The sequence below is a fragment of the Oceanobacillus jordanicus genome, assembly GCF_022095695.1.
Lineage (GTDB): Bacteria > Bacillota > Bacilli > Bacillales > Amphibacillaceae > Oceanobacillus_B > Oceanobacillus_B jordanicus.
On the sequence record NZ_JAIFZM010000012.1, the window covers coordinates 57,672 to 106,800 of the forward strand.

Consider the following 49,129-nt stretch of genomic DNA (forward strand, 5'->3'; position numbering starts at 1 on the left):
TCCAACGTGTAACAGAACCAGGGACGGTTTTTCCGGGAAACATGGCAATTGGAGCAACACGGTCTGAGGAGTTCGCTGCCCTATCTGGAAACATCATCGGCAAAGAGCTGAACAGTTTAGGGATTAACATGAACTTTGCACCAACCGTTGACGTGAACTTGAATCCCGCAAATCCAGTTATCGGAATTCGTTCTTTTGGTGAAGATCCTGAACTGGTTTCGAAGCTTGGTGTCTCACAAATTAATGCATATAAAGAACAGAATGTAATCGCATCGGCAAAGCATTTTCCAGGACATGGTGACACGGATGTAGATTCCCATTATGGGCTTCCAGTCATTGACCATGATTTGGAAACATTACATGAAGTGGATTTAAAACCATTTAAAGAAGCAATTGATGCTGGAGTCGGTTCAATTATGACAGGACATATTGTCGTGCCAGCATTGGATGACTCAGGACTTCCGGCAACACTATCAAAACCGATCATCACTGATTTACTTCGTGAGGAGCTTGGTTATGACGGCTTAATTATCACGGATAGCCTTGGTATGTCTGGTGCGAACGTAGTACCACCAGATCGTGTTCCAGTAGAATCCTTTAAAGCTGGTGTGGATATTTTATTAAATCCACCAGATGTAGAAGTGGCATATAATGGCATGCTGGAAGCTGTCCAATCCGGGGAAATTTCCGAGGAGCGTGTGGAAGAGTCGGTTTATCGCATTCTTCGGGCAAAAATGGAAAATGGCTTGTTTGAAGAAACGCAGACTAGCCCTGACAAATTAGAGAATATTGGAACAGAAGCCAATTTACAGGCAGCAAAAGATATTGCGGAGAAAAGCATTACTTTAGTTAAAAATGAGGACGTATTACCAGTTCAAAACGATGAAAAGGTACTTGTTACTGGTCCATCAGTAGCCAAGCCATCCTTGCTTTATCAATTGTTAGAGGAAAAGGGTGTCGATGGACGAAGCTATGCAACGGGTACAAGTCCGACAGACAGTCAGATCGAGCAGGCTGTAGAGCACGCAGCAGATGCCGATAAAATTATTGTTACGACCTATACGGCGAATACAAATGAAAGACAGCGTGAATTTGTGGAAGCGCTTCAACGGACAGGAAAACCTGTCATTGTTTCGGCACATCGTAATCCATATGATGTGATGGTATTTCCAGAGGTAGATGGTTATGTTGCTTCCTATAGCTATCTCGATGTGTCAATCAATGCGGTAGCTAGCGTGCTGGTAGGCGACATTAATCCATATGGAAAACTGCCTGTTACGATTCCAGATCTATATAACCTCGGGCATAGCTTGGATTATACGGATACTTCTCTCAGTGCTGAGGGGATGAAGCAGCTTGTCGATGAGTTGGCACAGCAAGATGAAATTACAGATAGCCAAACGACCAGAGCGCTTACAACACACCTGTCAGCTATTGAACGATTTGAAGAGCGTGAGCTAGGAGATAAGGTCGTGAAGCACTTAGAAAGCTTCCAAGACTTGATTGCTCATTTCCATGAAACCGACAAGATTACCGACAAAGCATACAGCTACCTAGAAACAGAAAGCTTGAAATTGCATGATGTCTGGACAACGCAGGAATAAATCTACTTTTAAATCAAACTAGGGGGATGCGTATGCATAGATTTGTGCGAGTGATGGTGCGTTTTTTCACTATCCTATACTTGCTCTTTCTGCTCGTCTCCCAGGTTCACTCTCCCACATCTGCTTTCTTTACGGCAACTTCTACTGTGGAAGGTGCCGTAACAGCAGGCACTTATGCTGAAGAGGCACCGATTGTGGGGGAGGAACAACACGCAGAAGAGCATACACAAAAGGATGATACAACACAAGCAGAGACGGATAAGGGGTCAACGCTTGAAGAGAAGAACATAGACGAACAAACAGAAGAAGATCATACATCTGAAACCTCTGAAAATAATACAGAAAAAGAAGCAGCGGAAAGTAACCTGGAGAATGAAAAGCCTGTTGAGGAAGAAGAGGAAGAGAGCGAAACGACAGAATCTGAAACGGTGGAAGAGGACGCGATGAGCGAAGGGGAGGAGAATGAAAATGAAAATGACATTAAAAACGATGAGTAATATCTTGTATACGATTGTCATTGCTGTGCTGCTTTGTGCTCTGCTCGTCGTGGGCCTCTCAAAAGCTTCCGGTAATGAGGTTAATGTGTTTGGCTATCAAATTAAATCCGTTCTTTCCGGATCAATGGAACCAGGGATTCAGACTGGATCCGTTATTGCGGTGAAAACCGGTGGAGATATGCAACGGTTTTCAGAGGGCGATGTCATCACCTATCGTGCGGAGGACAACATACTGATCACTCACCGAATTATAGAGGTGGAAAACAATGGGCAACAGTATATAACGCAAGGGGATGCTAATAATGGCCCTGATGTAAGCCCAGTATTATCAGAGAATGTCGTGGGGCAATATGCCGGGTTTACAATTCCATATGGTGGCTATGTGTTTCAGTTTGCCACGTCACCTGAAGGAGCGGCACTGCTCATGATTTTGCCAGGAATTCTATTGCTTGGATATGCTTTTATAACCATTAGAAGAACATTAAAGCAGGTAAAACATTTGCTACAGGAAAAAACGATGGATGCAAAATAAGCAACCATATAAAAATTGGGGAGGAAGTTATAAATGAATATTAAAAAACAATTGGGGTTAGGAATTGCTTCAGCAGCATTAGGTCTTACATTAGTTAGTGGGGGAACATTTGCGTATTTCAGTGATACCGAAACATCAAGTAACACATTTGCTGCAGGGACGCTAGATCTCGCTGCAGCGCCAACAGAAATTATTGAAGTAGATAATATTAAACCAGGCGATACGATGGTACGTGATTTTGAATTACAAAATAACGGCACACTTGATATTGAAAAGGTATTACTCGATACAGATTATACTGTCACAGATGCTGCTGGAGATAATACAGGAGATTTTGGCGAACATATTATGGTCGAATTCCTATACAATGCCGACAAACTTGATGAAGTAATTTACCAGACGACATTGGCAGAACTAAAAACCATGACACCTGAAGCAGTAAATGAAAATGTCTTCTTGCCACTGCTTGGTGAAAATGGATTGCCAGTCGGAACTATTGATGATCTTGTCGTGCAATTTAATTTTGTAGATAACGGAGAGGATCAAAACGAATTCCAAGGAGACACGTTAAGCCTAGAATGGACATTCACTGCACAGCAAACAGCCGGAGAAGATAAGTAATTAAACAAGGAGGCGTTTACAGATGAGAAAACAACAAGCGCTATCCATGCTCGTCCTTTTCATGCTCTGTCTGACACTGTTTGTTCCCGTAGCACCCGTGAAGGCGGAGGCTGCTAGTGATGCGGTGCAAATGCTCCAACAACCTTTGGATGATCTTGACGGAGAGGTGGAGCAAGCGATTGCGGATAAGGTGATGCCAGGGGCGGTCGTGTATATCGCCAAACAAGGCGAAGTCGTTAAACATGACGCTTATGGTTATGCTGCTCGTTACACGGATGATCAATATACTGAAATGGAAGATCCTGTAGCAATGCAGGAAGATACTATATTTGATATGGCCTCGATTTCCAAACTTTTTACAGCAACAGCTGTTATGCAGTTATGGGATGAAGGATTATTTGAATTAGAAGACCCGGTGCAACAGTATATTCCTGAATTCACGGGGGAAGGAAAAGAAGAAGTTACGATCAGGCAACTACTCACACATACTTCTGGATTTGCCCCAAGTCCTAGTGAACGCCTTGATAAAGTGGAAGGGGATCGCGCTGACAGGTTAGATTTTGTATTGCACGAGCCGCTTCAGCAAGCGCCAGGTGCCGATTATGTTTACAGTGATGTGAATTACCTGACACTAGGCGTGCTAATTGAACGCCTTAGTGGTGAGCGACAGGATGTCTTTGTAGAAAGGAAAATCACGGAACCACTACAGATGCAGGATACGATGTATAATCCACCAGAATCACTTAAATCGCGCATTGCAGCTACCGAATATCAGCCATGGACAAATCGCGGTGTAGTTTGGGGAAGTGTGCATGATGAAAATGCTTGGTCATTGGATGGTGTTGCAGGACAGGCTGGCATTTTTAGTAGTGCAGCAGATTTAGCTGTTTTTGCACAAATGATGCTTGAAGAAGGCACATATGCTGGGGAAGAAATTCTCTCAGAGGAAGCAGTTGAACTGATGAAAACAAACTGGAATGAAGCCTATCCTGGCCAAAACCAAGGACTGGGCTGGGAATTAAACCAATCATGGTACATGGATGATCTGGCTGAACATAATACGTTGGGCCACACAGGTTATACCGGAACATCGATTGTAGTAAGCCCGAATCACGAGACAGTGACAATTTTGCTAACAAACCGTGTTCATCCAACAAGAGAAACAGTTTCTACCAACGGTATTCGGAAAAAAGTATCGCAAAAGACAGCAGATGCTATTTATGCATGGAGTGCAGAAAGCATGCAGGACATGGTAGAACGATTGCTTACAAGGGAGGAAATAGACGCGAACTCAGCTAGATCCCTCGGCTTGCATTTAACGGTAATTAGTCGCTATGAGCAGCAAGGGAATCAAGAAAAAGTATTAAAGCATCTTGCCGGTTTCCAACAGTTAGTCGATTATTTACACGAGGAAGATGCATTTAATGACTCAACCTATGAGGACCTCGTCCGTACAGCAGCTTATTTGAATGTGAAGTGGCAATAGATATCCGCTATAAGCAACAGTGAGGAGCACAATGATACCCCTCACTGTTTCCTTTTAAGCGCCAAAAGGAGGGGAAACATGAAAAAGAAGTCAAGATTATTATCGATCCTGCTTATCATTGGGATGTTGTTTAGTATCCCGGTGTCTGCGGTTTCTGCTGTCAGCAGTCCTGATGATAATACGGAATATGAACCGGAGAATCCAGGGGTTCAGCCCGAACAAATCGATGTTGGGGACAAAGGAATGGTCGTCTCCGCACATCCGCTAGCTTCTGAGATTGGAGCAGATGTTTTAAAACGCGGAGGCAACGCGGTAGATGCAGCAGTCGCCATACAATTTGCTTTGAATGTGGCAGAACCGATGATGTCAGGAATCGGCGGTGGTGGGTTTATGATGTATTATGATGCCCAGACCGAGGATGTCTCGATCATTAATAGTAGAGAGCGCGCACCACAAGGGGCTACACCCGATATGTTTATTGATAAAAGCAATATCGTGGAAGAACCAGGAAAGTTTCTACTCGGGGCAAATGAACTGAGTGATGAAGTGGGCAACGAATTTCATGTGGCGGAAGTGCAAGTGGAAGATGTCGGAACAGGGGAGCATGTTTTTAGCTCTGATTTTACAGGAGAGAATGGTGCACCGTGGGACGCTGATAAATTTGAGTTGTTGGAGCGGGGCACGGCGTTTCGCCTAAATGAAGCAGGAGGAAACATCTATTTTGGAGCACCATATGGCAGCAATTCCACTTCATTCGGTCAAGCTACCTCTGTGATGGAGTCAGTAGAAGATAGCGAATTATTTATTCGTTTTCGCACCGATGACCCAGGAGACGATAGAAGACTTCGCCTATGGTTGCGTGCAGACGCGTTCCGTTCCACGGGGTCTACCTATGCTCGCAATGGTTATGGGGTAGAAATCAATACAAATACAAGTGAACTTAAATTAATTCAAGCTAAAGACGGCCAAAACTCCACGTTGGACACCGTTTCCTTTGACCGTACAACAGATTGGCAATCACTTCGTTTCCGTGTAGAGGATGATGAACTTAAGGTCCGTCAATGGGAAGAAAACGAAGAAGAGCCTGAGGAATGGGATATAGAGGCCATTGCAGGTACGGTGATTCCTTTTTCTGAGCGTGTACAAAGCGGAAAATCGGTTGGCGTTCCTGGGACCTTAAAGGGACTAGAGACAGCTCTTGATAACTGGGGTTCGATTCCAATGGAAGACTTAATTCAGCCTTCGATTGATATGGCGGAACAGGGTATTCCTGTGAATTGGGTACTAGCCAATGCAATTGCCAGTAATGAAAGTAAATTAGCCCGAACAGCTGCTGGAGATGTGTTTTTACCAGGTGGAAATCCACTGGAAGAAGGAGATACCCTTGTACAGGAGGATTTGGCTAAAACATTTAAGTTAATTCGCGATCAAGGATCAGATGCTCTTTTTAACGGGGAAATTGGCGAAGCGCTTGCTACAGAGGTTCAGGCGTTTGGCGGGAGCATGGTTACTGCCGACCTAAGTCGATATGATGTGACGGAGGACGAACCAGTATGGGGCGATTACCAAGGATATGACATTGCATCCATGCCGCCACCAAGCTCTGGAGGATTAACCATGCTTCAACTGTTAAAAATGTTTGAGCAATTGGATCTTACCCAGCACGACGTAAAATCTCCATTGAAATACCACTATATGGCGGAAGCAATGCACCTTGCGTATGCCGATCGGGGTGCTTATATGGGAGATCCTGAATATGTGGAGGTGCCGAGAGAAGGATTACTTGATCCAGATTATGTAGCAGAACGAGTGGCAACCATTCACCCAGAAGCTGCTAATCCGAACGTAGAGCCAGGAAATCCGTGGGACTATCAGGACGGAGAAGCACCAGAGGTTGTCACACAGGTAGATGACAAGGTAGATGGAGAAACAACGCATTTTACGGTTGCCGATCAATGGGGAAATCTTGTTTCCTATACAACGACCATTGAGCAGGTGTTTGGATCAGGCATCATGGTACCGGGCTATGGCATTATGCTAAATAATGAACTGACCGACTTTGATGCCATTCCAGGTGGAGCAAATGAAGTGCAGCCAAATAAGCGACCACTTAGCAGCATGACACCTTCCATTGTTTTACAAGACGGAGAACCTTATATGACGGTTGGCTCACCAGGTGGCGCCACCATCATTACGTCCGTAACCCAGACACTTGTTAATGTTCTTGGATATGAAATGGAGTTAAAAGATGCGATTGAAGAACCACGTATTTATAGTAGCAGCTATCCAAGCATTCGTTGGGAGTATGGGGTGCCGGAAAACATTCGCGATCTATTAGAGCAAATGGGACATTCCTGGGAAGAAACGCCAAGAGAGATTGGCAATGTAAATAGTATTTTACTTCATGATGAAACGTATAGTGGTGCGGCCGATTCAACAAGAGAAGGAACAGCGATTGGCATCTCAGCTGAAGACCTTCCATCCATATCGAAATTGAAGCAATTAGTAGCGCAGTTTGCAGACAATGGAGAAATCAATAATGAGCAAACCGAAAGACTCCTGCTTACCCATTTAACAGCAGTGGAGCGATTTGCAAATCAAGATCGCCTAGATAAAGCAAGTAAGCATATGGAGGTGCTGACTCAGTTGCTCGATGTTCAACATGATAATGGAAAAATTTCAGAACAGGCAAAAGAGGAGCTAACACAACATGCAGAGGCTCTTTTGCTGATTTGGCAAAAAGCACGAAATTAAGCAAAAGGTGGGGGAGGAGTACTATATCCTCCCGACCATTACTAAACAAAAATAAGGGAGGCGTTCACCTTGAAGAAGACGATTATTTTGGTAATAAGTCTATGCTTCGTTCTCGGTTCATTGTCAGGAGTTGTGGCAGATAAGCTAAAGAACAGTAACAATGCTGGTGGTGATGAGTTGAAACTAGGTGTAGAAGTATTGCTTGAACAGCATAAAGATTTAATCGAAGGGAAACGTGTTGGACTTATTACCAATCCAACAGGAGTAGATCAAGAGTTAAACAGTATTGTCGATACGTTGCATAATGATCCAGATGTTGAACTGACAGCCCTCTATGGTCCTGAACATGGGGTGCGAGGCGATGCGCAGGCAGGAGATTATGTAGAATACTATATTGATGAAGAAACAGGTTTACCAGTATATAGCTTGTATGGCCAGACTAGAAAACCAACACCAGAGATGCTGGAAGATGTGGATGTTTTGTTATTTGACATTCAAGATGTTGGTGCTAGATTCTATACGTATATTTACACAATGGCGTATGCAATGGAAGCAGCACAAGAAAACGATGTGGAATTTCTTGTACTTGACCGTCCGAACCCACTTGGAGGTAATAGCGTCGAAGGCCCTGTCCTTGATCCAGAATATGCTTCCTTTGTCGGGAACTATCCAATTCCATTACGTCATGGGATGACGGTAGGGGAATTGGCCAAGTTATTTAATGAAGAATTTGATATTGGAGCAGATCTGACAGTCGTTGAAATGGATGGCTGGAAGCGGGGACAATATTATGATGATACAGAGCTTGAGTTTGTACTACCATCACCAAACATGCCGACACTTGATACGGCGCTTGTCTACCCTGGGGCTGCTTTAATAGAAGGAACAAATGTGTCAGAAGGACGAGGGACTACAAAGCCATTCGAATTAATCGGTGCGCCGTTTGTAAATAGTACAGACTATGCAGCGGCATTAAACAACCTTAAACTAGAAGGTGTGACCTTCCGTGCGGCTTCCTTCACTCCGACGTTTTCCAAGCATAGTGGTACATTAAGCCATGGGGTACAGATTCATGTAACAGATAAAAAGGCATACGACCCTATTGTGACTGGATTGCATATCGTTAAAACGTTACATGACATGTATCCGGATGATTTTGAATTTCGTGCTGAAAGCAGTGCAGGCGTGTCATTCTTTGATAACCTAATTGGTAACGGCTGGGTACGGGAAGCAATAGAGAATGGAGAAACAGTGGAATCAATGGTTGATCAGTGGAAAGGAGATCTGCAAGCATTTAAAGAAGTGCGTAGAGACTATCTTGTTTACACTGTCAGCACAGCTGATTTGAAAAATTCAATTGAAGCATTTGTTGACTCAGACGAACTCAAAAATGATGCAGCTCGAAAGCTAAAATTGCATCTTACCGCTGTTGAAAGATATGAAGAAAGTGCGGATGCCACTAAAGTTGCAAAGCATATGGAAAGCTTCCTACTATTATTGGATCAGCAATTAGAAGCTGAACGCATTTCCGAAAGCGCTTACGAATTCCTTTATAGTGACGCAACGGATATGTTAGCGATGTGGAATTAATAGAATTGTCAGTGCTCAATAAAGATAATAATTTTCAGCATCGCTTCTGCAGAACACTACGCTTTCCACGGGCACGGCCTCAGCCTCCTCGTGGAAAGGGCACCACTCCGGGGTCTTCAGCTCGTGCTTTTCCCGTAGGACAAGGAGAGCTTCGACAGCTTCACTTCGCACGAAGAAAATTGCTTTGGATTTTCGACGAGTCTACGTGTTCTGCCTACGCTAAGATTAGTTTATAAACATACAAAACCCGAACTAAGCAAACCTTTACTCAAGAATTTGCATTATAGTTCGGGTTATTATTTAGCGGGGATGCATTTGTCCCAATACTGTCTTTTATAAAATAATAGAGGGGAGTAGATTTAATGAAAAAGGCGATGTTGTTTGTTGCTGGATTTGTGGCATTGCTGTGGGTATCTCTTTCTCCTTCGTATGAAACGTATGCGGTGCAAGGGTCAAGTCAGTTGGAAGAAACTACTGTGAAGGTGGCGACGTATAACGTTGCAGCGGGTAGGGGGACTGATGGGGCGTATAATTTGGAGCGAATTGCTACAGCCATTGAGAATACAGGTGCGGATATTATCGGCTTGCAGGAAGTAGATGTTCACTGGGGAGATCGCAGTAACAATGATAACATGGTGGCATTACTTGCTGAACGTTTAGATATGGATTACTATTTTGCCCCAATCTATGACTTTGACCCAGCAGGCGAAGGGGAACCACGCAGGCAATTTGGTGTAGCAGTATTGAGTAAATATCCAATTACCAATGCTGCAAATAGAGAGATTGCAAGATTGTCTACACAAGACCCGGATCCTGTACCTAAACCTGCACCAGGATTCCTTGAAGCACAGATTAATGTGAATGGTGCAGAAGTGGCTTTTTATGTGACACATTTAGACTACAGGGCAGATCCTATTGTAAGGGAAATGCAGGTTGCGGACATGGAAGAAATCATGGCAGCGCATACCTATAGTATTCTCGTTGGAGATATGAACGCGAGACCTGATGCACCTGAACTCCAACCATTATTTCAGAAATATGCGGATGCTTGGAACTGGAGTATAGAAGAAGATGGGTATACGTATCCTGCTGCCTCGCCTGACCGGAGAATTGATTATGTATTCGCTTCTCCAAGGATCGAAGTCCATTCTGCTACTAAGATGTCTAGCCAAGCAGCGGATCATCTACCAGTCATTGCCGAGGTTTCATTAATAGAAGGAAGTCATTCTTACAATCTAGAAGGTACGGAATGGCTAGTTGACCACTTTATAGAGCATGGTGATATTCAAGGTACAGAAACTTCTACCCTATTACACAACCATTTGCGGGCACTGAACTATTATAAAGAGCAAGAGAAGAATGAAAAACTAGTAAAGCATTTGCAGGGTATGACGGTATTGCTTGATTATGAAAAAGAAAAAGGGAATATTTCCAATAAAGCTTGGGAAGAACTGTCGAGCGATATAGGTTATTTTACAGAAAAATGGAATCAATAACGAAACGTAATAAGCCTTGCATAACAGCAAGGCTTATTTTTTTGTTGCATAAATTAACACTCATTTCCGATTAAATGAAATTTTCTAATTGTTATGTTAATATGATATAGATAAAGACAAAGGAGGAATACGATGGAATATGCAATTGGTGGATGGACATTATTTTGGTTTGTCGTTCCCATGCCGCTATTGGTAGTCTGGGCAGTGATTACCTTTTTCACGGAAAAGGGGGATGACTCGAAATGAACGCCACGTTGATAACATTTATTTTTTACCTTGTTGGAATGATTGTCATCGGAATTATTACGTACAGAATGACAAACACATTATCAGATTATGTACTCGGTGGCAGGAAGTTAAATAGCTGGGTTGCTGCATTTTCAGCATCAGCGAGTGATTTTAGTGGCTGGCTCTTAATTGGTTTGCCTGGTGCGGCATATGCGGCAGGTCTTGGACAATGGAGCTTATGGATTGCAATTGGTCTGGCAGTTGGTGCCATGATTAACTGGCAATATGTCGCAAAACGTCTACGTGTTTACACCGAATACTCCAATAACTCCATTACATTACCACAGTTTTTTGAAAATCGATTTCGAGATAAGTCACATTTATTACGCGTGATTTCCGCAGCATTTATTTTAGCGTTTTTCTTATTCTATACAGCTTCAGGACTCGTGGCTGGTGCAAAATTATTCCAGGGAACTTTTGATATGGATTATCATTTTGCTTTAACAGTTGGTGCCATTATTATCGTTTCCTATACCTTTTTGGGTGGATTCCTTGCAGTTAGCTATACAGATTTTGTCCAGGGTGTACTTATGTCGGCAGCACTTTTATTTACTTCCATTTATGGTTTGATTGAGATTGGTGGATTTGGGGAATTATTTAATCAGCTTGGACAAATAACCCCCAATTTAATTGATGCGTTCTCAGCAACAGATTATAACCAACCAGAAGGGGTGTTTTGGGAGCCTTTAGGGGCGATCGGAGCGGTGGGAATTATTTCTGCACTTGCCTGGGGTCTTGGGTATTTTGGTCAGCCACACATCCTAGCTCGTTTTATGGCAATCCGTTCCCATAAGGAAGTTCGTAAAGCACGTTTGATCAGTGTAGCTTTTGGACTTGTTATCCCGCTATATGGTGCGTTAATTGTTGGGATGCTTGGTATCGTAACCTTTAATGAGCCTCTTGCCGATTCTGAGCAAGTCTTCATACAGCTAGTGCAAGTTGTTTATAATCCATGGGTTGCCGGAATCTTACTCGCAGCAGTACTTGCAGCCATTATGAGTACGGTTGACTCACAATTACTTGTTTCTTCCAGTGCCCTTTCGGAGGATTTTTACAGAAGATATTTCCGCAAAAATGCATCTGATAAAGAACTGGTATGGGTTGGACGGATTTCCGTTCTTGTCATTGCGATTATCGCAATCATGCTTGCATGGAATGAAACAAGCTCTGTGCTTGATCTTGTAAGCTATGCATGGGCAGGATTTGGTGCAACGTTTGGGCCAGCTGTTCTGTTTTCCTTATTCTGGAGAAAGATGTCTCGAAACGGTGCGGTCGCCGGAATTATCGTGGGTGGCGTAACAGTCTTCCTATGGCCATTGACCGGATCTGCTTTATACGAGATCGTACCAGGTTTTGTGCTATCAAGTATTGCGATAATTTTATTCAGTTTGATTGGTAAAGGACCTTCTAAGGAGATGCAGGAAGAATACGATAAAGTTGCAGGCGTAAAATAACGTTAGGAGTGATACAGCATGAGTCAAAATAAATTATACGGCAATACACCTTGCTATCTTAATGGAAAAAAAGTGAAATTAGGAAAAGATGATGTGACCGATCGCGATGTCCTCATTTACGGTGTCCCTTGGGAGGGAGCCGTAACCTGGGGAGATTACACTGGTTGTGAGCTCGGACCAAAGGCTATCCGCCTCAACTCTGCTCGGTATTCAGGCTATTTGCCGGAATTAGATGACATCGATGTGCTTTCCCATTATACAATTGGCGATCTTGGGGATGTAGATGTGGTGCCAGCAGATACAATCGAGACGATGAAACGAATTGAGGACTTTGCCTCAGGTGTTTGGAAAACGGGGAAATTCCCTGTCGCTTTCGGTGGTGATCATGGTATCACTTATCCCATTGTAAAAGCATTAAGTGAAGAAGTAGACGGCAAAGTGGGAGTCATTCATCTGGATGCTCACTATGACAACTATAAAGAATATGAAGGCGACCTATATGCAAGAAGTACACCATTTCACCGCATTTATGAAAGTGAAAGTGTGCGAAATGAAAGCATTGTCCATATGGGAATCCACGGACCGAGGAACGCGCCCGAAACTGGGAAATATGCGAAGGAAGTCGGCGCGACTACTATCTCTGTTAGAGAGGTACGCAAAGCAAAGGATCTTGCAGCTTTAGCAGAGAAAGCATATAAAATTGCCAGCGAAGGAACAGAAGCTGTTTACCTAAGCATTTGCAGTGATGTACTCGACTTCGCATTTAATCCAGGCGGCCCCGTAGATGGAAATGGCCTCACTTCTTATGAGTTGTTGGAGCTTGTGCACGAGTTCGCCAAGATGGGCATTCGCGGAATGGACTATGTGGAAGTTTACCCACAACAGGATCCCAATGACAACTCCTCCCATTTCGTCACATATGCTGTTCTCTATGCGTTAGCAGGGAATATATTGCATGAAAAAGCAGCGAAATAATGAATTGAACCACTTCCTTAAGGGGGAGTGGTTTTTTTGATAAAAGAACACACTCAAGCTTGAAGTGAAACGTTAGAGCGACGCAACAATCTCAGGAAGAGACGCACGGACCCCGAAAAAAGGCGCAGCACCCCCGGAGAGAGACGCAGCACCCCCTAAGTTCGACTCCGTCGCCAACAGAATCAGGCACCCCAAAAATGAAATCAAAAAAATATGCAGTAATCCGTCTATAGACCTATAAATTAAGACAACTTATGCCGATATAAAAAGTAGAGGGACAAAGAGGGGGAACCATATTGGGATTATCCATACATAGAAAGCAAAAAAGTGAAAAGAACAAACAAACACTTCAGCAAGCTTCAAGTGAAATGAACCCAACGATTGAAGTGACACCAGGATCAGATTTAGAAAAGCAATTAAAAATGCTTGATTTAAAACGAGAAGACTTTGCAATAGCCATGGCACTAAAGCCATATGTGGAAGCAGATAACAAAAACATCATAGACTGCTTCTATGGAAGTATTGAACAAAATCCAAAGCTGATCGCGATAATTGAAGAATACAGTTCAATCGATAAATTGAAACTGACGTTAGAAAGACATATTATTGAGATGTTTTCTGGTGAAATTAGTGAAGCCTTTATTCAACGCCGGAAGAGAATCGCTCATATTCATGTAAAAATTGGCCTTACCCAGAAATGGTATATTGCTTCGTTCCAAAAGTTATTTGACGGTTTGATTGATTTAATCGTAACAAAATTCCCACATCAGGATGATCGCTTACTTGGCATAAAGCTTGTCAATAAACTACTCAACCTGGAACAACAGGTTGTGTTGGAAGCATACGATGATGAAGTTGCAGAATTCCGGGATCAACAAGAACAAGCCAAGATGGAAATTTTGAATTCAGTTGAACATACTTCTGCAGAGCTTGCAGCATTAGCTGAACAAACAAATGCGTCAATTGGTGACATGACCGAAAAAATTGGCGTCATCACAACAAGCTCAAGAAGTGGTACGGAACTGGCACAAAATGCAAAAACTGCCGCCGACAAAGGGGTTTCCAGACTTTCTGATATGCGCTCCTCTGTGCAAGAGCTAGAGGATAGCACAGCTAAAATCGTTTTGGAAATGACCAATTTGGAAACGACATCTATAAAAATTAAAGAAATCATCGAGATTGTGAAGTCAATCGCGGACCAGACCAATTTGTTAGCATTAAATGCATCCATTGAAGCTGCTAGAGCTGGCGAACATGGACGAGGCTTTGCCGTTGTAGCAGAAGAAGTGCGTAAGCTTGCTGAACAAACAGGCAGCTCTGTAACAAATGTTACCGACCTTGTAAACCAAACAGGAGAGCAAGTCTTCAACAGTTCTTCTAATATCAAAGTAGCACAGGAATTTTTGGATACAATTAAAAGTGAACTAAAAAATACAGAAGACGCTTTTGGAGAAATTGATGCGAGCATGGATAAATCCAAACGCAGTAATGAAACGATCCAGGATGATCTAGAAGTATTTAATGAAGCAATCAGTGGAATTGAGCAGTCTGCAACAACAATTTCCCAATCAGCTGATACATTAAATCGCTTGTTAGCAGATAGAGATAGATAAATTTAGAGAGGGATTCTTCATTAGAAGAGTTCCTTTTTCATATTCCAGATAAATAGGCCTACTTTCTTCCTATAGAAATATCCGCCTATATACACTTGTTGTCCCTAGATTGAAATGTTACGATTATATTACAAAATATTCTATGCATACAAGGAGGGGACAGATTGACCAAAGAAATGATGGAAGATCTGTTGCGAAGTGTCACAAAGCTACTAGAAGAAATCAACGAATTGCAGACAAAAAGCAAGCAAATGGATGAACTGTTTCTAAGTTTAGAAATCAGGGCCAATAACATAGAACTCACATTAAACGGTTTACAGCAAAATGTTGTACGATTAGACCAACGAATTGCAACAGTGGTAGAGAGACAGCTTGAAAAAAGCACTAATAAATTTTTATCCCAAGGAATTATTCAATAGGGCGTGCGTCTGCAGGCTTATTTTTTTTGCACGTTAGGAGAGTATAAAATTTCAGCAAGGAAGCAAAGTCGACGCAGTTGAAATTTTGAGGTTCCAAGTATAAGAAAAACGTACGCTTTCGCTAAAGGACGAGCGAATGCGAGTTTTTCTAACGTTTTGAGTAAATTTCTGGGGGGCATAATTCTGTTTTTCAATAGGAAAAAGTGTAGTATGGATAGGATTTCAACTACTATAATAACTTTTTGGTCGCTTGTTGATTTATCCTAACCATGGTAGGATAAATCAAGAGAGAGGTGATGAATGTGGGAGATATTTCAAACAAAGATATTATGCAGGCTATCACTGAGCTGGGACAAAAGGTATCCCATTTAGATACACGAGTTGCCAATCTAGAAAAAGAACTTAAACAGGACATTCGCAAATTGGACGCCAAGTTTTCTGTGCTTAGTGATAGTGTCGTTGAAACAAAGGCTGATATGAAGTTATTAAAACAAAATCAACATTAAGGCGTGCATGTGCAGGCTTATTTTTTTTGCTCTTAAAAAGAAAAAATCCCCGGTCGCCCGAGGATTAACTGCTTAGAAGAATAATAGACCAATTGAGATTGGAATAAAACTATACAAGAGAATTAAGACACAAAAGCCCATAATGTCACGCACTTTTAATCCGGCGATCGCAAGTAAAGGCAGTGCCCAGAATGGCTGTATCATATTGGTCCAAGCATCACCCCAAGCAACGGCGACAGCAGTCTTCGCAGTATCAACGCCTAGATCAAGTGCAGCCGGAATCATAATTGGTCCTTGTACAGCCCACTGTCCACCACCGGATGGAACGAAGAAATTGACTAGTCCCGCGCTTAAAAAGGAAAATAGTGGAAAGGTGAACGAGTTGGACATGTTAACAAATGCCATCGACATCTGTTCTGATAACCCAGACGCCACCATCATCCCCATAATCCCTGCATAAAACGGAAATTGCACAATGATCCCGCCAACATTCTTAACCGCATTCGTTACACTGTTCAAAAATCTTCTCGGTGTACGGTGGAATATAATTCCCAAAAATAGCATGATAAAGTTTACGATATTAATATTAAGATCAAACCCATTTTGCACAAAGAAGTAAAAAACAAATGCAAAGCCAAGTATCCCGATGACTACTGATAAAATCTGGCTATTTTCCAATTTTTCTGCTGGTGTTTCGGCTACTTTCTCTTCCCAAGTTTCTTCACTCGAGCCATCAAGGGACTCTGGTCTCCATAAATGTGCGTCCCCTTGTGTTATCGGATCGCGTGACTTCATTAAGAAGCGATTTACAAATGGAAGTGTGAATAAAAGGAAAAAGACAATAAACAAGTTAAAGCTACTGAATAATGTCTCGCTAACCGGAACGGTCCCCATCGTGTCTTCCAAAAAGTGACCTGGTGTTGCAATTAATAAAGGGATGGAAGCGGACAATCCGCCATGCCATAATAGAAAACCACTATAGGCACTCGCCATTAGGATACGGTAATCTACTGTTGGTACTCGCTTTGCTACATGAATAGCAAATAAGGCCCCAACCACAAGACCAAACCCATAATTAATGATACAAGCAAGTGAAGCAATAAATGTCACGAGCAATATAGCCTGAGATGGCGTGTTCGCAAGAGTACTTATTTTCTTAAGAAGGTTTCGAACAACAGGCGTACTAGCTAAGATATGACCTGTTACCACAATCAGGGACATCTGCATCGCAAACGCTAAAAGATCCCAAAAACCATTTCCCCAATAGGACACCATGTCGACAGGGGAACTATCTGTAAAAATCATGCCAAGAATAAAGACAGCAAGCGTTAAAATAATGGCAAATAAAAACGCATCAGGCAAATACCGCTGAACCATACGGTCACAAAACCGCGTAATAACTTTCATAGATTTCACTTTCCTTTCAATTTTATAAGCGCTTTCAGATAGAATAACAGATTATTACCACGCTGTTAAAGAATCCTATGCTTGTCACAAAAGAAAAATTATTTATCTTTTTTTATAAAAACATTTAAACATTCTATAAAACGGTCGATATAAGGAATGTAGTCATCATGATGATGAAAATGTTTTGGCCGAACATTGACAAATGTTAATAACGCAATGGTGAAATTCACCTATGTGTTGTTATAGATGGGACACAAGGACGTGCCCAAAAAATACACTTACATGGAGGTAAGAAAATTATGATTATCAATCACAATATTTCAGCTCTTAATGCACATCGCCAATTAGGAGCAAACCAAAACGCAACACAAAATTCTTTGGAGAAACTTTCTTCAGGTCTTGGAATTAACAAAGCTGGAGACGATGCTGCAGGTCTAGCAATCTCTGAAAAAATGCGTGGACAAATTAAAGGTCTTGAAATGGCTTCTAAGAATGCTCAAGATGGTATTTCTTTAATTCAAACTGCTGAAGGTGCATTGAATGAAACGCATTCAATCCTTCAACGTATGCGTGAATTGGCTGTGCAAAGCTCTAACGATACAAATACAGACAAAGACCGTGCAGAATTGCAAAAAGAAGTAGATCAACTATCACAAGAAATTACTCGTATTGCTGACAACACTGAATTTAACACGCAAAACTTGCTTGGTGGAGAGTTTGAAGCTACATTCCACATTGGTGCAAATGAAGGCCAAAACCTAAAAATCCAAGTTGACGCAATGGACGCTGAATCATTGGGTGTTGCTAGATCAACTACTGAAGGCATTGATATTTCAAACCAAGAAGCTGCTGACACAGCAATCACTACTATCCAGGAAGCAATCGACACAGTTTCGGCTGAACGTTCTAAACTCGGGGCAACTCAAAACCGCCTAGAGCATACTATTAACAACCTTGGAACTTCTTCCGAAAACCTAACGGCTGCTGAATCTCGTATTCGTGACGTTGACATGGCAAAAGAAATGATGAACTTTACTAAAAACAACATCCTTAGCCAGGCAGCGCAAAGCATGCTAGCTCAAGCAAATCAACAACCACAGGGAGTACTCCAGTTACTTCAGTAGTATTGAATCTAAGACTCTGGCATCGGCTGGGGTCTTTTTTTTATCTATTTTATATGATAAGGTATCTTTTTAAGAAATCTAATTCCTCTATTTTAACTACCCCTTATTCATTTAGAAAATAGTTTCCAAGAGTAAAAATACTTTTATTGAAAATCTAGAAAACATAAGAAAACTCAGAGTTGCCTTTTATCTTACAGCAAATTAACCGATAATAGTATTAGCAAATGAACCATTTTACTTGTAATTTATAAACAAAGGAAGTGTCAACATGGAAAAGTTAAATGATAAGAAAAACTTTCAAATAATAAATATTATCTCTACTCTAATAGAGGCAACAGATCATTTTTCTAAACTTATTAAGCAAAATGAATTAAATCAAAGTATACATATGTTTAGTTCGATTGTTGAAGGGGTTTCTACTATCGAAAAAGCGTTAAATGCTAATCAATTGTCTAAAGAAAGTAAAATGGAAAAGGATAAGATTGAACACTCTTTATTATTAATTGCTCAAGCATTAGAAAAACGGCAAATGATAAAGGTTTCAGAGATTATTCAGTTTTCACTTGCACCGCAGCTGAAAAGGTTGGAAAAAATATATGAGGTAGAACTGCCAGTTCTATCCCAGGGTAAAATTGTCGTAGGAGTTTATTACGGCGCAATGAGCCCAAGACAAGTCTATCCAAAAGAAAGAATAGATGCGTTAGTGGAAGAAGCTACAAATCAACAAGTGCAAGTTGTATTTTTCTGTTTAAGTGACGTAAACATAGAAGAGAAACTAATTCATGGCGAAATTTATAAAAATGGTAATTGGATACGGGAATCCGTTGAATATCCACATTCTATTTATAATGTAGACATGGTTTCTAGAGGAAGACAAACACCAATTGAAAGAAAATTAAGAAGTGAAATTCCTTTTACGAACTTTGGACTTGGAAACAAATTTCTTTTGCCAAAAAGATTGGTTAAATACAAAAGGTTTGCAGAATTACTTGTACCTTTTAAAGGTATTACGAAAGAGGATGTAGTATATGACTTTTTAAATGATAAAAGTAAAGCTGTTATTAAACCCATTCACGGGAGCCAAGGTAGAGATATTTACTTTATTGAAAAAAAAAGGAATCATTTCTCAATTTTAGAAGGAAAAAAAGAAAGAATCCTAGGACAACAAAAGTTTAGTGATTGGGTTCAGCATACGTTACTACAGAAAAACAGGAAATATATTATTCAAAACTATATAGAATCCCGTACCCATGAAAGTGAACCTTTCGATATACGAGCCCATGTTCAAAAGAATTATGAAGGTAAATGGACATTAACGAACATATACCCGCGTGTGGGGAATAAAAAGAGTATACTTAGTAACATTAGTCGCGGGGGGAGAACCGAAAGTTTAGATACCTTTTTAAAAACTGAATTTGAAAGTAAAGGAGAACAGTATAGTAAGGATTTAAAAGAGCTAGCTTTAGATCTAACCCATCATTTAGATAAACTATTTGGATTTGCTTTAAGTGATTTAGGGATTGACTTAACAATTGATCAATCAGGGCGTTTTTGGATGCATGAGGTAAATAATGGACCCCAAACGAAATATCATGAGAAAGATTGGGCAAAAAATATAATAGGGTATGCAAAATATGTAGCTGAGAATGGAATTTACTCTACGAATGAATTTCAAAATGGAAGAAAGCTTAAAGACCAATTTAATTCAAAAGCTTCAAAATTAGCGGTAGCAAATTTAAGTAAGAATAAAGTAGCAATTGGTATGCTAACACCACAAGGTGAAGATGATAAATTAGCAACTGCTTGTGCATACGTAGCAAATTATGAGGGTTCAAATTTTTACTATTTTAGCCCGAAAGATGTTGATTATGATACAGGCTTAATTAGAGGCTATTTTTATGAGAATAAGGAATGGACTCCTAAAATAGTACCCTATCCTGATGTTATCTATGACCGATTAAGATTACGTGGAACGGGATATTATAATGAAATATATGGAGAGTTTGAAGGTATACCTATTACTAATGAATTTTATGGAAATTCAATTAGTAAACTAGAAGTCTACGATAAACTTCAAGAGACAGGTGAACTTAACGAAGTAATTATTCCATATCAAAAAGTAACACGGACAAAAGATATATTAGATTTTATTGCACGTTATGAAGCTGTAATCGTTAAACCAGAAGTTGGATCTTTTGCGCGTGGTGTGCACTTAATCGAAAAACAAGATTCAGGCCAATATTTAGTAGCAGAAAAAGACAATAAACAGGTATACAGTGAATTAGCTTTAGCAAAATTTTTACGAAAAATACTTGAAGAAGGTAGTTTTCTTGTACAAAAATACATTGAAACAAGAACAAAGGAAGGGAATCCATTTGATATACGAGTCCATATGATGAAAAACGGCAAGAATAATTGGGACTTCGTAACAATATATCCTCGTATAGGATTAAACTATGCCACCATTATGTCGATGAATAGTGGTGGTTATACAGGGAAATTAGTGGGTTTTCTAAAAAGAAATTTTCCTAATAATCGTATCGAAAAAATCGAAGAGTCCATTAAGGATGCTGCGTTAAATGTAACGAATACATTCTCTTCTCTTTATGAAGAAAACTTTAATGAAATAGCATTTGATTTTGCACTAGACAAAAATGCAATACCATATTTAATTGAAGTAAATATCAATAAACCTGGTATTACAGTATTTGAATTTGATTTGGCACGTTATGCTATTCCAAATGCAATCCACATAGCAAAACAACATGAAGGGATGTCCATAAATTGAAAAAGATAAATGTAGGGATAATTTATGGTGGTAAATCCGTTGAGCATGAAGTTTCATTACAATCCGCTAATAGTATTGTTAAAGCTATCAATAGAGATAAATTTGAACCCATCTTAATAGGGGTTGATAAAAAGGGGAAATGGCATCTTAATAATGAAGCTTCTTATTTATTTAATCCAGAAAACATAGAACAAGTAGAATTAAATAAATCAAAAGATCATGTTGCCATCCTACCAGGTGAAATGAAAAACCAGTTAATATTGACTAAATATGGTAGTCCTTTAAAGCAACTTGATGTCATATTTCCAGTTGTTCATGGAACTTTAGGAGAAGATGGAAGTATTCAAGGGTTATTAAAAATTGCGAATCTACCGTATGTTGGCTCTGACGTGTTGGGGTCGGCAATATGTATGGATAAAGATATTGCTAAGCGTTTAATGCAAGGAGTTGGCATCAATGTTGCAAAATGGCAGTCTTTCACTATCTCTCAACGGGATAAAATACATTATGAAGAATTAGCCACGTATTTAGGCAGATCAATGTTTATAAAACCTGCAAATTTAGGGTCATCAGTCGGTGTGAGTAATGTCTCGACAAAAGAAGAATTTGAAAATGCAATAAATATGGTGTTTGAATATGACCATAAAATAATTATCGAAGAGACAATTATTGGTAGGGAAATTAATTTTGCATTACTGGGGAATGAGAATCCACTAGTTTCTCTCCCAGGTGAAGTTCTAATAAACAACGGATTATACTCTTACAAATCAAAATACATGAATGAAGATGATACCAAATTTGGAATACCAGCAAAATTAAATGAGAGTAAAATTGATGAAATGCAACGTGTAGCCTTAAAAGCTTTTGAGACACTACAATGCGAAGGTCTTGCTCGTGTAGATTTTTTCTTGACAGACGATGGTTGTTTTTATGTTAATGAAGTGAACACATTGCCTTCCTTTGCAAAGACTAGTATTTATCCAAGATTATGGGAAGCTAGCGGTCTCGATTACTCAGATTTAATCAACCATTTAATAAATCTAGCAATTAAACGATATAATCGACAACAAAAATTTAAAAGTACTTTATTACCTAGCATATAGAAGAGATGTTACAAAGGCACTGTTTATTTTATTTCACAAGCATGATATCTACCGAGATGGAACACTTCCATTACTCGGCCCTACATAAGCCACCAAGTTTTTCGACGATTGTCGCAAGAGAATAATTGTTTAGTATACTGTTTTTTATAGGAACAATGGTTTTAGCTGAGTGTCAAATTTAAAAAAGTTAGATAAAAAACACCCCAAAAAGTTAGATCTAATTCTAACCTTTGGGGTTAATTAATGTTGTTCTATAGTCTTACCTTTTACAACTTAAACTGCTCCACAACCTCCTGCAATTCCTCCGCCATAATGGAGAGGGAATTAGCTGAATCGGTAATTTCCTCCATGGATGCTAGCTGTTCCTCTGTTGAAGCAGAAACGTTTTGTGCTGCTCCAGAAGTTGTTTCAGAAATACCTGCAAGACTATCAAATGTTTCTACAAATTGGTCTGTGCCTGAAGAGATTTCTTGAATTTTTGAAGCAACCTGTTGGATCTGTGTCGTTACTGTATTTACAAATGATGTAATATCATTAAAGGACTGACCAGCTTCGCTAACCACTTCAATTCCTCGATCTACTTCGGTAGTACCGGTTTCCATCGCCTTCACTGCGTCGACGGATTCGCTCTGTATAGATTGAATCATATTCTTAATCTGCTCGGATGATTGAGACGATTGCTCTGCAAGCTTACGAACTTCATCTGCTACAACAGCAAAGCCTTTCCCGTGTTCCCCAGCTCTTGCCGCTTCGATAGCCGCATTCAAGGCTAATAGATTGGTTTGCTCTGCAATATTCGTGATAACATCCACGATTTCCCCAATTTCTCTCGTTTTATTACCAAGACCTTTAATGTTTCCTGAAAGTTCATGGACCGTTTTCTTAATGAACTCCATTTGGCCAACCGTTGTCTTAATTGCTTTGTTACCCGCATCGACGACTGTTGTAGCATCTGCAGCAGTTGAGGAAACCTCATTGGAACTGGTTGCAATTTGTTGAATAGATGATGACATTTCCTGCGCCATTCTGGAGCTGGAATCTATGCTGCTAGATTGACTTTCCACGCCGGAAGCTACATCTTGAATAGAATTCGTAATTTGTTCTGTAGCTACTGTGTTCTGTTGCGAACTTGCATTTAACTCCTCAGAAGATGCTGCAAGGTTGTTCGCTTTATCTCTTACTTGTACAATTACTTCATTTAAATGCTTTCTCATGCGATTGAAGGCTTGTGCCAATTGGCCAATCTCATCATTACTATCATTTGTCACAGAAACAGTTAAATCACCCTTGCTCATTTTATTAGCAACTTCTACAAGGTTATTAACTGGTCTAGTGATAGAACGAATAATTAATAGTACGATTGCAATCCCGATAGCAAGTGCGCCAGCAATTACAAATAGTGTTGTGTGTAGAATAGGCGCCACAGCATCATCTACTTCACTTTGATACATACTACCAGCTATCTTCCAGCCGGCCGACTCATTTGTCGTGAAGGCGAGTTTTTTCTTGTCCCCTTCAAACTTATAATCAAACGTACCTTTGTCTGTTACATAAAGATCTTTTATAAAAGATTCAGTTGCTTCGGACCCAGCTTCATTACTAGGATGAGTAATATAATGGCTGCTACCGTCTAATAAGAATACATATCCCTCTTTACCAATATTAATTTGGTCTACCATCGCTGCCAAGTTTCCCAAGTTTAAATCTACACCAATAACACCTTGGCCATCTTCAGTCGTTTGGGCAATCGTTACAACCACATCCTGTGTTGAGTTAGATACGTAAGGCTCTGTAATAACTATTTCACTTTGGTTTTCCATAGCCTGTTGATACCAAGGTCGTTCGCGTGGGTCATAATCCTCTGATTGTTCAATGGACTCAGGAGCGGTTAGAAAGTCGCCTTCGCTTGTACCTACATAGGTTTGATCAATATCGGCTTTAGAATCATGGTTTCTGTTCAGCAAAGTTTGTATTTCTTCCGTGCTACCATTTATTATGGTTTCCGCAGAAATAGCATTAGATAGAAAGTCTACATTTTCCATCTGTGCCTGAAGAAGCTGATTAATCGTATGGTCTACCAGCTCTACACTTTCCCGTGCAGTTTCCATCATTCGATTATCTGTATTATCTTTAGCACTCATATAAGAAGTATAGGCAATAATGCAGCTGGGAACTAACAGTACCAGTAAAAAGGACAAGAGTAGCTTGTTCTTTAAGTTGAACGTGAATTTTTTAGTTTTTAATTTTTTCATGTGTAATAACACCACTCTCTTAGTTGATTTAGGAATGTACATTCTCCAGTTATATCGACAGAAAAAATGGTTTATAAAGAAAATATAGTAAATTAATTGTTGGGAATAAATGGGCAAAACTTTGAAATAGCCTCCTGCTCTCATTTGGGCGAATGTCCTAAATTATATTTTTCCATATCCACTAAATTATTAATGGTTACTTTGGCATGCTGGGACGAAGCCAAAGTTTTTTTATACAGAAGTAGCATATAGGAGATACTACACATCATGAGAAACTTTTTTGGATTTACAGAGAGAAATACATCATATAAACAGGAAATTTTAGCCGGTCTAACAACCTTTCTTTCAGTTTCGTATATTTTAGTCGTAAACCCACTTATACTTAGCCAAGCAGGGATGGACAGAGGGGCTGTGTTTACAGCTACTGCACTAACTGCGATCATTGGGACTTTACTTATTGGGTTGCTTGCTAATTATCCGATCGCAATTGCGCCTAGTATGGGACTGAATTCATTCTTTACGTTCTCTGTAGTTATTGGAATGGGAATTGAATGGCAAGTAGCTTTGACTGGGGTTTTTATTGCGGGAATTATTTTTATGATTTTAAGCTTAATGAAAATCAGGGAAAAAATCATTAATACGATACCGGAGGACTTAAAACATGCAATTGCTGCTGGGATTGGTTTTTTCATTGCGTTTATTGGGTTTAAAAATGCAGGAATTATTGTTGCGAATCCAGATACGTTTGTTTCGATTGGTGATTTAACATTACCTGGAACAGCATTAGCTATCATTGGTCTCCTTACAACAATTATTATGCTCGTTCGTGGAATGAATGGGGCAATATTTTATGGGATGGCAATTACAACAATTATTGGAATGCTTATTGGCTTTATTAAGATTCCATCTTCGATTATCGGTACGATTCCGAGTCTTGAACCAACGTTTGGTGCTGTGTTTATGAATCTCGATGCTATTTTTACACCAGAGGTATTAGCCGTTATTTTTACCTTTTTATTTGTTGCTTTTTTTGATACAGCGGGCGCGTTAATCGCACTTACGAGCCAAGCGGGAATCATGAAAAACAATAAGATTCCGAAGATAGGAAGAGCATTGCTAGCGGATTCTTCAGCTGCGTCAATCGGAGCGATATTAGGAACTTCCACACCTGCCACGAGTGTAGAATCATCCTCAGGAATTGCGGTTGGGGGAAGAACTGGATTTACCTCGATCATCACTGCGCTTTGCTTTGCGATTGCATTATTCTTTTCACCAATTCTTGCTGTCATAACAACAGAAGTCACTGCTCCTGCGTTAATTGTTGTTGGGGCATTAATGGCAATGGATATTCGGAATGTTAATTGGAGTAAAATAGAAGTAGTAATTCCAGCATTTTTGACTATTATTATGATGCCACTAACTTCCAGTGTGGCCATGGGACTTGCTTTTGGGTTTATCCTTTATCCCTTAGCATTATTAGCCCAAAAGCGTTATAGAGAAATCAATCCTATTATGTATGTCATTTGCCTGTTATTTATTTTATATTTTATCTTTATTGCAGAGTGATTCATTAAGAAGTACTCCAAAATTGGAAGTGAATGTATATGACATGGATTCGCGGAAACCTCTCCTTTTTATACTATTAAATTGGATGGGAAAAGAGACTGCGAAGAGTTCAAGTAAGCGGTTAGGGAAATACAATCGGTTCGCATAACAGATAAAGACGAAGATCAAATAATAATTAAAATCTTTCGCCGTTAGTTCGTTCAGAACGTAGAGGCTGGGACAAAAATACAGCAATTAAAAAGAGTGGTACTTTCACCCATAGGTTGGGAAGTACCACTCTTTTATTATTCTATAGTCTTCTATAACTACAACTTAAACTGCTCCACAACTTCCTGCAATTCCTCCGCCATAACCGACAGAGAATTAGCAGAATCGGTAATTTCCTCCATGGATGCTAGCTGTTCCTCTGTAGAAGCAGAAACGTTTTGTGCTGCTCCAGATGTTGTTTCCGAAATACCTGCAAGACTATCAAATGTTTCAACAAATTGGTCTGTACCTGAAGAAATTTCTTGAATTTTTGAAGCAACTTGCTGAATCTGGGTCGTTACTGTGTTTACAAATGATGTAATATCATTAAAGGACTGCCCAGCTTCGCTAACCACTTCAATTCCTCGATCTACTTCCGTAGTACCGGTTTCCATCGCTTTGACAGCATCGATGGATTCACTCTGAATAGATTGGATCATATTCTTAATCTGCTCGGATGATTGAGATGATTGCTCAGCAAGCTTACGAACTTCATCTGCTACAACGGCAAAACCCTTCCCATGTTCGCCAGCTCTTGCCGCTTCAATAGCAGCATTCAAGGCTAATAGATTGGTTTGCTCTGCGATGTTCGTGATCACATCCACGATCTCGCCAATCTCTCTTGTTTTATTACCAAGACCTTTAATATTTCCAGAAAGTTCATGGACCGTTTTCTTAATAAATTCCATTTGTCCAACCGTTGTCTTAATTGCTTTATTCCCAGCTTCAATAACAACGTTTGCATCTTCTGCTGTGGAAGAAACCTCATTAGAACTTGTTGCAATCTGCTGAATGGAGGAAGACATGTTCTTCGCCATCATGGAGCTAGAGTCAATACTACTAGATTGACTTTCCACACCAGATGCTACATCTTGAATAGAATTTGTAATCTGTTCTGTGGCTACCGTGTTTTGTTGTGAACTTGCGTTTAGTTCCTCAGAAGATGCGGCAAGGTTGTTTGCTTTGTCACGTACTTGGACAATAACTCCATTCAAATGCTTTCTCATTCGATTAAATGCTTGTGCCAATTGGCCAATTTCATCTTTGCTATGATTTTCAACCTCTGCAGTTAAATCGCCCTTACTCATTTTGTCAGCAACTTCAACCAAATTATTAACTGGGCGAGTGATAGAACGGATGATTAATAGCACAACTGCAATTCCAATGACAAGTGCAATGGCAATAACAATGATCGTTTTTTGATAAATTGGAGCTACAGCATCCTCTACTTCACTTTGAAGCATAGATCCAGCTATCTTCCATCCGGAAGTAGTATTTGTAGTGAAGGCAAGTTTTTTCTCCTCCCCATCATATCCATAATCAAATTTACCAGTAACTGAAGCATAAAGATCTTCCATAAATGGAGCCGTTTCTTCAGAACCTGCCTCATTAGTTGGATGGCTGATATAATTACCGTTTTGATCTAGTAAAAACACATAACCTTCTTCGCCAATTTTTATTTCATTAATCATGGCTGATAAGCGATCAAGCTGCAAGTTGGCTCCAATAACGCCTTGTCCATCAGCGGTTGTTTTAGCAATTGTTACGACAATCACATCGGTAGAACTAGATAAATAAGGCTCTGTTATAACAACTTCTCCTTGATTTTCCATAGCTAATTGATACCAAGGGCGTTCACGAGGGTCATAATCTGGCTTAACTTGAATAGAGTCTGGTGCTACAAGGAAATCTCCTTCCTCCGTTCCCACATAGGTTTGTTCAAGATCCGCCTTGGAATCTTGAGAGCTACTAAGGATTGCTTCAAGTTCTTCCGTGTTACCTTCTATAATGGATTCTGCTGAAATAGCATTAGATAGAAAATCGACGTTTTCCATTTGTGCTTGAAGGAGTTGATTAATTGTTGAGTCTACCATCTGCACACTTTCTTGTGCTGTATCTAACATTCTACTATCTGTATTACTTTTTGCGCTCATGTAAGACGTATAGGCAATAATGCAACTTGGAACTAACAGTACTAGCAAAAAGGATAGGAGTAACTTATTCTTTAAGCTAAACTTCATTTTATTAAATTTGAATTTTTTCATGCGTAATAACACCACTCTCTTTGATGATTTATTTTGAAATGTACATTCTCAAGTTATATCGACAGAAAAAACGAATTATGTAGAAAAATGTAGAATATTATTTTGGTTAAAGCGGGTTGGACACCAGGAAATCACACTCTGCAAAACAGTTGGGGGATTGTTCCAAATTTTATTTTTTACATTATCCCTAAATTATTTTTAAAATGAGACGATATAAAAGCATAGGTATTTTTAACTAATGGGACAAAATCCAATTCTAGAAAAGGCAAACTGCTTGAAAGAGTAGGACGCAAAGCAAAGGGTCTAAGGTTCTCAAGCTACGATCGCCTGGCTGCCAAAAAGATAATCAATTATTCTTTTTTGGCTATTCTACTTTTAAGGGATAGCGTTTTTAATAAGGCTGAAAAAGGTTGAACGAATATTAAAGATCCTCCTCACCTTAACGAAACCTACTAGTTAATTTTACAACTGACAACGAGATAAAGGAGACATGTGTAATGGATAAAACGTCTGTCATTGGCGTCATACTAGGTGTGATTGCAGTCGGTGTAGGGATGGTATTAAAAGGTGTAGGCGTTGCAGCATTAATAAATCCAGCTGCCATTCTGATCATTCTTGTGGGAACAGCGGCCTCTGTTGTTATTGCATTTCCAATGAGCACTGTGAAGAAAATACCCTCCCTGTTTAAAATTATCTTCTCTGAAGAAAAACAGGAAAACACACAAGAACTAATCATGACGTTTACAGAGTGGGCTGATCAAACAAGAAAAGAAGGACTACTTTCATTAGAAAGGCAAGTAGAAGAAACAGAGGATCCTTTTTTATCTTCAGGCTTACAACTTGCGATTGATGGTCAACCAGCAGAGTTTATACGTGAAGTGATGCTGGAAAAGGTAGACGCGATGGAATCAAGACACCAGGAAGGCGCAGCCGTTTTTTCTCAGGCAGGAACGTATGCCCCGACCCTTGGCGTACTTGGAGCCGTAATTGGTTTAATTGCAGCCCTAAGTGATATGAATGACATCGAAGCATTAGGTCATGCGATTTCCGCAGCATTTATTGCCACGCTACTCGGTATTTTTACAGGTTACGTGCTATGGCATCCATTTGCCAATAAGCTAAAGGAAAAGTCAAAAAAAGAAGTGCAACGTAAAGAAGTGATCGTAGAAGGAATTCTCTCTATTACAAATGGTGATTCTGCGATGATGGTAAGGGATAAACTTGGGTCTTACCTGTCTACAAAAGAATTAAAAGCGTTAAGACAAAGTCAGGAACAGGACGAAGCTAATGAGTAGAAAGAAAAAACATAGTGAAAACCATATTGATGAATCCTGGCTCTTACCATATTCCGATTTACTTACCTTACTTGTAGCACTCTTCATTGTCTTATTCGCCATGAGTGAAATTGATTCGGAAAAGTATAACCAGCTTTCCACTGTGTTCCAGGAAGAATTCTCAGGTGGGGCTAGTTTTATGGAAGAAAGCAATGCACCGAATGAATCAACTGTTGATATTCCTGAAGACGAAGAAGAGCAAGAGAAACAAGAAGAGCCCAAACAGGTAAGCAAAGAGGATGAAGAGCTTGAAGAATTGGAGACAATCCAAGAGCACATTAATAACTATATCAAAGAAGAAGATCTTGAAGAGGTGTTTGATACACAGCTCACTGATGAAGGATTATTGCTTACAATTTTGAATGATATTTCTTTTGACTCGGGTAGTGCAGAGGTTAAAGAAAGAGGGCAGCGTCTTGCGAAGGATGTTTCAGAACTTCTCTATACAGACCCGCCACATCAAATAGTTGTAAGTGGGCATGCGGACGATCGCCCTGTTTATAACGCAGAATTTGCTTCAAACTGGGAGCTTAGTGTCATGCGGGCGATTAATTTTATGGGGCTGATCCTAGAGAACGATCAGCTTGACCCAGGCAAATTTAGTGCTAAGGGCTACGGGGAACACCAACCAATTGTGCCAAACAACTCGGAAGCAAACCGGGCAAAAAATAGGCGAGTAGAAGTACTCATTCTACCTAATTACGATATAACGACAAATGAATAATAAGGGGAGATAGCAAGATGACAACAACAGCCAATCAACAGAGCAAAGTTATAACACATTTACTTAATGGCACAAATACTACCATGAAATCCATTATCCCAGTAGCTCAAAACGTTTCAAAACCACAACTACTAACAGAGCCGCCAATTGTAGAGTATGGTGTGCTAATAGGGATAACAGGCGACATCAGAGGAAAAATCATGCTCTCAGGTGATCCCGCTGTCTTTAGTGGAATTGGCGGTGTCATGTTTGGAATGGCTGTGGAGGGAGAGATGCTTGTCTCTTTTAGTGGAGAGCTGGGGAATATGATAGCCGGTGGAATTGCGACCATTATCGTGAATGAAGGGCTGACAACCGATATTACAGCACCAACAGTATTACAGGGATCTACAAAGATTTCTGGTTACAAAAAAGCAATACAATTAACAGCAGGATTTGAAAATCTTGGTGAATTAGATGTCATGTTCTTATTAGATAGCTAGTCTATAAGAATACGAAGGTGAAAGGAAGGTTATATGGATACGAATGATTATATCGAAATATTTCTAGATGAAAGTAATGAGCATTTACAGGCAGTCAATGACCAGTTGTTAAAGCTGGAAAAACAGTCTGATGATCTTTCCATTGTGAATGAGATTTTTCGCTCCGCCCACACATTAAAAGGGATGGCAGCCACAATGGGCTACGAAGATATTGCATCCTTAACTCATAATATGGAAAATGTATTAGACAAAATTAGAAACAGCTCGCTACATGTTACGACCGAAGTAATCGACGTTACGTTTGCGGCGGTAGAGGCATTAGAAGAGATGGTCGAATCGATTGCAGGTGGGAACGAAGGAAAGAAAGATGTGAGAGATTTAATTGCTCGCCTAGAAGCAATTGAAAATGGAAAACAGCCAGAAGAAGAGGTTCCGGTCGCTGCAAAAGCTACAACGCAAGAAAACCTGGAGCTTGATGAATATCAATTAACTGTGCTTGACCAGGCGAAGGAGCAAGGCTTTGAAGCCTACCAAATGGAGGTTGCGCTGGACGAAGGGTGTATCTTAAAAGCTGCCCGAGCCTATATGGTAGTGGAAGCGGTCGAACAACATGGTGAAATTATAAAAACATCTCCTCCTGTTGAAGAGCTTGAAGCAGGCGAGGTAGACCGTTTTTCTCTTATCGTGCTAACAAAATCTCCTGCAGCAGAAGTGAAGCAAAGTGTACATAATGTATCGGAAGTAGAATCTGCTGAGATTAGCCCGTATGTCACGGTGAAAGAGGAAGCTGTATTAGCAACAGAAGAAATCGCTGCAACGAAAGAAGAAGCACCCACTGAGGCGAAACAAGAAAGTCATAAAGCCGTTACGTCTAAAACAATTCGGGTGAATCTTGAACGGATTGATGATCTTATGAATCTATTTGAAGAAGTAGTCATTGACAGAAGTAGACTAGAAGATTTGGCGAGTGAAATTAAAAACGAAGCTTTACAAGATACTGTCGAGCATATGTCTAGAGTTTCAGAGGATATGCAAAGCTTAATTCTTACGATGCGCATGGTCCCGGTAGAACAGGTATTTAATCGTTTCCCAAGAATGGTGCGCGGATTGGCCAAGGATCTTAACAAAAACTTAGAACTAGAGATTATTGGGGCAGATACGGAGCTAGACCGTACGGTAATTGATGAAATTGGTGATCCACTTGTTCACTTAATCCGAAATTCGATTGACCATGGTATTGAATCACCAGAGCAGCGTAAAAAAGCAGGCAAAGCGGAAAAAGGAAGCCTAATATTGCGTGCTTTCCATAGTGGGAACCATGTGTTTATAGAAATGGAAGATGATGGAGCTGGAATCAATCGTGAAAAAGTTGCTGCAAAGGCGATTGAAAATGGTGTCTTAACAGAAGCACAACTGGAAAAATTAACAGATCAAGAAGTAAATGAGCTTATCCTCGCTTCTGGCTTTAGTACAGCAGAAACAGTTTCAGATATTTCCGGCCGCGGAGTAGGACTTGATGTGGTCAAAAATAAAATTGAATCGCTTGGTGGAAAGCTATCCATTGAGTCAACACAAGGGAAAGGAAGTAAGTTTTCCATCCAGCTTCCACTAACATTGTCGATTCTATCAACACTGCTAGTTGACGTATCAAAAGAAATCTATGCCATCCCACTTTCTTCTATCATTGAAACATTGATGATTGACGAAAAAGAAATTATGGATGCACACGGACAGAGAGTGATTGATTTCCGGGGAAATATTATCCCGATCGTCTCCTTAAGAAAAGTTTTTAATATAGAAGAAACAGAAACAAATAATTCAACAGACCAGGCTATTGTGGTTGTGAAAAAAGGGAACAAGCTGACAGGTATTCTGGTTGACTCTTTCATCGGTCAGAAAGAAGTCGTACTTAAGGCGCTTGGAGCTTACTTGAAGGATGTCTTTGCCATCTCAGGTGCCACAATTTTAGGTGACGGGCGTGTGGCATTAATTCTTGATCCTAATGCATTAGTGAAATAAGGGGGGACAAATTGTGAAAGACGTAAGAAAATTTATTGTGTTTACATTAAAGAACCAATCATACGGAGTGGATGTCAGTCAGGTACATTCCATTGAACGTCTACAAAAAGTAACAGAGGTACCAAGAACGGCTTCTTTCATTAAAGGAGTCATCTATTTGCGAGGAAACACAATTCCCGTTATTGATTTAAGAGAACGGTTATGGATTGGGCAGACGGATACAACAGACGAAAGCCGCTTTCTGATTGTAGAGATAAAAGGGATGCAGGTTGGGTTGCTTGTGGATGCTGCTAATGAGGTCTTGGATATCGGAGCAGAGGCAATTGAACCACCACCAGAAATGATTGCTGGAGTGGAGGCAAGATATTTAGAAGGTGTTGCTAAATTAAAGGATGAGCTGCTTATCCTTTTGGATTTAGAACATATTTTGGATATGGAAGAAGTACAGGAAGTAAAACAAGCGATCAATTAATTTTATTTTGGAGGGTTTCAATCATGGCAAGAATTTTAGTAACAGATGATGCTGCATTTATGCGTATGCAATTAAAGGATATCGTAACAAAACTTGGACATGAGGTTGTTGGCGAAGCGGAGAATGGCCAAGTTGCAGTAGATATGTATCAAGAAGTAAAACCAGATCTTGTGACGATGGATATTACGATGCCTGAGATGAATGGTGTAGAAGCATTAAAAGAAATTAAAAAGCTGGATGCAGATGCAAAAGTTATTATGTGCTCAGCGATGGGGCAGCAAGGAATGGTTGTAGAAGCAATTCAAGCTGGGGCAAAGGATTTTATCGTCAAGCCTTTTACAGCGGACAGAATTAACGAGGCATTATCAAAAGCACTATAAAGTGAAGCTTCAATTAGTGGGGCGGTTTCATCCTTCCTCCACTGATTGTTAGTTGAACGAATCGGGGTGTTAACGTCCGCTTACTCCAACTAAAACATCACGATTTCACCACATGTTTTGAAGTGGGAGTCTTATGGACGGTTGCACCGGGATAAACTCAAGCTACATAGGGAAGGAACTAGGGGAATGCGGAAAAAGCTTACGTTACGAAATGTGAAGATCGGTTGGAAATACGGCTTTACCATTATACTTGTGTTTATTCTCATTGCTGCATCTACAGCCTATGTTTCTAAGTTGCTAGCTGACATTGGAGACAATGTTAGAAACGTGGATATGCGGGGAAATCAAGCAGTAGATATTACGGAAATGAGCGCGATTACGAAAGAGAAAGGTGTTCCTATTTCAACCTACATGTATAATCAAAGCATGTTATCCGTGGAAGAATATGAGACTTACACGAAACAATTTAATGAGCTGGCTGAAAAGATTCGTGAGAGAATAAATACTGCTGAACAAAAAGAACTATTTGAACAAATCGTTAGTAAGGATCAAGAGATGAACGAACTTTTCATGAATGAAGTGGTCCCTGTGGCGAACAAGGGAGACACATCAAATGCAGCTTCCCTCGTTTCGGAGGCAAAGATCCTTCGTTCAAGTATTGTTTTTCAACTTGATGAGTTACGGGAAGTAATGAATGAAGAACGCTTCGAATCTACAAGAGAAACAAAAGATTTGCAAGAACTTACCTTAATCATTCAACTGGCAACGATGATTGGTAGCATTGTTATTGGTGGGGTTCTCGTTTTCGTGATTAGTAGAAGTGTATCACGTAACTTAGGCCGTGTGGTTTCTATTAGTAATCAAATTGCTGACGGCAATCTGGCTGTCGAACCAATGGATTATAAAGGCAAAGATGAGATAGGCAAACTGTCGACAGCTATTAATGGAATGACAGAACATTTGCGAAATGTCATTCATCAGGTAGCAACCGTTTCCCAAACTGTTACCAGTCATAGTGAAGAGCTGACACAGTCTGCAAATGAAGTAAAAGCGGGAAGTGAACAGGTAGCAGAAACGATGCAGGAGTTAGCAAGTGGTACGGAAACACAAGCTAATAGTGCAAGTGATTTGGCGGAAGTAATTAGTTCTTTCACCACCAAAGTGCATCAGGCTAATGACAAAGGGGCACTTGTCCAGCAAGCATCCAATGAAGTAATGGTCATGACCAATGAGGGAAGCACGTTAATGGAAAATTCCACGGCACAAATGGTAGCCATAGATCGCATCGTAAAAGAGTCTGTACAGAAGATGAAAGGACTAGATACCCAATCCAAGGAGATTTCGAAGTTGGTATCGGTCATTAGAGACATTGCAGAACAAACCAACCTGCTTGCATTAAATGCAGCGATTGAAGCAGCACGAGCTGGGGAGCAAGGAAAAGGATTTGCCGTTGTCGCTGATGAAGTTAGAAAATTAGCTGAACAAGTATCAGTTTCGGTAACAGATATCACTGGAATCGTTACGGGGATCCAGACAGAGTCGAATAGTGTCGCCCAATCCTTGGAAACTGGCTATGCAGAAGTAGAAAAAGGTACGAAACAACTGAGAACGACTGGAGAAACATTCCAGGGCATTCAGCTATTCGTAAACGAAATGACCAATAGTGTGAAACAAATTTCCGAAAATCTCTCGGAAATGGCCACGAGCAGTGAAGAGATGAATCGTTCCATAGAAGATATGGCAGCTATTTCGGAAGAATCAGCAGCAGGGGTTGAACAAACCTCTGCCTCATCACAGCAAACGAGCAGTTCCATGGAAGAAATAGCAGGAAGCTCCGAGCAGCTTGCAAAGCTGGCAACAGAGTTAAACGTACTAGTTGGAAAATTTAAGTTATAAGTATATAATAGGGATAATAGGCAACAAAGGGAGTCGAACAATCGACTCCCTTTTTGCATGCGCAAAAACAGCTAGGACATAATAATCATAAAGGAGTAAAATAGATGAAGAAAGTCACGGTTATTTCAAGATCTGAAATGATGGACAACATTTGTAGAATACTAAGCGAAAGTATCAACTATTACAACATAGAATTCTACAACATATTGAAGCATGGGCAAATCTCTAAGCAAACACTGGATACAGACTTAGTCATTATTGAGTTAGGCCGAGACACAAATTTAGAAGAGATTCTTTCTGGTCTGAGCAAGTCTACGACACTTATTGCGCTTTTAATTAAAAAAATTAATGTAGAAGATTTAAAAAAATTATTTCTGATGGGTTTTGATGGCTACTTTCATGGTCGCATGGAATTAATCGAAATAAAATTAGCAATTGAATCTATTTTTGAAGGTGGTCAGTATGTTCATCCACAACTGTGTCCCGTGCTCATGAATGATTATATACATAAGAATACTGTAAAAGAACAGAAGCCAACTGGCATTTTAAGTGAACAAGAGTGGAAGATACTTGAAGGCATTACAAAAGGAAAGAAAAATTCCGAGATAGCCCAGGAATTATACCTTTCTTCATATACTGTGAATAATCATGTTAGCGCCATTCTAAGGAAGTTAAATGTTGCAGACCGGACAAGCGCTGCCCTCAAAGCCGTAAAGCATAATTGGCTAACCATCCCATAATTAATTTAATATTGTTGCTTTTCTTAGAGTCCTAAATACTTCTCGCTTCATGTCGATATACCAAGTAGGAAGAATTGTACTACTAGGATATTAACATTGAAGAGGTGGAATAGATGAAGAAGAGGTTTGGCTTCAAACGAATTAAAGGAAAAATACTATTCGGTTTCGGAATTGTCATTTTTTTGGTTGTTCTGTTATCAGGGTACAATGCCTATACCGTATATAGTACAAATAAAGATATGGAAGAATTGACAGATTACCATTTGGAACTGTTAATTACCCAAGAGAAAATTACACTTGATATGCAAAACAGAACGTCTTTATTACGTGGTTATTTGTTATACGGTGATTCTAATTTAAAGGAACAATTTAATGAAGGCATTGATGAATCGATTGCCTTGGAAAACAAATTACTGGAATTAAATGACACAGATGAAATTCAAACCCTTATGGAGAAAAAAATTGAATGGGGTACATTTACAGATGAAGTTATTGCTGAATATGAGAATGGGAATGAAGATAGAGCACTGGAAATCATGTCCTTGTTTGTTCAACCATTAGAGGGAGAGATCACGCGAGCATTTCAGGAAATGGCAGCAGCTAGCGAGCAAGAGATCCAAGAGCTCGGAAAACAGATTGTAGATAGCGGTCATACCAACTTGATAGTCACCTCTGTTATTGCTTTGCTCGTAATCCTCGCTGGTGTTACAACAGCCCTTGTAACTTCAAGTAAAATTACAAAACCGATTGTGACAGTGATGCAACGTATGAAAGAGGTTGCTTCAGGAAATCTTCGTCACGAGGATCTTTCCATCACCACAAAGGATGAAATCAGCGAGCTCGTGTCTGCAACAAATACGATGACTACTAATACGCGACAGTTGATTATGAAAATAGGTGAGGTATCTGGTACGGTGTCCAATCAAAGCGAGGAGCTTACCCAGTCAGCTAACGAAGTAAAAGCAGGCTCTGAGCAAGTTGCCATTACGATGGAAGAATTAGCTCATGGTACAGAAGAGCAAGCAACCAATGCAAGTAGCTTATCTTCGGTCATGTCCACTTTTACTAAGAGCATACAGGAAACGAATGAAAGCGGAGAAAACATTCAAGCAACTTCCACTAACGTACTTGCTAAGACGAATGAGGGAGCAAGTTTGATGAGTGAATCCAGAGAACAAATGTTGAAAATTGACGAGATTGTCCGGGACGCAGTGGTGAAAGTCCAAGGATTAGACCAGCATACACAGCATATCAGTCAACTTGTATCGGTAATCCAGGATATTGCGGAACAAACGAATTTACTTGCATTAAATGCTGCAATTGAAGCAGCCAGAGCAGGGGAAAGTGGCAAAGGCTTTTCGGTTGTTGCTGATGAAGTAAGGAAGCTTGCTGAAGAAGTAGCAAAATCAGTATCCGGTATTACAGAGTTTGTAAAAAATATCCAAACTGAAACGCGAGCTATTTCTGTTTCATTAAACGACAGCTATCAAGAAGTAGAACAAGGGACAGAAAAAATACAATCTACATCGGAAACCTTTACAGAGATAAATCGGTCTGTCACTACGATGGCGGATAGTATAAACGCTATTTCTGCCAACTTAGCAGATTTGGCAGGAAAAAGTAGTAAGATGAATCATTCTGTTGAAGAAATTGCGGCCATCGCCGAGGAATCTGCCGCCGGTGTGGAAGAGACTTCCGCCTCAACTGAACAAACGAGTAGCGCAATGGAAGAAGTAGCAAACAGTTCCAAACAGCTGGCAAACTCAGCAGAAGAGTTAAATAGCCTCGTTGCCAGATTTAAAGTTTAATAAGGACAGAGTTTAAGAAATATGGGTTTAACTTCTTTCACAGAATGGTATAATAACGTTAAAAGGTACGAAACGAATGAAAAAGGGGACAGGAGTGCTTGTCCCTTTTTTTATTTTATTTTTGCAGTATTTTGTACCATAGGTAAATTGTTCTAATTTATGAGCTGAGTTAGCCTGGGGAGCCACGCTATATATGTGACCAAGCCCTACAGTAGGATATACCCAGTTCAAAATAACTTTGACCAAAGGTAATAAGTAGGGTATAATAAAAAATCGTTGTAATGTTAATTAAATGTAAAGAAAATAAGAGGTGAAGAAAGTGAAGAAATTAATATCTACGAAGATGGGATTCTTCGCTATTGCTGTTGTCTTACTCTGGTTAAAAACGTATATAATCTATTCTACTGAATTTAGTCTTGGTGTTAGTGGAGCCATGCAACAGTTTCTATTATTCTTTAATCCACTAAGCTCTGCTCTAATATTTTTAGGGCTTGCCTTATTCGCTAAAGGAAGAAAAGCGGGATTGTTTATTATCCTGATTGATGCGATCATGACATTTATTCTTTATGCAAATGTTGTTTTCTATCGTTTCAATAGTGATTTTATTACGATTCCTACATTAATGCAGACTGATAACTTTGGTAGCATTGGTGGAAGTATTGCAGATTTAGTTCAAGTACAAGATTTGTTTTATGCATTAGATCTTGTATTGCTGATTGTTTTGTTTATTACAATGAAATCAAACTGGTCTGTTACAAGAATGAAAATTCGCAAACCGCTAACAGTTATCGTAGCAGGTGTGATTGCCTTTTCTGTTAACCTTGGTTTAGCCGAAGCGGATCGTCCGCAATTGTTGGAGCGGACATTTGACCGTAACTATGTCGTAAAATATTTAGGTGCATATAACTTCACCATTTATGATGCGATTCAAAGTGCTAAAACATCTACACGCCGTGTGCTAGCGGATAGTGATGATATTACACAAGTGGAAAACTATACGAAGTACAAGTATGCTGCACCAAACGAAGAATACTTTGGTAAAGGTGAAGGTAAAAACATTATTAAGATTCACTTAGAATCCTTCCAGTCCTTTTTGATAGATTACGAGTTACATGGGGAAGAAGTAACCCCATTTCTAAATTCACTCGTACATGACGAAAGTAAAAACTTTACGTATTTTGATAACTTCTTCCATCAAACAGAACAAGGTAAAACTGCTGATTCTGAGCTAACGATGGATACCTCCCTTTATGGACTGCCACAAGGGGCTGCATTTGTAACGAAGGGAACAAATACGTACCAAGCATTACCTGCTATTTTAGATCAAGAGCTTGGTTACACAAGTTCTGTCTTCCATGGTGACGGAAAGTCTTTCTGGAACCGTGACGAAGTATACAAGCATTTAGGCATTGATGAATTCTATCATGCTGACTTTTTCGATATGAGTGAGGATAATGTAATTAATTATGGCTTGAAGGATAAACCATTCTTTGATGAATCTATGCCATATTTGGAAAACATGGATCAGCCATTCTACGCGCACATGATGACATTGACACACCACCATCCTTATTTAATAGATGAAGAGGATGCTAGCATCGCTCCTGCAGAAACGGGCGATGGTTCAGTGGACCGTTATTTCCAAACTGCGCGTTATCTTGATGAATCGTTGGAGCAATTCTTCAATGATCTAAAAGAAAAAGGGCTCTATGAAGATTCTATAATCATGATTTATGGAGACCATTACGGAATTTCTGATAATCATAACCGTGCAATGGAAGAAATTACGGGTGAAGAAATTACACCATTAAAAAATGCGGAACTTCAACGGACACCATTCTTTATTAAAGTTCCTGGTGTTGAAGGACAAGGGACGAACCACTCTTATGGTGGTCAAGTAGATGTTATGCCAACAATGCTTCATTTAATGGGCGTTGATGCGAAAGACTATATCCAATTTGGTACCGACTTGTTCTCAGAGGAGCATGAAGAAGTTGTTCCATTCAGAAACGGTGACTTTATGACACCAGAATACAGCTCTGTGAATGATGTTTTCTATGACAATGAAACAAAAGAAGTAATTGAAAACCCTACTGAAGAAATGGAAAAACAAAAAGAAGAGGTTCTGAAAGAGCTTGAACTGTCAGATGAAGTCTTATACGGTGATCTATTAAGATTCTATACACCAAATGAATCGTGGAATCCTGTTGATTCTTCCGACTATTTCTACGGAACACCGGAAGAGGAAGGCATCGTTAAATCATCTGATTCCGAAGAGATTAAACAACCAGAAGACATTCAGGATATGGAACCAGCTACAACGGATGAAACGGAATAAACACGAATCAAAAAGGACACTGATTTGAAATCAGTGTCCTTTTTTTGATCCTTATAAATGGAGACAAGCGCAGATTTTCTATTAAATCACAAAATTTATATCGTTAACTCCTTCCATTTGCATTACAAGGAATTAATTTTGTAGCATATAATATCGTAAACAAGCAGTCAAAGCTTGTTTTATAGCCACATTTTTAGAGGAAAGATATCCTATGAAATAAATAGAACATTTGTTCCTGTTTTGGGGTATTTTTCGCTCTGTGCGTGGTATACTAGTAACTAGATAACGTTCTTTATCAGTAGTGATCGGCAAAGCCCTTTTTCTGACGAAGGGGGGGATGCCATTTGGATATTTATCAAGTATTTATGGTAATGCTCTCGTTTGGGACGTTTATTATAGCGCTCCTGACTCTGATCATTCGTATGATCAACAAAAAATAGACCTCCCCATTAACCTAAAAAGTGATGGTTGGGGAAGGCCTATTAACTAGGAAGCCGATCCTCTGAGAGAACCGCTTATCACCTGACCACAGTTGCAGCTGTGGTCTTTTTTTCGAACGAAAGCAATCGTCCAAAAGACTTATTTACACACTGTACAGCCATATTAGTATATGCTGATTTATACAAATATTATACCATAATCATAGCGACATCCAAGGAAAATAGCCTGTTGGGAAAATTGGTCAACCAAGGGTTATTGCTAATGACTGCAAGGAGAAGTTTCATCAAAAAGCACAGACCAGTTTAAGTTGTTACTTAATTGTAAAATAATTTACACAATTGTAATATTTAGTTTCATATCTTTTTAAATCCTCAATTTGTTTTATTTTTCTACAAGGTATTCTATAATGCGTGTTTTTTTGACAGCGGATGGATCAAATGCATGGGATTTTCTCCTTGTTTCGACATCATTACAGAAAACATATGGTTCTTGACGTCTATGGCATAATAGGAATATAGTCATGAATATATTTTCCTGTATTAAACTAAATTGTAATTGGTTTTAAAGGGGAAGATAAGCAGCGGAGAAAAAAAGAAGTATAACAAGATAGGGGGATTTGATGAAGGATGTTCGAAATGTAGGGGAGAAAGGGAGAAATAGTGGGAATTGGTTATTAGCCTGTCAACCTTTTGAGGAGGAAAAGCAAATTAATCCATATGCTCAAGTGTCGTACATGATGGAAGAGTTGGAAGAGATCCTTATGGTTAATGCATTGACGCGGAGTAAGTTAAGGTTTGGCACAGTTAGCTACCGTATTGCCTGGATATCCAATAATATACTGGATGAGCATAAAGAAAGCCTTCTTTCTTCAGGGAAATAAGGAAAGAAACTTTATACATACATAAAGGGGACTCATCATCATACCTCGTCGGATAGTCCCCAGCCTCTTTGTTAATAACCCCGATATTCAGGAGCATATTAACCCCCACTATTTTTTACACTTCCCTCTTGCAAACGAATTACCTTTTTCACCTCGAAACACACGTGAATAAAACCTTCCGAACACCTTCCTTGTATCCACATGTAACGCTCTTTATCTATATCATTAGCTAGTAAGTATAGTCGTGTGAAAATTACGGATCATTACGTTTTTTCCTTTTCTCCCTATTGTGCTACTATTAACACAGATAGAGATAAAGGAGACAAACTTAGAATGGAACGTACGTTAGAAAAGACGCAGAAAATACAACAGATCATATTGGTTGCAGGAATTATTTTTGTAGCCTTTAATTTACGTCCAGCTATTACCTCAGTAGGACCTCTCATCACAACGATTCGCGACGATTTGGGTATTTCTAACTGGAGTGCTGGTTTGTTAACAAGTCTACCATTGGTAGCTTTTGCCATGATGTCACCACTCATCCCGAGATTAGCAAACCGGTTCTCAAATGAGCGCGTCATGCTGGCAGGACTTGTGCTATTACTATTAGGAATTAGCGTCCGCTCGGTCTCCGTAATCTCCCTTTTATTTTTCGGGACATTGCTTGTTGGTGTAGGGATAGCTGTATGTAATGTCTTGTTGCCTAGTGTAATTAAAGAAAAGTTTCCCTTGAAGGTTGCGTTGATGACAAGTGTATACTCCACAGCAATGGGTGTTTTTGCTGCAGCTGCTTCAGGACTCAGTATTCCACTAACCATTAACATGGGGCTAGGGTGGCAATGGGCCTTAGTTGTATGGGGAGTGCCTGCGCTTCTTGGCATCTTCTTATGGATATACCTAAATAAGCGAAATAAGTCTACTCAATCTATGGATGTCGCTTTCGTTACGAGCGAAAACAATGCGATCTGGAAATCATCGCTTGCCTGGCAGGTTGCAGCCTTTATGGGACTGCAGTCCTTTTTGTTTTATGTAACGATTTCCTGGTTACCGGAGATTCTTCACCAATATGGCTTAAGTATGTCAGCAGCTGGCTGGATGCTTTCCATCATGCAGCTTGTTGGGTTACCAGCTAGCTTTCTTGTGCCAGTTATTGCCGGAAAGTTAAAATCACAGCGGCCGATCGTGATTGTGAATGGTATTCTCTCGATTACGGGGTATACAGGACTTTTAATGGGGGGATCTTACCTTGTCATGATTATAAGCACAGTGTTAATTGGATTTACGTTAAGCGGAACCTTTGCCCTTGCTTTAGCTTTTCTGGGGATGCGTGCAAAAAACGCAAAGCAGGCAGCTGCCTTATCAGGAATGGCACAGTGCCTAGGCTATCTATTAGCAGCTCTTGGCCCTTTGCTTATTGGTTTGCTTTATGACCTGACACATAGCTGGAATATTCCTTTAATGTTCCTAATTGGAGTTTCTCTATGTGTCGTGTTATTTGGTATGGGGGCAGGAAGAAACAAATTTGTTTTAGAATAGGAAACAGCAAGTAAATGGAAAGGGGCTGATGAAATGGAAAAGACGATTGCTGCGATCGGGGATGGGGTTATCCGTATAGAATTTGCAGGTGATGTTAGTCCAGAAATGAACCAACAAGTTCAGTATACTTGTAGGCTTATCCAGGAGAGGTCTATTTTTGGTGTGATAGAGCTTGTTCCAGGGTATCAAACCATCACCCTTTACTATGAACCCATTAAAATACGATTTGAGGAACTAGTAGGCAAGCTAGAGAACCTACTGGGAAAAGAACAAGATCAAGAAAGCATTCAGGAAAAAACACGGCTATTACATATTCCTGTGTGCTATGGGGGAGAACATGGGTCAGATCTTACAGATGTAGCGAAGAGACACCATATGACTGAAGATGAGGTGGTGAAACGACATCAGCAACCGGAATATCTAGTCTATCTGTTAGGATTTCTACCAGGGTTTCCTTACCTCGGCGGATTGGATTCTGCAATCGCCACACCAAGACTACAAGAACCTCGTGCTAAAACGCCGGCAGGATCTGTAGGTATTGCTGATGCCCAAACAGGAATTTATCCACTGTCGTCACCTGGTGGTTGGAATATTATAGGTAATACTCCTATCCCTTTATTTGATGCAGAAAAGAAGGAGGATGCTTTTCTATTTCAGCCTGGTGATCGCGTGAAATTTTATGAAATATCTGAAGCAGATTATAGTCAGTTGACCTTGAGTAATAAGTGGGAAGAGGTGATCGCTGATGAATAGGACAGTAGATTTAAATTGCGATATGGGAGAAAGCTTTGGTGCGTATACTTTCGGGGCAGATGAACAGCTAATGCAACATATTACATCAGCAAATATAGCATGTGGTGCACATGCAGGCGATCCAAACGTTATGGAAGACACGGTGAAGCTAGCTAAACAAAACGGGGTAGCCATTGGGGCACATCCAGGTTACCCAGACCTTGCAGGCTTTGGACGGAGAAAGATCGAATTAACGGATGTAGAAATATACAGCCATGTTCTCTATCAAATTGGGGCATTGCACGCCTTCTGTAAGGCACAAGACGTTCCAATGCATCACGTTAAAGCCCATGGCGAATTATACAACGTAGCAGCTAAAAAGAAGCATGTGGCACATGCAATTGCGAAAGCGGTCGCAGACTTCGACCAAAACTTAATCTTGTATGGCCTTGCAGGTAGTTATTTGGTAGAGGAAGGGAAACGTCTAGGTTTACGCGTAGCTTCAGAGGTTTTTGCTGACCGTACATATCAGGAAGATGGCAGTCTTACACCAAGAAACACGCCAGGAGCACTAATAGAATCAGTTGACCAGGCAGTAAAGCAAGTGAAGGGGATGATAACCGAAGGCCACGTAACGTCCGTAAAAGGGAAAAGCCTTCCTATACAAGCTGATACGATCTGTGTACATGGAGATGGTACTTCCGCAGTGCCTTTTGTAAGGGAATTAACTACAGCACTTCAAGCGGAAGGAATTTTGATTGAAAGTATGTAAACATTCCTTTAAATGAAGAAAGGAGACAGCCTTATGGTACAGCAAGAGCTCTTTCAAGTTATCAAGCCAGGGATACAAACTACATTTCAGGACATGGGGCGGACAGGCTACCAACAGTTTGGTGTACCCGTGTCTGGCGCAATGGACCGGTTTTCCCTTCAAGTGGCAAATATCCTCGCAGGAAATAAGCGAACGAGTCCCTGTCTTGAAATTACATTAGTAGGTCCCACATTACTGGCAAAAACGACCATGACAATTGTCATCACGGGTGCCAACCTAAGTCCAACGTGTAATGGTGAGCCCATTGCTATGTGGAAAACGGTAAGGATTGAAGAAGGGGACGAACTTGTTTTCGGAAAACATCAATCTGGCGTAAGAGCATATTTGGCAGTGTCTGGGGGATTTGCGACACCAGCTTATTTTGGAAGTAGCTCCGTTGATGGGAATAGTGGCTTTGGAAAGTCGCTGGAAATAGAAGATGTGATAAAAGGATACCCAGTAATGGAAAAGACCGGAATCAGTGTAGCAAACACACTCATTCCAATCTATCAAAAAAAGGTTAAGATCTCTTTGATTGAAGGTCCACATACCGATTATTTTACACAAGCAGACAGAACCACGTTTTTCACTGAACCGTATAAAGTGGGCGCCAATTCCAATCGAATGGGCTATAGACTAGAGGGACAGGCTATCAAGCCGGAAAAGGTAAAGGTCTGGTCAGATGGCATTCCATTCGGTGGAGTGCAAATCACAAGCGCTGGCGAACCCATTATTTTAATGGCAGACAGACAAACAACGGGCGGCTATCCGAGAATAGGTACGGTGAGCTCCACAGATATTCCGAAGATTGCGCAGCTTATCCCAGGTGGGGAGGTCTCCTTTAAGCGGGTATCTGTAGAAAAAGCAGAGGAGGATGCTCGTAAACAAGAGCAATTTCTCATACGCCTGAAACAATTTCGACAACATATAGAGAGAGGGAAAAAAGCATGAAGAAATTACTACTAACAGGATTTGAAGCCTTTTTAGAATTTCCCATTAACCCAACTACGTCTATTGCACAGTCATTAAATGGGGAGCAGCACAATGGGTACGAGATTATAGGAGAAGTACTTACCGTGGATTTCCATAAGTCTGGTAAGCAGCTGATTGAGTTAATTGAGCAACATAAACCCGATGTTATCATCTCACTAGGTCTCGCGGCTGGCCGAAACTGTATCACGCCAGAGCGGATCGCAATCAATTGTAATGATGGTCCTGTAGATAATGAAGGGCATAAACCAGACGGCGAAGCTATTTCTGAAGATGGAGCAGATGGGTATTTTTCTACACTACCCATTAAGAAAATAGTAGACCGATTAAAAGAAGAGAAGTTACCTGCCAAAATTTCAAATACGGCTGGAGCTTATCTGTGTAATAATGTCATGTATCATGGCCTACACTATGCAAAACAACATGGGTTAACGATCCCTTCTGGCTTTATCCACATCCCTGCTTCACACGCGCTTGCTGTGGAAAAGAATATGCCAAGCTGGTCGGAGGAAGATCTTCTTAAAGGGGTTAAAATAGCAATAGAGACACTGTAATTAACTGGACAAACAGGTTTATTTTCATTGCGCAAATAGGAATTGCCACAGTGCCGAAAGTGTAATAGAATAACGTGGTACATTACAGAGAATGCGAGATGATGAGAATTGCCAAAATATATCTGGCTACTAGTAATAGCAACAGCAATTAACGTAACGGGGGCCTCTTTTCTCTGGCCATTAAACACCATTTATATGCATAATGAGCTCGGTAAAAGCTTAGCTTTTGCGGGGTTCATTTTAATGTTTAACCAAGGTGCTTCTATTGCAGGGAATCTAATCGGCGGGCTCCTTTTCGATAAATTTAGCGCGTATAAAACGATTCTAGGAGGAACAGGCATTGCGGTAGTTTCTGCTGTTATGCTTGCCTTCACACATGATAGCATCGTCTCTTACTCGATCTTTCTCGTGCTAATTGGGTTTGGTTCAGGAATTACCTGGCCCGTTATGTTTGCTATGGCTGGTTCCATCTGGCCTGAAGGTGGAAGAAGGGCTTTTAACGCCATTTATGTTGCTCAAAATTTTGGTGTGGCGCTCGGTGCGACGTTGGGTGGCTATATTGCCAGTATTTCTTTTGATTATATATTTATTTCTAATGCCACTGTATTTCTTATTTATTTTATCATCGTTCTGTTTACATTTCGGAACCTCGATAAAGAAAAAGATCGACAGATGCACACATCTATTTTGCAGCAACGGGCAAAAATACAAAGCAGAACAGCTTTTACTGCCTTGTTTATTTTGTGTGGGGGATTCCTCATAGCCTGGATTGCCTATAGTCAATGGCAATCAACCATTGCTTCTTATACACAGGACATTGGTATCCCATTAGCGCAATATAGTTCTTTATGGGCGATAAATGGTTTTCTTATCGTTCTTGGCCAGCCTCTGATAAAATGGGTAGCAGAACGTATAACATCCCAAAAGGTTCATATTTATATGGGCACGGTTATTTTTATCGTATCCTATCTGATTGCGATGGTCTCAGAGACATTTACCATGTTTGCTGCAGCTATGGTGATATTGACAGTAGGCGAGATGCTTGTATGGCCGGCTGTGCCAACTTTAGCAAATGAACTGGCACCAAAAGGCAGAGAAGGATTTTACCAAGGAATTGTCAACAGTGTTGGTGCAGCAGGGAGAATGATAGGTCCAGTGTTTGGTGGCTTCATTGTAGATTTATATAATATTGAACTTTTATTTATTATTTTATTGGGTCTCCTGATAATACCTTTTGTTACAACACGTTTGTATGATCGAAAAATTAAAGTGGAACATAATCAGAACATGGAGGTTTGAAAAATGGAAGAAAAACAAGAAGTGAAACTTATAGCACTAGATATGGATGGAACATTACTAACAAGTGAGCATCAAGTGACACCGTACACAGAAGAAGTTATTGCCAAGGCATTAGAGAAAGGCATTCAAGTAGTACTTAGTACAGGGCGTTGGCTGAACTCCTGCTATCCGTATGCAGAAAAACTCAAGCTCCAATCCTACCTGGTGACAGCTAATGGTGGAGAGATTTGGACTGTTAAGAAGGAGCTTGTTGATCAGCATTTGATGGATCCGGCTAAAATGGAGAAGTTATGGAATCTTGGTATTGAAACAGGTGTCGGTATGTGGATGATCTCAACCGACGGTGTGTACAGAGAGACGCCTCCAGAAGATTTCTATGCACATAATTGGTTAAAGTTTGGTTGTGAGTCATTTGATAAAGAAAAGCTTGATGTGATGGTGAAGGAACTTTCCTATTCAGATGACCTTGAATTAACCAACTCGCTACCTACGAATGTAGAGGCAAACCCTAAAGGGGTAAGTAAAGCCAGTGCCTTAGAACTTGTTTGTGATAAGCTCGGTATCACCATGCAGAACGTTATGGCAGTAGGCGATAGTTTGAATGATATGAAAATGATCCAGCAAGCTGGAATTGGTGTTGCGATGGGCAATGCGCAGGATGCTATCAAACAGGCTGCAGATTTTGTCACAGATACGAATAATCAAGACGGTGTTGCGAAAGCAATTCAACGATTTGCCTTGTAATGCCCCACCCCCTTTTTGGTATAATTTGTATAGTGCATGACTATACTAGTAGAAGGATGAAAATGCTAGTTGTGTTGTTCAACATAGGGTTATGGAGAATCGTAATTAGCATAATATGACCTTTCTTTGTTTAAGAGAAAGGGGTATAATAGAAGGGTATCAGGAAAGGGGATGCTGCCATGTCATTTTCTCGCGGACCAAAGGAACCAGTTCCAGAGGTGGAAACTAACGTATGGTCATGTACCAGTGACGATTGTCAGGGTTGGATGAGAGAAAGTTACAGTTTTGAACAGGAGCCGGAATGTCCACTTTGTAAATCTTCAATGGAACAGGAAGTACGTGTACTTCCAGAAGTAAAGTAACATGAACGCGTATCTCTTGGATTAGAATTTATAAGTTAGGCAAACTTATTTGCCCATAGAATAGGTCCTCGGGTTTTTATAAACTCAGGGGATCTTTTTTATTGGCCGATACATAGAGCGGTGATTCGTATTTACAAGACGCAGTTACGTTTTGAATCAGCGCGTTAACTACCTTGATAAAATCGGCTCTACAATATATGTTGGGGTACAGAGAAAATTCA

At 40.1% G+C, this 49,129-nt stretch carries 39 protein-coding genes, 3 pseudogenes and 1 riboswitch (1 of these 43 running past the window's edge); of the genes and pseudogenes, 39 read left to right on the forward strand and 3 right to left on the reverse strand.

Annotation, left to right across the window (positions count from 1 at the left end):
* The 15 genes and pseudogenes from K3T81_RS14210 to K3T81_RS14275 form a co-directional block, all read left to right on the forward strand.
* Positions 1-1,604 carry the 3' portion of a glycoside hydrolase family 3 protein gene (locus K3T81_RS14210; RefSeq protein WP_249226165.1) on the forward strand. Its footprint begins 445 nt before the window's first position, so only the last 1,604 of its 2,049 coding nucleotides appear in the window; its start codon lies beyond the left edge, outside the window; the stop codon is at positions 1,602-1,604.
* A gap of 32 nt (positions 1,605-1,636) precedes the next feature.
* Entirely contained in the window at positions 1,637-2,101 is a 465-nt protein-coding gene (locus tag K3T81_RS14215; protein ID WP_238020645.1) for a SipW-dependent-type signal peptide-containing protein, read from the forward strand.
* Positions 2,073-2,633 (forward strand): signal peptidase I SipW, encoded by a 561-nt coding sequence (gene sipW / locus K3T81_RS14220; protein ID WP_238020646.1) that lies wholly within the window; start codon positions 2,073-2,075, stop codon positions 2,631-2,633. The genes K3T81_RS14215 and sipW overlap by 29 nt, the downstream gene beginning before the upstream one ends.
* 33 nt (positions 2,634-2,666) lie before the next feature.
* On the forward strand, positions 2,667-3,254 hold the full coding sequence (locus tag K3T81_RS14225; protein WP_036575242.1) for a CalY family protein: 588 nt from the start codon (positions 2,667-2,669) through the stop codon (positions 3,252-3,254).
* 22 nt (positions 3,255-3,276) lie between these two features.
* Positions 3,277-4,740 (forward strand): serine hydrolase domain-containing protein, encoded by a 1,464-nt coding sequence (locus tag K3T81_RS14230; protein ID WP_238020647.1) that lies wholly within the window; start codon positions 3,277-3,279, stop codon positions 4,738-4,740.
* A gap of 78 nt (positions 4,741-4,818) precedes the next feature.
* Positions 4,819-5,229 (forward strand): annotated as a pseudogene (locus K3T81_RS19725) (gamma-glutamyltransferase); the annotation flags it as partial.
* Positions 5,230-5,853: 624 nt separating this feature from the next.
* Positions 5,854-7,494 (forward strand): annotated as a pseudogene (gene ggt / locus K3T81_RS19730) (gamma-glutamyltransferase); the annotation flags it as partial.
* 69 nt (positions 7,495-7,563) lie between these two features.
* Positions 7,564-8,820, forward strand: a pseudogene (locus K3T81_RS14240) (exo-beta-N-acetylmuramidase NamZ family protein); the annotation flags it as partial.
* Positions 8,797-9,084, forward strand: coding sequence for an FIMAH domain-containing protein (locus K3T81_RS19690; protein WP_420830842.1), 288 nt, complete (start codon positions 8,797-8,799; stop codon positions 9,082-9,084). The pseudogene K3T81_RS14240 and the gene K3T81_RS19690, both read left to right, overlap by 24 nt.
* 362 nt (positions 9,085-9,446) lie before the next feature.
* Positions 9,447-10,580: an endonuclease/exonuclease/phosphatase family protein gene (locus tag K3T81_RS14245; RefSeq protein ID WP_238020654.1), complete on the forward strand. Its 1,134-nt coding sequence runs from the start codon at positions 9,447-9,449 to the stop codon at positions 10,578-10,580.
* A 242-nt stretch (positions 10,581-10,822) separates the two neighbouring features.
* Entirely contained in the window at positions 10,823-12,322 is a 1,500-nt protein-coding gene (putP, locus tag K3T81_RS14250) for a sodium/proline symporter PutP (RefSeq protein ID WP_106897417.1), read from the forward strand.
* Between the two features lie 18 nt (positions 12,323-12,340).
* Positions 12,341-13,297: an agmatinase family protein gene (locus K3T81_RS14255; protein ID WP_106897416.1), complete on the forward strand. Its 957-nt coding sequence runs from the start codon at positions 12,341-12,343 to the stop codon at positions 13,295-13,297.
* A 296-nt stretch (positions 13,298-13,593) separates the two neighbouring features.
* On the forward strand, positions 13,594-14,910 hold the full coding sequence (locus K3T81_RS19535) for a globin-coupled sensor protein (protein WP_275949843.1): 1,317 nt from the start codon (positions 13,594-13,596) through the stop codon (positions 14,908-14,910).
* A gap of 164 nt (positions 14,911-15,074) precedes the next feature.
* Positions 15,075-15,329 carry a hypothetical protein gene (locus tag K3T81_RS14270; RefSeq protein ID WP_036575215.1) on the forward strand — a complete coding sequence of 85 codons (255 nt, stop codon included), beginning with the start codon at positions 15,075-15,077 and terminating at the stop codon, positions 15,327-15,329.
* 302 nt (positions 15,330-15,631) lie between these two features.
* Positions 15,632-15,835, forward strand: coding sequence for a hypothetical protein (locus K3T81_RS14275; protein ID WP_238020656.1), 204 nt, complete (start codon positions 15,632-15,634; stop codon positions 15,833-15,835).
* A 72-nt stretch (positions 15,836-15,907) separates the two neighbouring features.
* On the opposite strand, the gene K3T81_RS14280 is transcribed toward K3T81_RS14275, so the two are convergent.
* Positions 15,908-17,242, reverse strand: a complete 1,335-nt coding sequence (locus K3T81_RS14280) for a short-chain fatty acid transporter (RefSeq protein ID WP_238020657.1) — start codon at positions 17,240-17,242, stop codon at positions 15,908-15,910.
* Between the two features lie 299 nt (positions 17,243-17,541).
* Here K3T81_RS14280 and hag point away from each other — a divergent pair, with 299 nt between their 5' ends.
* The 3 genes from hag (at position 17,542) to ddlA (ending at position 22,257) form a co-directional block, all read left to right on the forward strand.
* Positions 17,542-18,366 carry a flagellin Hag gene (hag, locus tag K3T81_RS14285; protein WP_238020659.1) on the forward strand — a complete coding sequence of 275 codons (825 nt, stop codon included), beginning with the start codon at positions 17,542-17,544 and terminating at the stop codon, positions 18,364-18,366.
* A 268-nt stretch (positions 18,367-18,634) separates the two neighbouring features.
* Complete coding sequence (locus K3T81_RS14290) at positions 18,635-21,154, forward strand: YheC/YheD family protein (RefSeq protein WP_238020661.1); 2,520 nt, start codon at positions 18,635-18,637, stop codon at positions 21,152-21,154.
* Complete coding sequence (gene ddlA, locus K3T81_RS14295) at positions 21,151-22,257, forward strand: D-alanine--D-alanine ligase (protein WP_238020663.1); 1,107 nt, start codon at positions 21,151-21,153, stop codon at positions 22,255-22,257. Before K3T81_RS14290 ends, ddlA begins: the two co-directional genes overlap by 4 nt.
* Positions 22,258-22,523: 266 nt before the next feature.
* On the opposite strand, the gene K3T81_RS14300 is transcribed toward ddlA, so the two are convergent.
* Positions 22,524-24,509, reverse strand: a complete 1,986-nt coding sequence (locus K3T81_RS14300; RefSeq protein ID WP_238020664.1) for a methyl-accepting chemotaxis protein — start codon at positions 24,507-24,509, stop codon at positions 22,524-22,526.
* A 267-nt stretch (positions 24,510-24,776) separates the two neighbouring features.
* Between K3T81_RS14300 and K3T81_RS14305 the strand changes: the two genes are divergently transcribed.
* On the forward strand, positions 24,777-26,075 hold the full coding sequence (locus K3T81_RS14305) for an NCS2 family permease (protein ID WP_238020665.1): 1,299 nt from the start codon (positions 24,777-24,779) through the stop codon (positions 26,073-26,075).
* Positions 26,076-26,380: 305 nt separating this feature from the next.
* On the opposite strand, the gene K3T81_RS14310 is transcribed toward K3T81_RS14305, so the two are convergent.
* The gene (locus K3T81_RS14310) at positions 26,381-28,366 is read right to left on the reverse strand and encodes a methyl-accepting chemotaxis protein (RefSeq protein WP_238020666.1); all 1,986 of its coding nucleotides are present in this window, start codon (positions 28,364-28,366) and stop codon (positions 26,381-26,383) included.
* 254 nt (positions 28,367-28,620) lie between these two features.
* Positions 28,621-28,705, forward strand: a riboswitch (cyclic di-GMP riboswitch).
* 158 nt (positions 28,706-28,863) lie between these two features.
* On the opposite strand from K3T81_RS14310, the gene motA reads away from it, so the two are divergent.
* The 20 genes from motA (at position 28,864) to K3T81_RS14410 (ending at position 48,908) form a co-directional block, all read left to right on the forward strand.
* Positions 28,864-29,661 carry a flagellar motor stator protein MotA gene (motA, locus tag K3T81_RS14315; RefSeq protein ID WP_238020667.1) on the forward strand — a complete coding sequence of 266 codons (798 nt, stop codon included), beginning with the start codon at positions 28,864-28,866 and terminating at the stop codon, positions 29,659-29,661.
* Positions 29,654-30,424: a flagellar motor protein MotB gene (gene motB, locus K3T81_RS14320; protein ID WP_238020673.1), complete on the forward strand. Its 771-nt coding sequence runs from the start codon at positions 29,654-29,656 to the stop codon at positions 30,422-30,424. Before motA ends, motB begins: the two co-directional genes overlap by 8 nt.
* 17 nt (positions 30,425-30,441) lie before the next feature.
* A complete protein-coding gene (locus tag K3T81_RS14325) occupies positions 30,442-30,906 on the forward strand; it encodes a chemotaxis protein CheX (protein WP_106897405.1) in 465 nt (154 codons plus the stop codon).
* 33 nt (positions 30,907-30,939) lie between these two features.
* Positions 30,940-32,925 carry a chemotaxis protein CheA gene (locus K3T81_RS14330; protein ID WP_238020675.1) on the forward strand — a complete coding sequence of 662 codons (1,986 nt, stop codon included), beginning with the start codon at positions 30,940-30,942 and terminating at the stop codon, positions 32,923-32,925.
* 13 nt (positions 32,926-32,938) lie between these two features.
* On the forward strand, positions 32,939-33,397 hold the full coding sequence (locus K3T81_RS14335) for a chemotaxis protein CheW (RefSeq protein WP_238020676.1): 459 nt from the start codon (positions 32,939-32,941) through the stop codon (positions 33,395-33,397).
* Between the two features lie 23 nt (positions 33,398-33,420).
* Complete coding sequence (locus K3T81_RS14340) at positions 33,421-33,777, forward strand: response regulator (RefSeq protein ID WP_106897402.1); 357 nt, start codon at positions 33,421-33,423, stop codon at positions 33,775-33,777.
* Positions 33,778-33,963: 186 nt separating this feature from the next.
* The gene (locus tag K3T81_RS14345) at positions 33,964-35,673 is read left to right on the forward strand and encodes a methyl-accepting chemotaxis protein (protein ID WP_238020677.1); all 1,710 of its coding nucleotides are present in this window, start codon (positions 33,964-33,966) and stop codon (positions 35,671-35,673) included.
* 104 nt (positions 35,674-35,777) lie between these two features.
* Positions 35,778-36,413, forward strand: coding sequence for a response regulator transcription factor (locus tag K3T81_RS14350; RefSeq protein WP_238020679.1), 636 nt, complete (start codon positions 35,778-35,780; stop codon positions 36,411-36,413).
* Between the two features lie 113 nt (positions 36,414-36,526).
* Positions 36,527-38,221, forward strand: coding sequence for a methyl-accepting chemotaxis protein (locus K3T81_RS14355; RefSeq protein ID WP_106897399.1), 1,695 nt, complete (start codon positions 36,527-36,529; stop codon positions 38,219-38,221).
* Positions 38,222-38,540: 319 nt separating this feature from the next.
* The gene (gene ltaS / locus K3T81_RS14360) at positions 38,541-40,559 is read left to right on the forward strand and encodes a lipoteichoic acid synthase (protein ID WP_238020680.1); all 2,019 of its coding nucleotides are present in this window, start codon (positions 38,541-38,543) and stop codon (positions 40,557-40,559) included.
* A gap of 344 nt (positions 40,560-40,903) precedes the next feature.
* Positions 40,904-40,999, forward strand: coding sequence for a putative holin-like toxin (locus tag K3T81_RS14365; RefSeq protein WP_081779381.1), 96 nt, complete (start codon positions 40,904-40,906; stop codon positions 40,997-40,999).
* A gap of 620 nt (positions 41,000-41,619) precedes the next feature.
* Positions 41,620-41,880 carry a hypothetical protein gene (locus K3T81_RS14370; protein WP_238020681.1) on the forward strand — a complete coding sequence of 87 codons (261 nt, stop codon included), beginning with the start codon at positions 41,620-41,622 and terminating at the stop codon, positions 41,878-41,880.
* Positions 41,881-42,213: 333 nt separating this feature from the next.
* Positions 42,214-43,416 (forward strand): CynX/NimT family MFS transporter, encoded by a 1,203-nt coding sequence (locus K3T81_RS14375; RefSeq protein WP_238020682.1) that lies wholly within the window; start codon positions 42,214-42,216, stop codon positions 43,414-43,416.
* Positions 43,417-43,449: 33 nt separating this feature from the next.
* On the forward strand, positions 43,450-44,169 hold the full coding sequence (pxpB, locus tag K3T81_RS14380; RefSeq protein ID WP_238020686.1) for a 5-oxoprolinase subunit PxpB: 720 nt from the start codon (positions 43,450-43,452) through the stop codon (positions 44,167-44,169).
* Positions 44,162-44,920: a 5-oxoprolinase subunit PxpA gene (locus K3T81_RS14385; protein ID WP_238020688.1), complete on the forward strand. Its 759-nt coding sequence runs from the start codon at positions 44,162-44,164 to the stop codon at positions 44,918-44,920. Before pxpB ends, K3T81_RS14385 begins: the two co-directional genes overlap by 8 nt.
* A 33-nt stretch (positions 44,921-44,953) precedes the next feature.
* A complete protein-coding gene (locus K3T81_RS14390; protein ID WP_238020689.1) occupies positions 44,954-45,910 on the forward strand; it encodes a 5-oxoprolinase subunit C family protein in 957 nt (318 codons plus the stop codon).
* The gene (locus K3T81_RS14395) at positions 45,907-46,503 is read left to right on the forward strand and encodes a pyroglutamyl-peptidase I (protein WP_238020691.1); all 597 of its coding nucleotides are present in this window, start codon (positions 45,907-45,909) and stop codon (positions 46,501-46,503) included. The genes K3T81_RS14390 and K3T81_RS14395 overlap by 4 nt, the downstream gene beginning before the upstream one ends.
* A gap of 108 nt (positions 46,504-46,611) precedes the next feature.
* A complete protein-coding gene (locus tag K3T81_RS14400; RefSeq protein WP_161464598.1) occupies positions 46,612-47,802 on the forward strand; it encodes an MDR family MFS transporter in 1,191 nt (396 codons plus the stop codon).
* Positions 47,803-47,805: 3 nt separating this feature from the next.
* On the forward strand, positions 47,806-48,546 hold the full coding sequence (locus K3T81_RS14405; protein WP_058950926.1) for a Cof-type HAD-IIB family hydrolase: 741 nt from the start codon (positions 47,806-47,808) through the stop codon (positions 48,544-48,546).
* A gap of 179 nt (positions 48,547-48,725) precedes the next feature.
* Entirely contained in the window at positions 48,726-48,908 is a 183-nt protein-coding gene (locus K3T81_RS14410) for a cold-shock protein (protein ID WP_036575169.1), read from the forward strand.
* Positions 48,909-49,129 lie beyond the last annotated feature (221 nt).

Excerpts from the sequence above, each read along its gene's own strand:
- K3T81_RS14245 (WP_238020654.1), top strand. The coding sequence starts at position 9,447 with ATGAAAAAGGCGATGTTGTTTGTTGCTGGATTTGTGGCATTGCTGTGG.
- K3T81_RS14405 (WP_058950926.1), top strand. The coding sequence starts at position 47,806 with ATGGAAGAAAAACAAGAAGTGAAACTTATAGCACTAGATATGGATGGA.
- motB (WP_238020673.1), top strand. The coding sequence starts at position 29,654 with ATGAGTAGAAAGAAAAAACATAGTGAAAACCATATTGATGAATCCTGG.
- K3T81_RS14385 (WP_238020688.1), top strand. The coding sequence starts at position 44,162 with ATGAATAGGACAGTAGATTTAAATTGCGATATGGGAGAAAGCTTTGGT.
- K3T81_RS14280 (WP_238020657.1), bottom strand. The coding sequence starts at position 17,242 with ATGAAAGTTATTACGCGGTTTTGTGACCGTATGGTTCAGCGGTATTTG.
- K3T81_RS14350 (WP_238020679.1), top strand. The coding sequence starts at position 35,778 with ATGAAGAAAGTCACGGTTATTTCAAGATCTGAAATGATGGACAACATT.
- K3T81_RS14215 (WP_238020645.1), top strand. The coding sequence starts at position 1,637 with ATGCATAGATTTGTGCGAGTGATGGTGCGTTTTTTCACTATCCTATAC.
- K3T81_RS14345 (WP_238020677.1), top strand. The coding sequence starts at position 33,964 with ATGCGGAAAAAGCTTACGTTACGAAATGTGAAGATCGGTTGGAAATAC.
- K3T81_RS14375 (WP_238020682.1), top strand. The coding sequence starts at position 42,214 with ATGGAACGTACGTTAGAAAAGACGCAGAAAATACAACAGATCATATTG.
- putP (WP_106897417.1), top strand. The coding sequence starts at position 10,823 with ATGAACGCCACGTTGATAACATTTATTTTTTACCTTGTTGGAATGATT.
- K3T81_RS14395 (WP_238020691.1), top strand. The coding sequence starts at position 45,907 with ATGAAGAAATTACTACTAACAGGATTTGAAGCCTTTTTAGAATTTCCC.
- K3T81_RS14300 (WP_238020664.1), bottom strand. The coding sequence starts at position 24,509 with ATGAAAAAATTAAAAACTAAAAAATTCACGTTCAACTTAAAGAACAAG.
- K3T81_RS14230 (WP_238020647.1), top strand. The coding sequence starts at position 3,277 with ATGAGAAAACAACAAGCGCTATCCATGCTCGTCCTTTTCATGCTCTGT.
- K3T81_RS14370 (WP_238020681.1), top strand. The coding sequence starts at position 41,620 with ATGAAGGATGTTCGAAATGTAGGGGAGAAAGGGAGAAATAGTGGGAAT.
- hag (WP_238020659.1), top strand. The coding sequence starts at position 17,542 with ATGATTATCAATCACAATATTTCAGCTCTTAATGCACATCGCCAATTA.
- K3T81_RS14355 (WP_106897399.1), top strand. The coding sequence starts at position 36,527 with ATGAAGAAGAGGTTTGGCTTCAAACGAATTAAAGGAAAAATACTATTC.
- K3T81_RS14390 (WP_238020689.1), top strand. The coding sequence starts at position 44,954 with ATGGTACAGCAAGAGCTCTTTCAAGTTATCAAGCCAGGGATACAAACT.
- K3T81_RS14325 (WP_106897405.1), top strand. The coding sequence starts at position 30,442 with ATGACAACAACAGCCAATCAACAGAGCAAAGTTATAACACATTTACTT.
- motA (WP_238020667.1), top strand. The coding sequence starts at position 28,864 with ATGGATAAAACGTCTGTCATTGGCGTCATACTAGGTGTGATTGCAGTC.
- K3T81_RS14290 (WP_238020661.1), top strand. The coding sequence starts at position 18,635 with ATGGAAAAGTTAAATGATAAGAAAAACTTTCAAATAATAAATATTATC.
- K3T81_RS14410 (WP_036575169.1), top strand. The coding sequence starts at position 48,726 with ATGTCATTTTCTCGCGGACCAAAGGAACCAGTTCCAGAGGTGGAAACT.
- K3T81_RS14340 (WP_106897402.1), top strand. The coding sequence starts at position 33,421 with ATGGCAAGAATTTTAGTAACAGATGATGCTGCATTTATGCGTATGCAA.
- sipW (WP_238020646.1), top strand. The coding sequence starts at position 2,073 with ATGAAAATGACATTAAAAACGATGAGTAATATCTTGTATACGATTGTC.
- K3T81_RS14330 (WP_238020675.1), top strand. The coding sequence starts at position 30,940 with ATGGATACGAATGATTATATCGAAATATTTCTAGATGAAAGTAATGAG.
- K3T81_RS14255 (WP_106897416.1), top strand. The coding sequence starts at position 12,341 with ATGAGTCAAAATAAATTATACGGCAATACACCTTGCTATCTTAATGGA.
- K3T81_RS14305 (WP_238020665.1), top strand. The coding sequence starts at position 24,777 with ATGAGAAACTTTTTTGGATTTACAGAGAGAAATACATCATATAAACAG.
- K3T81_RS14225 (WP_036575242.1), top strand. The coding sequence starts at position 2,667 with ATGAATATTAAAAAACAATTGGGGTTAGGAATTGCTTCAGCAGCATTA.
- K3T81_RS14310 (WP_238020666.1), bottom strand. The coding sequence starts at position 28,366 with ATGAAAAAATTCAAATTTAATAAAATGAAGTTTAGCTTAAAGAATAAG.
- pxpB (WP_238020686.1), top strand. The coding sequence starts at position 43,450 with ATGGAAAAGACGATTGCTGCGATCGGGGATGGGGTTATCCGTATAGAA.